Origin of the sequence: Bacillus sp. FSL K6-1005, from assembly GCF_038000225.1 — a bacterium.
Lineage (GTDB): Bacteria > Bacillota > Bacilli > Bacillales > Bacillaceae > Bacillus > Bacillus mojavensis.
The window spans coordinates 2537501-2594529 of record NZ_JBBOBP010000001.1; the positions used below are offsets into that span (position 1 = coordinate 2537501).

At 45.0% G+C, this 57029-nt stretch carries 60 protein-coding genes, 1 rRNA gene and 1 pseudogene (2 of these 62 running past the window's edge); 21 read left to right on the plus strand and 41 right to left on the minus strand.

From position 1 onward, the window contains the following. Both NST16_RS13435 and NST16_RS13440 read right to left on the minus strand, forming a co-directional pair. Positions 1 to 1335, minus strand: a 16S ribosomal RNA gene (locus NST16_RS13435); it reaches 215 nt to the left of the window's first position. A gap of 229 nt (positions 1336 to 1564) precedes the next feature. Further along, positions 1565 to 2449: a nucleotidyltransferase-like protein gene (locus NST16_RS13440; RefSeq protein ID WP_333513738.1), complete on the minus strand. Its 885-nt coding sequence runs from the start codon at positions 2447 to 2449 to the stop codon at positions 1565 to 1567. A 206-nt stretch (positions 2450 to 2655) separates the two neighbouring features. Here NST16_RS13440 and NST16_RS13445 point away from each other — a divergent pair, with 206 nt between their 5' ends. Then, positions 2656 to 3009 (plus strand): YgzB family protein, encoded by a 354-nt coding sequence (locus NST16_RS13445; RefSeq protein WP_010333473.1) that lies wholly within the window; start codon positions 2656 to 2658, stop codon positions 3007 to 3009. A gap of 30 nt (positions 3010 to 3039) precedes the next feature. On the opposite strand, the gene perR is transcribed toward NST16_RS13445, so the two are convergent. Both perR and bcp read right to left on the minus strand, forming a co-directional pair. Further along, positions 3040 to 3477 carry a peroxide-responsive transcriptional repressor PerR gene (perR, locus tag NST16_RS13450; RefSeq protein ID WP_010333472.1) on the minus strand — a complete coding sequence of 146 codons (438 nt, stop codon included), beginning with the start codon at positions 3475 to 3477 and terminating at the stop codon, positions 3040 to 3042. A 134-nt stretch (positions 3478 to 3611) separates the two neighbouring features. Then, complete coding sequence (gene bcp / locus NST16_RS13455; RefSeq protein ID WP_010333471.1) at positions 3612 to 4085, minus strand: thioredoxin-dependent thiol peroxidase; 474 nt, start codon at positions 4083 to 4085, stop codon at positions 3612 to 3614. A 151-nt stretch (positions 4086 to 4236) separates the two neighbouring features. Here bcp and NST16_RS13460 point away from each other — a divergent pair, with 151 nt between their 5' ends. Next, on the plus strand, positions 4237 to 5526 hold the full coding sequence (locus NST16_RS13460; protein ID WP_029441293.1) for a glutamate-1-semialdehyde 2,1-aminomutase: 1290 nt from the start codon (positions 4237 to 4239) through the stop codon (positions 5524 to 5526). Between the two features lie 220 nt (positions 5527 to 5746). After that, positions 5747 to 6808: an aromatic acid exporter family protein gene (locus NST16_RS13465; RefSeq protein WP_101863566.1), complete on the plus strand. Its 1062-nt coding sequence runs from the start codon at positions 5747 to 5749 to the stop codon at positions 6806 to 6808. Between the two features lie 72 nt (positions 6809 to 6880). Here NST16_RS13465 and NST16_RS13470 read toward each other — a convergent pair whose 3' ends face one another. From NST16_RS13470 to fabL, 5 genes are all read right to left on the minus strand, one after another. Continuing rightward, positions 6881 to 8623: an ABC transporter ATP-binding protein gene (locus tag NST16_RS13470; protein ID WP_168747248.1), complete on the minus strand. Its 1743-nt coding sequence runs from the start codon at positions 8621 to 8623 to the stop codon at positions 6881 to 6883. 84 nt (positions 8624 to 8707) lie between these two features. Beyond that, positions 8708 to 9238, minus strand: coding sequence for a nucleoside tri-diphosphate phosphatase (gene ntdP / locus NST16_RS13475; RefSeq protein ID WP_003223272.1), 531 nt, complete (start codon positions 9236 to 9238; stop codon positions 8708 to 8710). A 143-nt stretch (positions 9239 to 9381) separates the two neighbouring features. Beyond that, positions 9382 to 9642 (minus strand): YgaB family protein, encoded by a 261-nt coding sequence (locus NST16_RS13480; protein ID WP_010333466.1) that lies wholly within the window; start codon positions 9640 to 9642, stop codon positions 9382 to 9384. A gap of 173 nt (positions 9643 to 9815) precedes the next feature. Continuing rightward, positions 9816 to 10073, minus strand: coding sequence for a gamma type acid-soluble spore protein SspE (gene sspE / locus NST16_RS13485; RefSeq protein ID WP_010333465.1), 258 nt, complete (start codon positions 10071 to 10073; stop codon positions 9816 to 9818). A gap of 70 nt (positions 10074 to 10143) precedes the next feature. Further along, the gene (gene fabL / locus NST16_RS13490; RefSeq protein WP_010333464.1) at positions 10144 to 10896 is read right to left on the minus strand and encodes an enoyl-[acyl-carrier-protein] reductase FabL; all 753 of its coding nucleotides are present in this window, start codon (positions 10894 to 10896) and stop codon (positions 10144 to 10146) included. Between the two features lie 82 nt (positions 10897 to 10978). On the opposite strand from fabL, the gene NST16_RS13495 reads away from it, so the two are divergent. Beyond that, positions 10979 to 11203, plus strand: a complete 225-nt coding sequence (locus tag NST16_RS13495) for a hypothetical protein (RefSeq protein WP_010333463.1) — start codon at positions 10979 to 10981, stop codon at positions 11201 to 11203. 6 nt (positions 11204 to 11209) lie between these two features. Here NST16_RS13495 and mutY read toward each other — a convergent pair whose 3' ends face one another. Then, on the minus strand, positions 11210 to 12325 hold the full coding sequence (gene mutY / locus NST16_RS13500) for an A/G-specific adenine glycosylase (protein WP_340887166.1): 1116 nt from the start codon (positions 12323 to 12325) through the stop codon (positions 11210 to 11212). Positions 12326 to 12540: 215 nt separating this feature from the next. Here mutY and NST16_RS13505 point away from each other — a divergent pair, with 215 nt between their 5' ends. Then, positions 12541 to 13524: a metal-dependent hydrolase gene (locus NST16_RS13505; RefSeq protein ID WP_340887167.1), complete on the plus strand. Its 984-nt coding sequence runs from the start codon at positions 12541 to 12543 to the stop codon at positions 13522 to 13524. On the opposite strand, the gene NST16_RS13510 is transcribed toward NST16_RS13505, so the two are convergent. The 5 genes from NST16_RS13510 to NST16_RS13530 form a co-directional block, all read right to left on the minus strand. Continuing rightward, on the minus strand, positions 13521 to 16106 hold the full coding sequence (locus tag NST16_RS13510; RefSeq protein ID WP_340887168.1) for a YfhO family protein: 2586 nt from the start codon (positions 16104 to 16106) through the stop codon (positions 13521 to 13523). The two genes, NST16_RS13505 and NST16_RS13510, sit on opposite strands and share 4 nt — an antisense overlap. A gap of 70 nt (positions 16107 to 16176) precedes the next feature. After that, complete coding sequence (locus NST16_RS13515; RefSeq protein WP_010333459.1) at positions 16177 to 17166, minus strand: glycosyltransferase family 2 protein; 990 nt, start codon at positions 17164 to 17166, stop codon at positions 16177 to 16179. A gap of 232 nt (positions 17167 to 17398) precedes the next feature. After that, positions 17399 to 18262 carry an alpha/beta fold hydrolase gene (locus NST16_RS13520; RefSeq protein ID WP_326223832.1) on the minus strand — a complete coding sequence of 288 codons (864 nt, stop codon included), beginning with the start codon at positions 18260 to 18262 and terminating at the stop codon, positions 17399 to 17401. Next, positions 18249 to 18581: an SdpI family protein gene (locus tag NST16_RS13525; protein WP_340887169.1), complete on the minus strand. Its 333-nt coding sequence runs from the start codon at positions 18579 to 18581 to the stop codon at positions 18249 to 18251. Before NST16_RS13525 ends, NST16_RS13520 begins: the two co-directional genes overlap by 14 nt. 85 nt (positions 18582 to 18666) lie before the next feature. After that, complete coding sequence (locus NST16_RS13530) at positions 18667 to 19185, minus strand: SH3 domain-containing protein (RefSeq protein WP_326329417.1); 519 nt, start codon at positions 19183 to 19185, stop codon at positions 18667 to 18669. A 190-nt stretch (positions 19186 to 19375) separates the two neighbouring features. Between NST16_RS13530 and NST16_RS13535 the strand changes: the two genes are divergently transcribed. Further along, positions 19376 to 19588 (plus strand): helix-turn-helix transcriptional regulator, encoded by a 213-nt coding sequence (locus tag NST16_RS13535; RefSeq protein WP_286058840.1) that lies wholly within the window; start codon positions 19376 to 19378, stop codon positions 19586 to 19588. 1 nt (position 19589) lies between these two features. Then, positions 19590 to 19973 carry a hypothetical protein gene (locus NST16_RS13540; protein WP_340887170.1) on the plus strand — a complete coding sequence of 128 codons (384 nt, stop codon included), beginning with the start codon at positions 19590 to 19592 and terminating at the stop codon, positions 19971 to 19973. A gap of 36 nt (positions 19974 to 20009) precedes the next feature. Here the strand turns inward: NST16_RS13540 and NST16_RS13545 are convergent, their stop codons facing one another. Then, positions 20010 to 20279 (minus strand): YfhJ family protein, encoded by a 270-nt coding sequence (locus NST16_RS13545; protein ID WP_024120650.1) that lies wholly within the window; start codon positions 20277 to 20279, stop codon positions 20010 to 20012. Positions 20280 to 20403: 124 nt separating this feature from the next. Between NST16_RS13545 and NST16_RS13550 the strand changes: the two genes are divergently transcribed. After that, a complete protein-coding gene (locus NST16_RS13550) occupies positions 20404 to 20556 on the plus strand; it encodes a small, acid-soluble spore protein K (RefSeq protein ID WP_010333452.1) in 153 nt (50 codons plus the stop codon). 32 nt (positions 20557 to 20588) lie between these two features. Here NST16_RS13550 and NST16_RS13555 read toward each other — a convergent pair whose 3' ends face one another. The 3 genes from NST16_RS13555 to recX form a co-directional block, all read right to left on the minus strand. After that, the gene (locus NST16_RS13555) at positions 20589 to 21782 is read right to left on the minus strand and encodes an MFS transporter (RefSeq protein WP_326329415.1); all 1194 of its coding nucleotides are present in this window, start codon (positions 21780 to 21782) and stop codon (positions 20589 to 20591) included. 137 nt (positions 21783 to 21919) lie between these two features. Next, the gene (locus tag NST16_RS13560; RefSeq protein WP_010333450.1) at positions 21920 to 22240 is read right to left on the minus strand and encodes a YfhH family protein; all 321 of its coding nucleotides are present in this window, start codon (positions 22238 to 22240) and stop codon (positions 21920 to 21922) included. Between the two features lie 7 nt (positions 22241 to 22247). Further along, on the minus strand, positions 22248 to 23039 hold the full coding sequence (recX, locus tag NST16_RS13565) for a recombination regulator RecX (protein ID WP_268449634.1): 792 nt from the start codon (positions 23037 to 23039) through the stop codon (positions 22248 to 22250). Between the two features lie 88 nt (positions 23040 to 23127). Here recX and NST16_RS13570 point away from each other — a divergent pair, with 88 nt between their 5' ends. The 3 genes from NST16_RS13570 to NST16_RS13580 all read left to right on the plus strand — a co-directional run bounded on the left by NST16_RS13570 (position 23128) and on the right by NST16_RS13580 (position 24460). Next, complete coding sequence (locus NST16_RS13570; RefSeq protein WP_340887171.1) at positions 23128 to 24039, plus strand: TIGR01777 family oxidoreductase; 912 nt, start codon at positions 23128 to 23130, stop codon at positions 24037 to 24039. Between the two features lie 53 nt (positions 24040 to 24092). Continuing rightward, positions 24093 to 24203: a YfhE family protein gene (locus NST16_RS13575; protein WP_010333447.1), complete on the plus strand. Its 111-nt coding sequence runs from the start codon at positions 24093 to 24095 to the stop codon at positions 24201 to 24203. Between the two features lie 65 nt (positions 24204 to 24268). Then, the gene (locus NST16_RS13580) at positions 24269 to 24460 is read left to right on the plus strand and encodes a YfhD family protein (RefSeq protein WP_229148989.1); all 192 of its coding nucleotides are present in this window, start codon (positions 24269 to 24271) and stop codon (positions 24458 to 24460) included. Between the two features lie 38 nt (positions 24461 to 24498). On the opposite strand, the gene NST16_RS13585 is transcribed toward NST16_RS13580, so the two are convergent. From NST16_RS13585 to NST16_RS13600, 4 genes are all read right to left on the minus strand, one after another. Next, the gene (locus NST16_RS13585; protein WP_024120644.1) at positions 24499 to 25083 is read right to left on the minus strand and encodes a nitroreductase family protein; all 585 of its coding nucleotides are present in this window, start codon (positions 25081 to 25083) and stop codon (positions 24499 to 24501) included. 86 nt (positions 25084 to 25169) lie between these two features. Beyond that, positions 25170 to 26048, minus strand: coding sequence for a PhzF family phenazine biosynthesis isomerase (locus tag NST16_RS13590; RefSeq protein ID WP_010333444.1), 879 nt, complete (start codon positions 26046 to 26048; stop codon positions 25170 to 25172). Positions 26049 to 26161: 113 nt separating this feature from the next. After that, positions 26162 to 27193 (minus strand): FecCD family ABC transporter permease, encoded by a 1032-nt coding sequence (locus NST16_RS13595; RefSeq protein WP_010333443.1) that lies wholly within the window; start codon positions 27191 to 27193, stop codon positions 26162 to 26164. Beyond that, entirely contained in the window at positions 27190 to 28191 is a 1002-nt protein-coding gene (locus tag NST16_RS13600; protein WP_010333442.1) for a FecCD family ABC transporter permease, read from the minus strand. The genes NST16_RS13595 and NST16_RS13600 overlap by 4 nt, the downstream gene beginning before the upstream one ends. A 156-nt stretch (positions 28192 to 28347) precedes the next feature. On the opposite strand from NST16_RS13600, the gene NST16_RS13605 reads away from it, so the two are divergent. After that, complete coding sequence (locus NST16_RS13605; RefSeq protein ID WP_029441294.1) at positions 28348 to 29325, plus strand: ABC transporter substrate-binding protein; 978 nt, start codon at positions 28348 to 28350, stop codon at positions 29323 to 29325. 15 nt (positions 29326 to 29340) lie between these two features. On the opposite strand, the gene mprF is transcribed toward NST16_RS13605, so the two are convergent. Continuing rightward, positions 29341 to 31911 carry a bifunctional lysylphosphatidylglycerol flippase/synthetase MprF gene (gene mprF / locus NST16_RS13610; protein WP_029441295.1) on the minus strand — a complete coding sequence of 857 codons (2571 nt, stop codon included), beginning with the start codon at positions 31909 to 31911 and terminating at the stop codon, positions 29341 to 29343. A 172-nt stretch (positions 31912 to 32083) separates the two neighbouring features. Between mprF and NST16_RS13615 the strand changes: the two genes are divergently transcribed. Further along, positions 32084 to 32566 carry a MarR family transcriptional regulator gene (locus NST16_RS13615; protein WP_059291612.1) on the plus strand — a complete coding sequence of 161 codons (483 nt, stop codon included), beginning with the start codon at positions 32084 to 32086 and terminating at the stop codon, positions 32564 to 32566. Positions 32567 to 32679: 113 nt separating this feature from the next. Then, complete coding sequence (locus NST16_RS13620; RefSeq protein ID WP_340887172.1) at positions 32680 to 34236, plus strand: MFS transporter; 1557 nt, start codon at positions 32680 to 32682, stop codon at positions 34234 to 34236. On the opposite strand, the gene bstA is transcribed toward NST16_RS13620, so the two are convergent. Both bstA and NST16_RS13630 read right to left on the minus strand, forming a co-directional pair. Beyond that, positions 34233 to 34769: a bacillithiol transferase BstA gene (gene bstA / locus NST16_RS13625; protein ID WP_029441296.1), complete on the minus strand. Its 537-nt coding sequence runs from the start codon at positions 34767 to 34769 to the stop codon at positions 34233 to 34235. The genes NST16_RS13620 and bstA overlap by 4 nt on opposite strands. A 157-nt stretch (positions 34770 to 34926) precedes the next feature. Next, positions 34927 to 36015, minus strand: a complete 1089-nt coding sequence (locus NST16_RS13630; protein WP_168747235.1) for an acyltransferase family protein — start codon at positions 36013 to 36015, stop codon at positions 34927 to 34929. A gap of 251 nt (positions 36016 to 36266) precedes the next feature. On the opposite strand from NST16_RS13630, the pseudogene NST16_RS20845 reads away from it, so the two are divergent. Further along, positions 36267 to 36377, plus strand: a pseudogene (locus NST16_RS20845) (TetR/AcrR family transcriptional regulator); the annotation flags it as partial. Positions 36378 to 36485: 108 nt separating this feature from the next. On the opposite strand, the gene NST16_RS13635 reads toward NST16_RS20845, so the two are convergent. Continuing rightward, positions 36486 to 37118 carry an esterase/lipase family protein gene (locus tag NST16_RS13635; protein WP_029441297.1) on the minus strand — a complete coding sequence of 211 codons (633 nt, stop codon included), beginning with the start codon at positions 37116 to 37118 and terminating at the stop codon, positions 36486 to 36488. A gap of 408 nt (positions 37119 to 37526) precedes the next feature. On the opposite strand from NST16_RS13635, the gene NST16_RS13640 reads away from it, so the two are divergent. Next, a complete protein-coding gene (locus tag NST16_RS13640; protein ID WP_168747234.1) occupies positions 37527 to 38090 on the plus strand; it encodes a PadR family transcriptional regulator in 564 nt (187 codons plus the stop codon). 108 nt (positions 38091 to 38198) lie between these two features. Here the strand turns inward: NST16_RS13640 and NST16_RS13645 are convergent, their stop codons facing one another. The 12 genes from NST16_RS13645 to glvA all read right to left on the minus strand — a co-directional run bounded on the left by NST16_RS13645 (position 38199) and on the right by glvA (position 52701). Beyond that, entirely contained in the window at positions 38199 to 39356 is a 1158-nt protein-coding gene (locus NST16_RS13645) for an ABC transporter permease (RefSeq protein WP_326218857.1), read from the minus strand. Between the two features lie 14 nt (positions 39357 to 39370). After that, positions 39371 to 40561 carry an ABC transporter permease gene (locus NST16_RS13650; protein WP_340887173.1) on the minus strand — a complete coding sequence of 397 codons (1191 nt, stop codon included), beginning with the start codon at positions 40559 to 40561 and terminating at the stop codon, positions 39371 to 39373. An 11-nt stretch (positions 40562 to 40572) separates the two neighbouring features. Then, complete coding sequence (locus NST16_RS13655; protein WP_326196973.1) at positions 40573 to 41508, minus strand: ABC transporter ATP-binding protein; 936 nt, start codon at positions 41506 to 41508, stop codon at positions 40573 to 40575. 143 nt (positions 41509 to 41651) lie between these two features. Continuing rightward, complete coding sequence (locus NST16_RS13660; protein ID WP_268447365.1) at positions 41652 to 42314, minus strand: response regulator; 663 nt, start codon at positions 42312 to 42314, stop codon at positions 41652 to 41654. Further along, a complete protein-coding gene (locus NST16_RS13665) occupies positions 42311 to 43513 on the minus strand; it encodes a sensor histidine kinase (RefSeq protein ID WP_340887174.1) in 1203 nt (400 codons plus the stop codon). The genes NST16_RS13660 and NST16_RS13665 overlap by 4 nt, the downstream gene beginning before the upstream one ends. 330 nt (positions 43514 to 43843) lie before the next feature. After that, positions 43844 to 44701: a VOC family protein gene (locus NST16_RS13670; RefSeq protein WP_340887175.1), complete on the minus strand. Its 858-nt coding sequence runs from the start codon at positions 44699 to 44701 to the stop codon at positions 43844 to 43846. Between the two features lie 17 nt (positions 44702 to 44718). After that, complete coding sequence (catD, locus tag NST16_RS13675; RefSeq protein ID WP_326192447.1) at positions 44719 to 45123, minus strand: DoxX family oxidoreductase CatD; 405 nt, start codon at positions 45121 to 45123, stop codon at positions 44719 to 44721. Positions 45124 to 45285: 162 nt separating this feature from the next. After that, positions 45286 to 47100: an ABC transporter ATP-binding protein gene (locus NST16_RS13680; protein ID WP_340887176.1), complete on the minus strand. Its 1815-nt coding sequence runs from the start codon at positions 47098 to 47100 to the stop codon at positions 45286 to 45288. Next, a complete protein-coding gene (locus NST16_RS13685; protein WP_340887177.1) occupies positions 47094 to 48815 on the minus strand; it encodes an ABC transporter ATP-binding protein in 1722 nt (573 codons plus the stop codon). Before NST16_RS13685 ends, NST16_RS13680 begins: the two co-directional genes overlap by 7 nt. A 105-nt stretch (positions 48816 to 48920) precedes the next feature. After that, on the minus strand, positions 48921 to 50507 hold the full coding sequence (malP, locus tag NST16_RS13690) for a PTS maltose transporter subunit IIBC (RefSeq protein WP_340887178.1): 1587 nt from the start codon (positions 50505 to 50507) through the stop codon (positions 48921 to 48923). A gap of 14 nt (positions 50508 to 50521) precedes the next feature. Beyond that, positions 50522 to 51286: a MurR/RpiR family transcriptional regulator gene (locus tag NST16_RS13695; protein WP_340887179.1), complete on the minus strand. Its 765-nt coding sequence runs from the start codon at positions 51284 to 51286 to the stop codon at positions 50522 to 50524. A gap of 65 nt (positions 51287 to 51351) precedes the next feature. Next, complete coding sequence (gene glvA / locus NST16_RS13700; protein ID WP_168747224.1) at positions 51352 to 52701, minus strand: maltose-6'-phosphate glucosidase; 1350 nt, start codon at positions 52699 to 52701, stop codon at positions 51352 to 51354. Between the two features lie 333 nt (positions 52702 to 53034). On the opposite strand from glvA, the gene NST16_RS13705 reads away from it, so the two are divergent. Genes NST16_RS13705 through NST16_RS13725 form a run of 5 tightly spaced genes read left to right on the plus strand, consistent with a single transcriptional unit; the run spans position 53035 to position 56296 of the window. Next, on the plus strand, positions 53035 to 53349 hold the full coding sequence (locus NST16_RS13705; protein ID WP_340887180.1) for a WXG100 family type VII secretion target: 315 nt from the start codon (positions 53035 to 53037) through the stop codon (positions 53347 to 53349). Positions 53350 to 53354: 5 nt separating this feature from the next. Continuing rightward, complete coding sequence (locus NST16_RS13710; protein WP_286058860.1) at positions 53355 to 54557, plus strand: hypothetical protein; 1203 nt, start codon at positions 53355 to 53357, stop codon at positions 54555 to 54557. A gap of 11 nt (positions 54558 to 54568) precedes the next feature. After that, on the plus strand, positions 54569 to 55345 hold the full coding sequence (locus tag NST16_RS13715; RefSeq protein WP_340887181.1) for a hypothetical protein: 777 nt from the start codon (positions 54569 to 54571) through the stop codon (positions 55343 to 55345). Between the two features lie 13 nt (positions 55346 to 55358). Further along, positions 55359 to 55916, plus strand: coding sequence for a YfjD family protein (locus NST16_RS13720; protein WP_010333421.1), 558 nt, complete (start codon positions 55359 to 55361; stop codon positions 55914 to 55916). A 50-nt stretch (positions 55917 to 55966) separates the two neighbouring features. Next, positions 55967 to 56296 (plus strand): YnfA family protein, encoded by a 330-nt coding sequence (locus NST16_RS13725; RefSeq protein ID WP_081720824.1) that lies wholly within the window; start codon positions 55967 to 55969, stop codon positions 56294 to 56296. 36 nt (positions 56297 to 56332) lie between these two features. Here NST16_RS13725 and NST16_RS13730 read toward each other — a convergent pair whose 3' ends face one another. Together NST16_RS13730 and NST16_RS13735 are read right to left on the minus strand one after the other, a co-directional pair. Further along, positions 56333 to 56512, minus strand: a complete 180-nt coding sequence (locus tag NST16_RS13730; RefSeq protein WP_010333419.1) for a small acid-soluble spore protein H — start codon at positions 56510 to 56512, stop codon at positions 56333 to 56335. A 52-nt stretch (positions 56513 to 56564) separates the two neighbouring features. Further along, positions 56565 to 57029, minus strand: partial view of a sigma-54-dependent Fis family transcriptional regulator gene (locus NST16_RS13735; RefSeq protein ID WP_268449463.1) — the end only. Its footprint extends 1353 nt past the window's final position; only the last 465 of its 1818 coding nucleotides appear in the window; the start codon falls outside the window, past its right edge; it ends in the stop codon at positions 56565 to 56567.

Below are 57029 nucleotides of genomic sequence, written 5' to 3' on the forward strand. Positions count from 1 at the left end.
GCAGTCGAGTTGCAGACTGCGATCCGAACTGAGAACAGATTTGTGGGATTGGCTTAACCTCGCGGTTTCGCTGCCCTTTGTTCTGTCCATTGTAGCACGTGTGTAGCCCAGGTCATAAGGGGCATGATGATTTGACGTCATCCCCACCTTCCTCCGGTTTGTCACCGGCAGTCACCTTAGAGTGCCCAACTGAATGCTGGCAACTAAGATCAAGGGTTGCGCTCGTTGCGGGACTTAACCCAACATCTCACGACACGAGCTGACGACAACCATGCACCACCTGTCACTCTGCCCCCGAAGGGGACGTCCTATCTCTAGGATTGTCAGAGGATGTCAAGACCTGGTAAGGTTCTTCGCGTTGCTTCGAATTAAACCACATGCTCCACCGCTTGTGCGGGCCCCCGTCAATTCCTTTGAGTTTCAGTCTTGCGACCGTACTCCCCAGGCGGAGTGCTTAATGCGTTAGCTGCAGCACTAAGGGGCGGAAACCCCCTAACACTTAGCACTCATCGTTTACGGCGTGGACTACCAGGGTATCTAATCCTGTTCGCTCCCCACGCTTTCGCTCCTCAGCGTCAGTTACAGACCAGAGAGTCGCCTTCGCCACTGGTGTTCCTCCACATCTCTACGCATTTCACCGCTACACGTGGAATTCCACTCTCCTCTTCTGCACTCAAGTTCCCCAGTTTCCAATGACCCTCCCCGGTTGAGCCGGGGGCTTTCACATCAGACTTAAGGAACCGCCTGCGAGCCCTTTACGCCCAATAATTCCGGACAACGCTTGCCACCTACGTATTACCGCGGCTGCTGGCACGTAGTTAGCCGTGGCTTTCTGGTTAGGTACCGTCAAGGTACCGCCCTATTCGAACGGTACTTGTTCTTCCCTAACAACAGAGCTTTACGATCCGAAAACCTTCATCACTCACGCGGCGTTGCTCCGTCAGACTTTCGTCCATTGCGGAAGATTCCCTACTGCTGCCTCCCGTAGGAGTCTGGGCCGTGTCTCAGTCCCAGTGTGGCCGATCACCCTCTCAGGTCGGCTACGCATCGTTGCCTTGGTGAGCCGTTACCTCACCAACTAGCTAATGCGCCGCGGGTCCATCTGTAAGTGGTAGCCGAAGCCACCTTTTATGTTTGAACCATGCGGTTCAAACAAGCATCCGGTATTAGCCCCGGTTTCCCGGAGTTATCCCAGTCTTACAGGCAGGTTACCCACGTGTTACTCACCCGTCCGCCGCTAACATCAGGGAGCAAGCTCCCATCTGTCCGCTCGACTTGCATGTATTAGGCACGCCGCCAGCGTTCGTCCTGAGCCAGGATCAAACTCTCCGATAAAGTAGTTTGACTGACTACGCACATCGCTGTGCGATTTATTTAAAACTTGAATTAACAGGTACGTTTTGTCTTGTTTAGTTTTCAAAGATCATCAGCACTTCTTGGAGAAGCGACTTTATTAGTATAACATTTCGACTTTGTTTTGTCAAATGTTTTTTATTTTATTTCTCCGCCGCTGTGAGCTTGTTTTTTCAGAAGCGCATCAGCGACGTTTAATAATATACCATGCTCAAGAATCAGAGTCAACATCTTTTTTAAAAGAATATCCTCGATGAAAGACAGACTGTCCTTTGGTTTCCATTCGGCACACGCTGATAAGACCTTTTTCCGTCAGGTAATCAAGCATGACGCCAAGGTCTTGAGTAAAATGGATTAAGTCAGGATGCTGAAGAAGCTCGCTAAATTGCCATATGTCCTTTTCTTTCATGACTTCGAAAAGATGTGCTGAACCAATCTCAGCTTTAGAATGAATCAGAAAATCATTTGCTAAGAATAATAATTCAAGCCTTTTTTCCAGGCTTTCGTGACTTTCAATCAGTTCGGAATATAATTTGTACACTTGAGGCTCGATTTGACGCACTTGACTCCACACAGTGGTTTCAGGGTGGAATCCTCTGTCGATTACTTCAATACGTGCGAGATGATGCAGGGCATGAACTACCGCATTGTAGGCATCTAAAAATTGATTGGCTTCAAAGAAAGCTTTTCCTTCAACGTATCTTCTAATTAACTTGCCGTATTCAAGGCCGATCTTCAGTTTGCGTTCTGCAAACGGAAAAGTATTAAGCCTGTCGATAAGCTCAGCAATATACTCATTGCGGTCAAACATGACTCTTCCGTTTACAATCCAATCTATCATTCTTCTATTTGTGCCGAGCAAAATCCATTCTTGAACCTGAGCATCAGTTATCACATGTAAAGAGGCTGTTTTGTGATCAAATTCATAATGCTTTATAAAAACAGGTTTATCAGACTGCTTTACAATGACAAGCAAAGCGGCATCAAAGTTATCTGTCAGGGAAGATGTTTTGTTTCTTCTCTCAATCATAATAACAGCCAATGTATTAGGATGGCTTGCTCTTTCTTGATAAATTGGACGGAGAAGATTTTCCATCACTATTCCTCCAATGCAATTGTTCAATTTTTTCATTCTCTATTTGATTCAATTCTATGGTTAAATCGAAATTCCTTTTTTCTAAACACATTGAACTATTATAAACAATTTCAAAGCAAGTCTCCATATTTAAATTCCATTTCAAACGAAAACATGAAGAAAATCCCATCGGGTTTGTGCTATATTTAATTCAGAGGGGGATGGACATGGCGAAATACTCCAGCAAAATTAATAAGATTAGAACGTTTGCGTTAAGTTTGGTTTTCGTTGGGTTTATCATTATGTACATCGGGATTTTTTTTAAGGAGTCCGTTTTGCTTTCGAGTTTGTTTATGATACTTGGGCTTTTATCCATCGGACTCAGTACGGTTGTTTATTTTTGGATCGGCATGCTCTCGACCAAAGCGGTTCGTGTCATTTGCCCTGGCTGTGAAAAAGAGACCAAAGTTTTAGGCAGAGTAGATATGTGTATGCATTGCAGAGAGCCGCTGACGTTAGATCAAAGCTTAGAAGGAAAAGAATTTGATGAGTCTTATAATAAGAAGAAAATGTCGAAATAAATAAGCTGACCGTTTTGCGGTCAGCTTATTTTAATGGTTTTCTTTTTTTGAACACTCTTGGCAGACGCCGTAAATTTCTAAACGGTGGTGGCTTACTTTAAAGCCGGTCACATGTGCAGCGAGCTGCTCCACTTCGTCAAGGCCGGGATAGTGGAAGTCCACAATTTTACCGCAGCTTTCACAAATGGCGTGATAGTGATCGGATGTAACAAAATCAAATCTGCTAGAAGCATCGCCATATGTGAGCTCTTTTACCAGGCCGGATTCCCGGAACACACGCAAGTTGTTATATACCGTCGCTACGCTCATGTTAGGAAATTTCCCTTCCAGAGCTTTATATATATCGTCCGCTGTTGGATGAGCCATAGAGTTAACGAGATATTCCAGAATCGCATGACGTTGAGGAGTAATGCGAACTCCGGTTTCCTTCAACGTTTCTAAGGCTTCTTTTAGTTCATGTGCAGCCATCCGTCATGCACCTCTCTTCTAAAAAAGATTCTTACATTATAATGTTTATAATTAGTGTACCTCTTTTTACGATAATTTGTCAATTGATATTAGGGTAAAAGTTGCAGCATCTATTATGAAGCTGACTGACAATTTTACTTTTCCGACATATCTTTGAGCGTCTGGAGCGCTTCGGCTACATGGTCTTTCACTTTTACCTTTCTCCATTCTTTAACGAGCCGGCCATCTTTGTCAATTAAAAAAGTGGAGCGTTCAATTCCCATATATTCTTTTCCGAAGTTTTTCTTCAGTTTCCACACATCAAATGCCTCCGCCAGCTTGTGTTCGTCATCGACAAGCAGCAAAAACGGCAGATTGTGCTTTTCTTTAAATTTCCCGTGTTTTTCCTCGCTGTCCGGGCTAACGCCGATAATCACAGCATCCAGCTCAGCGAAGTTTTCATGGCTGTCACGAAAATCGCAGGCTTCAGTTGTGCATCCCGGTGTCATGTCTTTTGGATAAAAGTAAAGGACGATATACTGCCCTTCATAATCCGATAATTTTACTATTTCCCCATGATCACCTTTCAACTCTATATCAGGCGCTTTTTGTCCGATTTCAATAGTCATTTCATTACCTCCGGATGTTTTTGTATTAAGCGTATCCAATTCTTGTCCAGATTACAACCATGGCCCCTGATCTTGAGCCTGAATCCGTTGTTCTTGTCTCAAAGCATGCTACAATAGAGGGGACGCATGGAGATATAGGAGGTTATTATTTTTGTATACAAAATCAGTTGAACTTCACCGTGAAGCATTAGAGCATATTGTCGGCGGTGTAAACAGCCCTTCAAGATCATATAAAGCAGTTGGCGGGGGTTCTCCTGTTGCAATGGAGAAAGCAAATGGCGCTTATTTTTGGGACGTCGACGGAAATAAATATATTGATTATTTGGCGGCTTACGGCCCGATCATCACCGGACATGCCCACCCGCATATTACAGAGGCGATTAAAAAAGCCGCAGAAAACGGTGTATTATATGGAACACCGACAAAACATGAGGTTACTTTTGCAAAGATGCTGAAGGAAGCCATTCCTGCTATGGATAAAGTAAGATTCGTCAATTCAGGGACAGAAGCTGTGATGACGACCATCCGAGTGGCTCGTGCTTACACAGGCCGCACCAAAATCATTAAATTTGCAGGCTGTTATCACGGCCATTCAGATCTTGTGCTCGTAGCGGCCGGCTCCGGTCCGTCTACTCTGGGCACACCTGACTCTGCCGGTGTACCGAAAAGCATTGCAAACGAGGTCATTACAGTTCCATTTAATGATATTGACAGCTACAAAGCGGCCTTAGATAAATGGGGCAGTGAAATCGCAGCGGTTCTGGTTGAACCGATTGTCGGCAACTTCGGTATCGTTGAGCCAAAAGAAGGTTTCTTAGAACAAGTAAACGAACTGACTCACAATGCGGGCGCCCTCGTTATTTATGATGAAGTCATTACTGCTTTCCGCTTTATGTATGGCGGTGCTCAGGATCTTTTACAGGTTAAACCGGATTTAACTGCACTCGGAAAAATTATTGGCGGCGGACTTCCAATTGGAGCCTATGGCGGGAAACAAGAAATTATGGAGCAAGTCGCACCGCTCGGCCCTGCATATCAGGCAGGAACAATGGCCGGAAACCCCGCTTCTATTTTATCTGGCATTGCTTGCCTGGAAGTGCTGAAAGAAGAAGGCGTGTATGAAAAGCTTGACCGTCTTGGCGCTATGCTTGAGGAAGGCATTTTGGCACACGCAGAAACCCATGGTATCACAATAACAGTCAATCGCTTAAAGGGTGCACTGACGGTTTACTTCTCTGATGAGAAAGTAGAAAATTACGATCAGGCAGAACGCAGTGACGGTGAAACATTCGCTACGTTTTTCAAGCTGATGCTGGAGCGCGGCATTAATCTCGCGCCTTCTAAATATGAAGCGTGGTTTATTACAACAGCACATACAGAGCAGGACATTAAAGATACGCTTGCTGCTGTTGAGGATGCTTTTAAACATCTTAAAAAGTAATATTGCACATCAGGCGGACAGGAGCTTAAAGCTCCTGTTTTTGTGTACTTTTAAAAAGCGTGTAAGATTTTGGTCTTTTTCTTGAGAAATAGCTTGAATAATTGTATTGATCCCTGTATATTACTTAATTGTTTAGCAAATAAACTCACAGGGAATTTTAATGATTAGCCATTTGCTAGGTCAAACAATTTATTATAGAAAGGAATGCACGCACAAACCAATGAAACTTGGTGCCCGCATTTTCAAAACAGGGATCGCGATTACGCTGGCTCTTTATTTAGCCTCGTGGATCGGACTTCCCGCACCGATTTTTGCTGGAATTGCAGCGATATTTGCGATCCAGCCATCAATTTACCGCTCTTTTCTTATTATTATTGATCAGGTTCAGGCAAATATTATCGGAGCTGTTATTGCCACAGTATTCGGTCTTATTTTCGGACCCAGTCCGATTATGATCGGATTGACAGCAGTGATTGTTATTACCATAATGCTGAAGCTTAAAATTGAACATACGATTTCCATTGCTCTTGTTACAGTTATTGCGATTTTAGAATCTGCCGGTGACGACTTTTTAATGTTTGCGCTGATCAGAACAAGCACAGTCATTTTAGGGGTGCTTTCTTCCTTTATCGTCAACCTGGTGTTCCTGCCGCCTAAGTACGAGACAAAGCTGATTCATAACACAGTCGAAAACACTGAAGAAATCATGAAATGGATCAGGCTGATTATGCGCCAGTCAACAGAGCATTCGATTTTGAAAGAGGATATTGAAAAATTGAAAGAAAAAATGCTCAAGCTAGATCAGACATATCTTCTATATAAAGAAGAAAGAAGCTACTTTAAGAAAACGACTTACGTGAAATCAAGAAAACTTGTCCTGTTCAGACAGGCGATAATAACCGCAAACCGGGCGCTCGACACGCTGAAGAAGCTGCATCGCCTGGAAAACGAGATTTATCATATGCCTGAAGAGTTTCAGGAAACACTGACTGAAGAACTTGATTACCTGCTTTATTGGCACGAGCGGATTTTGATGAGGTTTGTCGGCAAAATTAAACCGCATGATGATACAGATGAAGAAGGCATCCAATACAAACAGCTGCTGACAAAGTCATTTCTTAAAAACCAGCGCAACTCAGATGATGAGCTTCTTGATTATAATATGCTTAATATTATGGCAAGCGCTGTAGAATACCGCGAGCAGCTTGAACATTTAGAAACACTTATTACAAGCTTTCAAACGTACCATCCGAAAGACTGCGAAATGGAAATAGAAGAGTAGCCCGGTTCATATGCCGGGTTTTTTTATACAAAAAAATCTTATATCCTTGATAAAAGGATATAAGATTGAAGTTTAATTCAAGTTTTGGATTGTGAATAAGTGCTTGTATTGACTGTCATAATCCATCAGTTCATCATGAGTTCCGGTTTCAATGATTGTTCCGTTTTCCATGACGACAATTTTATCCGCATGCGTAATCGTTGATAAGCGGTGAGCCACGACAAAAGTTGTTCTGTCCTTCGCCAGTTTATCCATCGCTTCTTGAATGTAGTGTTCACTTTCAAGATCCAAAGCTGAAGTGGCTTCATCCAAGATCAGCAGCGGCGGATTTTTCAGAAATACACGCGCAATGGAAATCCGCTGTTTTTGTCCCCCAGAGAGCTTAACGCCTCTTTCTCCTACACGGGTCTCATACCCTTCCGGAAAACTCATAATAAAATCATGTGCATTAGCTGCTTTTGCGGCTTCCATAATGTCTTCAAGCGTGGCGTTAGGTTTTCCGATCGCGATATTTTCTCTAATCGTTTCACTGAATAAAAAGGTATCCTGAAGCACCATGCCAACCTGATTGCGCAGACTTCTTGCTTCATAATCCCGAATATCTGTCCCGTCAATCAATAGACTGCCGCTTGATACATCATAAAACCTTGGAATCAGGCTGACGAGCGTGGATTTCCCTCCGCCGCTCATTCCAACGAGAGCTACAGTTTCTCCTCTGATTACTTTTAATGACACGTCATGAAGGATGTTTTCTTTTTCCTTTTCATATTGAAACGATACATTTTGAAATTCGACTTCTCCGCGGATATGGTCAGCTTTGATGGCATTTGGTTTGTCAGTCAGCTCATACGGCTCGTCAATAAATTCAAACACCCTGTCCATTGAAGCGATTGACTGCGTCAAGGTTGTAGATGAATTAATCAGCCTTCTGACAGGGTTATACATTCTGTCGATATATCCGACAAACGCAACCATCGTTCCGACAGTCAGCGGTCCGTTGATGACAAAATATCCGGCAAATGCAATCACGATGAGCGGTGCCAGATCTGTAATGGTGTTGACAACTGCAAAGGTCTTGGCATTCCAATTCGTATGACTAATTGCTTTATCTAAGAAATGGCTGTTTTTTTCGTTAAAGTTGGCCTGCTCATGGTCTTCTATCGCAAAGCTTCTGATCACCGGCATGCCTTGAATCCGTTCATGCAAATGCCCCTGCACCTGAGCAAGCGCCTGTGACCGTTCTCTTGTCAGCTTTCTTAAACGGCCGTAAAAATACTTCACTGATATTCCGTATAATGGAAATAAAACCACGGAAATAAGCGTTAATTTCACGTCCAGTGTCAGCATGATAGAGATCACGATCAAAATCGTCAGCATATCGAGCCATATATTCATCAGACCTGTGATCACAAAGTCCTTTGTCTGTTCCACATCGTTGATCACTCGGGAAATGACTTCCCCTGTTCTAGTATTCGCATAAAAACGAAGACTCAGCTTCTGTATATGATCAAACAGCTTGGCTCTTATATCATAGAGTACCTTACTGGCTGTCCACTGGGCAAAATATTGGCGATAATATTCAACTGGCGGGCGCAAAATTAAAAATAAGGCGAACATGATCGCCATAATGGTGAACAATGACGTTGTTTTGTCACTGGCCGTGCCGCCTCCTTGAATAATATCGTCAACTACGTACTTCAAAAGCAATGGGAGAGCAAGCGGAATGGAGAATTTTACGATCCCGATTAATACTGTAATGAAAATTTGCTTCTTATAAGGTTTGACGAATTGCATATAGCGTTTCATAACCCCCACGTTGATTCCCCCTCTCTTTATCATGATGTGTGTGAGCCCATGTGAAAAACCTGTTGTACCCCGCAACAGGTTTTTACGTAACCATTATTTTGTATAGCGCAAATACCGTTCATACCACATATCGACAAACTCGGGCGCAAACGGTCCCTGCCGCTGATGAATCCAGTGAAGCAGCGTATTTAAGTAGTCTCTTAAAATACTGTCAATTTCTTTTGGATAATTCATGGCTTTCCGATGATCATCATACTCATCTTCGTCGAGAATATTATAGGTCATGTCAGGAAATACCTTGACATCCAAGTCGTAATCAATATATTTAATTGCTTCGCCATCATAGGCAAACGGAGAACTGATGTTGCAGTAATAGTGAACCCCGTCTTCCCTCAGCATCCCGATGACATTAAACCATTGTCTTGCGTGAAAATAACAGATTGCGGGCTCTCTGGTTATCCATGTCCGGCCGTCTGATTCGGTTACCATCGTCCGGTCATTGGCTCCGATGACACACATTTCTGTACTTTTTAAGATTGTCGTTTCATTCCAAATTCTGTGGATCAGCCCGTTATGCTTATAGCTGTGAATTTGAATGGTTTCTCCTTCCTTGGGATAACCCATATTTCTCCCCTACTTTCTATAAAGCCCTACAGTTAGTATGTCCAAACTTGCTTACCGACAACGTCTTTTACCTATTATAACGTTACAAATTGAAAAATGAAAATAAAAGAGCCATTCCGGCTTGGGAATGGCACATTCCTGCTCTACACAAAGGAAGACGGCTTTTCTGAGCTGCGATATGAACGAATCACCTGCTCTGTCTGCTTTTGAAACATATCCTGTATATCAGCAAGATGTTTTCGTTTTACCGCAATTTCATCCTGAATACCGCGCAGCCTTGCATCCCTTTCCAAGTGCCGGAGTTCTGCTTCGATTTGTTTGCAGCGGTCGAGCTCTGATTGGAGATCGAGAAGCTTGTCCATCGTTTTCATCTGTTCTATTACCAGCTTTTCAAATTCCGTCATCGGTTCCTCCTTCAGCCCTGGTCAAAGTCTAAACGTTTCCACCATTAATCATTTCGATCCTGATCTGGCAAACCCTTTGACTCATTCTGTTGAGCTTTCACAAGTTTTGTCGTTTTTCAAACAGAAAAAAGCACTTCCACCCGAAGATGAAGTGCTTTTTTCTGTTTCAGTGATTAGCTGTTTTGTTGTTTGTTTTGTTCAGCAGATTGGTTTTGCTGTCTTACCTGCTGAGTGTTTGTTTCGCTTGCGAATTCAGTGCCGAATTGACCTTGTTGGCCAGCAGCTGATTGTTGGTTTTGTTTTCTGACTTGCTGAACGTTTGTTTCGCTAGCAAATTCAGTACCGAATTGACCTTGACCAGCAGCTGATTGTTGGTTTTGTTTTCTAACTTGTTGAGCGTTAGTTTTGCTGAAATTATTTGAGTTAGCCATTGTTATCACCTCCACGGTCATTAGAATGTGCAGGTAATCGATTGGCTATTCCTTTTTTCAAAAAAATTTTTTAAACGAGCAGTGAGCGCCCGCCGTCAACGATAATGGTCTGTCCGCGGATCATATCAGCTTTTGAAGACACTAAAAATTCAACCGTATCGACCATGTCTTTAATCTCTACCATACGTCCCGCCGGGGTATTTTGACGCGCATCCTCCAAAAGATCTTCTCTGTTCGGGAAGTGTTTGAGCGCATCTGTGTCAATCGCTCCGCCTGATACTGCATTTACGATAATCTGTTTTGGTGAAAGCTCTACTGCGAGATAACGGGTTAAAGCCTCTAATGCAGCTTTTGACACACCGACTGTCGTATAGTTTTCAAGGTAGCGGATTGAACCTAATGAGCTGATGCTGACAATATGACCGCCGCCGTTCTTCTCCATCAGCTTTGCCGCTTCCTGAGCGCAGAAAAGCAAGGCTTTTGCATTGATGTTCATCGTCCAGTCCCAATGTGTCTCCTCTAATTCCATAACTGGTCTCAATACACCTGATGCAGCGTTATTAACAAAGACATCCAGCCTTCCAAAGGTTTCATCAATTTGCTGAAACATCTCTTTAATTTTTGCGGGCTGTCCCACGTTTGCTTTTACAATAAGCACTTTAACACCAAGTTTTTCGATTTCTTCCGCTGTTTCCAGAGCGGCTTTTTTGCTGCGTGCATAGTTAATGACAATATTATAGCCATTTTCCGCAAGTCTGATCGCCGCTGCTTTTCCGACGCCGCGGCTGCTTCCTGTTACGAGTGCGCATTTATTTTGTTCCATTTTTTCCTCAGCTCCTTGTAGCGTATAGTTCTCTTCATTCCACAAACAATAATGGCAAGAACTTTAAAGGGGGTCTTCCGTTATGTATGTCGGACGAGATATGAGCGAATTGACCATGATTTCCAAAAAGGACTGGAAAAACAGTGAACTCGCCTATTTTCATCATGCCTTTCAGCAAATTATGCCTTATTTGAACGAAGAAGGCCAATCAAAATACCGTGAATTAACCCAAGAGATTGAAGCGCGCGGCGGAATGAAGCGCAATGAAGCAGACTACAGCCACGGCACGCGCGTCAGTTATGATTAAGGACTCTTACCGAGCAGCCGAATTATATACTCCGGCTGCTTCCACTGCCATCTTCCAAATTTTTTGATGTGACACTGGAAACGCGAATTCTTCGAGCTCTTCCTTCGTTACTTTTTTCAGTTCTGCAGCATCCGACACTTGTTTTACTTTACCGAAAAACACAGAAATATTCCATACCAGGTGGGTGAAAACATGCTCCACTACACCTTGGAGATCACTGATTTCAGCTTGTATGCCAAAATCACTTTCTAAAAATGCAGTGAGCTGCTCGCGCTCTGTTTTCATTCCTTTTTGTGTTTCAAGATTCGGGAATTCCCACAGATTGGCTAGCAGTCCCTTAGACGGGCGTTTATGAATATAAACTTGTCCGTCATCATCTGTCAGTACAATTGCAGCCATTGTTTTGATCCCGGGTTTTTTCTTTTTGCTTTTCACCGGGAGTTCTCGTTCAGTCCCTTCTGCAAACGCTGAGCAATGCCGCTGGACAGGACAAAGCAGGCAAGAAGGTGATTTTGGCGTGCAGATGATGGCTCCCAGTTCCATTAAACCTTGATTGAAATCCGAGGGTTTTTCTTTTGAAATAAACACACGGACCGCTTCTTCAAAAACGGTTCTTGTTTTTGGTTTAGCAATATCATCCCAGATGGACAGAATTCTCGACATAACACGCATCACATTTCCGTCAACCGCAGGAATCGGTTTATTGTAGGCAATGCTTAGCACTGCTCCTTTTGTGTAAGGGCCTACGCCTTTTAAGCCGCCAAACTCTTTTTCTTCTGATGGAACAACTCCTCCGTACTGCTGCTTCACTTCTTTTACAGCGCTTTGCAGGTTTCTGACCCGCGAGTAATAACCGAGACCTTCCCATGCTTTGAGCACTTTTTCTTCATCGGCATCAGCGAGCGCTTCTACTGTCGGGAATTGCTCCACAAACCGTAAAAAGTAAGGAATGACTGTCTCTACTCTCGTTTGCTGGAGCATCACTTCAGACACCCACACTTTATACGGATCTTGGTCCTCTCTCCACGGCAGAATGCGCTGTTCTCTTTCGAACCATGTAATTAAATCATTTTGAAATTGCTGTATATCTTTTTGTCTTACCTTATCTTCAAGTACGTTCATATGTGTTTCTCCCCAGTCTCTCGCGCCCCGCTTTTCTTTAGACTGTTTTTTGTTGTACACTAAGGGCACAGTACGATAATATGTTACATTAAATAGAAGTAAAGAAAAAGCGGAAACATATGAGAACGATTGAACAGGTTAAAAGATTGGGTATATAAAATTAGGGAATGTCTTACAAAGTGAATGTGCAGGATAAACCTGCAAGGAGGTCACCTATGGATACGGGCACACATGTTGTCATGGGCATCGCACTCGGCGGAATTGCGACACTGGATCCGGTTGTCGGAACAGATCCGGCAATGGCTCACGCAGTCATGATCGCTACGCTTGCGGGCTCACAGGCTCCTGATATCGATACTGTGTTAAAACTTAAAAATAATGCTGTTTATATAAGAAATCACAGAGGTTTTACCCATTCTATTCCCGCCGTTTTGTTTTGGTCTGTCATCATTCCGGCGATTTTGCATTTATTTTATCCTCAGGCTGATTTTCTGCATCTGTGGCTGTGGACATTGCTGGCAGTCGTTCTGCATGTATTTGTGGACATTTTCAATGCATACGGAACACAAGCCATCCGGCCGTTTTCGAAAAAATGGGTGGCACTCGGGCTGATTAACACATTTGATCCGTTTATTTTCATCAGCCACCTGGCTGCCATCGCGGTCTGGTATGTCGGCGGCAGCCCCGGTATCACATTTCTCACCTTATACGTCATACTGGCAGGCTATTATATCTTGCGCCTGATGATGCAGCTGCGAATTAAACGGCAGCTCCGTGAGCTAATTGATGAAGAGATCGAAAGCATTATCATTTCACCGACGATGAAATTCCGGCAATGGCGAATTGCCGTTACGACCGCACATGCTTTTTATGTAGGAAGGAGCATGGACGGGCATGTGGTGATACTTGATACATTTAATCGGGTGCCGGTTCCTGAAACCGATGTTATGCAAGCTGCGAAACAGGATGACAACATTGCAGCGTTTCTTTCGTTCTCTCCGGTTTACAGGTGGGAAGTGGATACGTATAAAGACCATTATGAGGTCCGGTTTATTGACCTGCGTTATCGGAGTAAAGGGCACTATCCGTTTGTGGCAATCGTTCATATCAGCCATGATCTTGAAATACGCTCATCTTATACTGGCTGGATATTCAGCGAAGAAAAGCTTCAGAAAAAATTAAAGCTCGGCTCTATTTAGAGCCGGGCTTTTTTGCGTCTTGTATAAAAAACAGCTAGGAGCAGACTGATGAAAGAAATCACAGCCGATATTTTAAAATATGGCGGATAGTAGGTCAGTTCAATTTGATTGTCTCCCTTTTGCGCCTTAAAACCAATAAAAGTGTAATCGGCTTTTTCAATTTTCTGCTGCTTTCCGTTAATTTTCAGCTCCCAGCCTTTCTCATACGGAATCGGGAGCATGATGTACTGAGGTTTGGAATTGTGATATGTGAATGTCAGCTTGTTTTTATTCCATTCCAGGCTGTCTGTTTTCTCCGTTTTGTTTTGCGACGCAGCGTTTTTTAATGTTTGATAATTTTCTTCAAAAAGCGCGATATCTGAAAGCTCGTACGTTCCTTTCGGAAGCCTGATTGAGATATGATCTGCTTTAGGCACTCTGATGGTCAAATCGTTTACTCCCGTTTTATAGATTGATTGATTTGATTTTCTTGTTGTGACATAATCATTTACCTTTAGCGTAAATCCTTTGTCTCTTGCTTTGCTTTTCAAATAAAAACTGACATAGTAATCGCCCGGACCGACTGATGGCTTTTTCGGGGTGATGATCAATTCTCCTCCGTTTTCTCCATTTACAGTCAGGAGTCCGTTTTGATATTGAGCTTGTTTTGCAGCGATGTCCGATTTGGAAATCAGATTCGTCAGATCAGGGGGCTGCTCTGTTTTTTCAGTTGGATCTGCTAATACAATTCCTTTGAGCATCGCTTGCTCTTTTGCAAGTGCAGGCAACTTTTTCAGGTCACTTTCTGCGTAAACCCTTTCGGCTGATTTGACGAAAGGAAGCATATATTGATTTTCATAAACGGTGTAGTGCTCTGATTCCATATGTTTTGTAAAGCCGTATGGAACATTCGCTTCGTTTATTTTTTCCGTCATATAGTATCTGCCGTAAAGCAGGCTGTACAAGTTCGCTCTGTCCCCCAATGAAGCGTAGCGGCTGACACTTTCTCTTCCCATATCGATGCGAAGATCATTCCAATAAAAGGAGAGCAGATGGCTGTTTAAAATGCTCGAGTAGGCGCTGAATCCATTAAACCCGTAAATAATCGGAGTGTTATTGCGCACGCCATTCATCCAGTCGATTCTCACGAGCGGGTCATTGTCTTCCTTTTGCACACGTCTGATGAGCTTAGATTGTTCGTCTCCTTTGTATTCCTCGCTTGTAATATAGGATTTTGAAACACTATCCAGCCCGCCTCCTTCTGAGAGCGCATATTTCTGATAGGTGTTAGCGACAAGCAGCGAAGACAAAATCACCACACCGTATACAGCAAGCTTTGCCCGTTTTTTCACAAAAACTGCGGCAAACAAAGCAGCGATTGTCAGGAACAAAAGCAGTAAGATGCTTTCATTCGCTGGCTTCCATATATCAAGCTCATATCTTTGGACATGATACCAGTAAAGAAGCAGAACAATTGCTGCTGCTGGAAGCAGTTCTTTCCGCCTCAGCTCCTGCAGCTGTGATAAACCTGCCGCTGCTGCCCCGGCGATTGTAAAGGCCAAAATATATTCAAACCGGTTTTGCGGTGCGGAAAAGCCGTTAAAGGCGCTTGCCGCATACGGACTGAAATGAAAGAGAATAAACAGAAGGCTCATTCCGGCAAAAAGGCGAAACACGCGGTGTTTATAAAAAGAAATGACAAACAAAAACAGTAAAAAGATGGCTGGCACCACGATAATCCTGCTCGAAAATAAAATATTATCATCGAAATTCAGCCACTCTATTTTTTCATTATACGGTGGGCGCAGGTTATTTAAATATCCGTAAACCACCGGCACAAATACCGCCGCACTGATACCAAAAGAAATGAGTCCCGAGACAATAAACATTCTGCATTGAACCCATTTTTTCACTTCATGTTCTTCCAGCTTGATAAACCATCTGAACAAGATATAAATTCCAATGAAAATCAGATTTATGTATGCAAAGTAAAAATTGTTGATTAAGCTCAAGGAGCAAGCAATGATAAACCATGCCGGACGCCGCTCTCGGATGATTTTTTCTGCTCCGAGCACGAGAAGCGGGAGCCAAATCATTGTATCGGTGAAAAATTCCCAATACGCTTCGTGGCGAAAGTAAATAATTGATACTCCGTATAGGACAGCACCCGTAAATGCCGCTGCTCTGCGTTTGAGCAAATAGCTGAAAACAGAAGCTGATGTAAAAATAATCAGACTCAGCTTAATAATGCTGATAAAAACGGCTGACTGCGCCCAAAAAAGCGTATCCGCCTCACCGATGAGATGAACGGATTGCAGCAGCCATACTGCGGCGGAAGTCGCAAGAAAAAGAAAAGAAGCAGAAAAATAATAGCCAAGCTGACTGAATGTGCCTCCGCCGAGTCCGAATGAATAATGATAGAAAAAGTTTCCTTGCGTGTATTGTTCATATAATAATTTCTTAAATACGATCATTTGCGCCAGTCCGTCACCGGGACCGGTCATATATCTGCCATCCGCCCATTCTTTCACAAAAAAAGCGTGTGCTAGAACCGCTATAAACAGACTGGCCGCATAAATGAAGACATGTTTTCTTTTTTTCATAAGGATTCTCCAGTCTTGCCGTTAACTTGTAAGCATGCAAAAAAGCACTGCCAATGGCAATTCATTCATTTCAGTGCAGTTTAGTCAGGCGCCGCATGTTTTTCAATTCGTTCGTTTCAGGCAGATCTTTGCTTGGGATATTTGCTTCTTTGATCAAATAATGCGGCCGTTTTTTTGTTTCGTAATAGATTCTGCCGATGTATTCTCCTATGATGCCAAGGCTTAACAGCTGAACCCCGCCAAGAAATAAGACCGCAGATATAATTGTGAAATATCCGGGTACAGAAATACCGTTTGTAAGAATTTTGACGAACGTGGCGATGATATAAATAAGAGAGAGCAGCAATACAAAAATGCCGGTGTAAAAGCATATTCTCAGCGGTTTATGGTTAAAGGAGACAACGCCGTCCATTCCGTAATTAAAAAGGCTGCTGAATGACCATTTGGATGTGCCGTTTTTTCTTTCGACATTTTCGTAAAAAACAATTTTCTGTTCGAAACCGATCCAGCAAAACAGGCCTTTTGAAAAGCGGTTGCCTTCGCTCAATTTCAAAAGTGCATCTACAGCTTGGCGGCTTAACAGCCGAAAGTCTCCGACACCGTCACGCAAATCAACTTCCACCGCTTTGTTAATGAACTTGTAATAAAGGGACGAAAGAAGCGAACGCACGGGGTTATCCCCTTTCCTGTTCCTCTGGGCAATGACTTGATCATAGCCTTCCTCGTAGCCTTTGATAAAGTCCTTCAGCAAATAGGTCGGATGCTGCAAATCGGCGTCCATCACGACAACTGCCTCGCCTTGAACATGTTCAAATCCGGCCAAGATCGCGGCTTCTTTTCCAAAGTTTCGCGAAAATGATATGTATTTCACTCGGCTGCATTTGGATGCCAGGTCTTTGATCTGCTGAAGCGTGTCATCAATACTTCCGTCGTTAATGAAGAATATTTCATAATCATAATGAATGTTTTTGAATTCCTTTTTTAAAGATTCATGAATGAGTTTGACATTATAACCTTCATTGTAAGACGGGATAATAATCGAGATTAATCCTTGCTTCATTAAGGCACCTTCTTTTTATTATTCTTTTTAAGTATTGCCTTAGGGGAATTTGTACACAAATCTTCAGTAAGGCTATTCCTTTTTTTAAAGTCGTTTAAACCTGTTTTTTGTTACATTTTTGGTATGACATTTGAGTATATGTAATGTTATTTTGTCAGGTTTAAAATAGAGTATGAAAAAAAAGCATAGAAAAAGTCTGCCATTTCGACAGACGGTACAAAGAAAATCTGACTTATTGTTTTTCAAGATATTCTAAAATAAGCTGATTCACGATGGCCGGCTTTTCGTGGCTGATCCAATGGGACGCTTCATCCACAAATATTAAATGCCCGTTTGGACAGCGGCTTGCTGTTTCTTTTGCAAGCTTTCTGCTTAAAAAGCGGTCTTCCATTCCCCAGATCATCCGGTAAGGGGCTGTATGGTATTCGCGGGGGTTTTCCGCAAGGCTGCCTTTTCTGAGGGCCCTGTACCAGTTCAGCATTGACGTCAGAGCGCCAGGCTGCTTCCACGCTTCTTTGTACTTTTTGATATCCTCAGAAGAAAAAAGCTCCGGCCGATCAGATAGCCCGATGGCTTTATCTAATTTCTCATAATTATTTTCTTTTAACGCGGCCTCCGGTTTGTCCGGCAGCTGGAAGAAGGCAATGTACGAGCTTTTCAGCCATTGCGGAGGGTAGACTGGCGTTACGGTTTTCATGATGTGCGGATGCGGTATGTTAATGGCGATAAGCTTTTCAACATATTCTTGACGTGTTGATGCCAAGTGCCAGGCTACTGCTCCGCCCCAGTCATGCCCGATCACGATTGCTTTTTGATCAGTGAATTGTGAAATAAGCCCAATGATATCATCTCTTAATGTATCAATTCGATATGCCTCAATTCCTTCGGGTTTATCACTGAGATTGTAACCGCGCTGATCAGGAGCAATCACCCGATACCCCGCATCGGCAAGCGGTTTGATTTGATTTTTCCAGCCATACCAAAATTCAGGGAACCCATGGAGCAGGACAATAAGCGGGCCGTCCTCCGGCCCTGCGGAAGCAACGTGGAGCGTGATCCCATTTGTTTTGATAAACTGACTGTTAACTCCTTCCACTCAACTCTCCTCCTTGACTTTTCGTCATATGTTTCAGCCTTTTCTCCGTCAGCATAAAAGTGATGATACAAGCAGCAATAAGCATGATCAGCTGAAGAATGATAAAGCTTGATCTCAGCAGCACCCCGGCCCCCAAGACAATCAAACCTGACAGGATCATGAGCGTCGCACTGTAACGGTTGGCTTCATTCCATAATCTTTGATCTGACATTGAGCGTCTCGTTCTGAATCCATATACACTGTTAATGGATTTTGGAGGGAACAATTTGATGAAAAGACCTGCAATGATCATGAGCCCTCCGCCGACTAAACAAGCCATATGATCATCTCCTTTCTCATTGTTACGTTCAGAAAGAAGAAATGTTTCAATATCAAGGCAAAAAGACAAGCAAGAGCCTGTCTATTTAGCGTATTTGTAAATCCTTTGTCTGAATATAGCCTTTTACCCCGCCATAATCAACGAATGCCCAGCTGAAATCAAATCCTCCGTCTTCACTGAATCCCCAGCCGAGCAAAGTGACTTCTGTCCCGGAGGAAAGCTGTTTGGCTTTTCCATTTTCCGGTGTTGGTGAATAGAAGGCAGTCTGTTTTGCTGTTTTTGCTTGACTTGCGGTTTTCATTAAGAAATGTGTTGAAATATATGCTTTTTTCCCTTTGAATTCAATTTGAGCCCAATTAGCATTTGCAAATCCCTTTACAGTGACTTTCTGTTCAGATGATACCGTGCCGAGGATCGCGCTTTTTTGATTTGGTTCAGTTCGCACATTCAGTTTTCCTGCTTTAATAACATAAGAATCTGATGATGGCATGGTGACATTCATGGTCTGAGGGGTTGCGGCTTTTGCTGCGGGAGCGGTGCTACATGCTGTGAAACTCAGTCCTGCGGCGGCTGTTAAAGCGAGCAATACTTGTTTCTTTTTCATTTATAGCTCCTCCTCGTATGTTGACAAGATATAAGAGGTATTCCCTGAATGCCCGGTGAATGAAACACTATTTGTTTATTTTTTCTAACAATTAAGGAAATGTTAAGGTTTGTAAGGTGTACATTACATACTAATACTTGTATGATACATTATGTAAGGTATACGTTACATAAAGAGAGGATCAAATTAGATGAAGCACGGGGTTCGTAATTGTGTAAAAGAATACAGAAAAGATAAAGGATGGACACAGGATCAGCTGGCAGAAAACATTCAAGTGACAAGACAGACGGTCATTGCAATTGAAAAACAAAGATATGAACCCTCGATAGGCACTGCAATTAAATTATCTTCAGTATTAGAGTGCTCATTAGATCAATTATTCTGGATAGAAGGAGACAAATAATATGAACATGACGTATCGTACTGGATTGTTTTTGCAAACTTTGCTTCCCATTTTATTGTATGTCCTTTATTGGCATTCACCTTCAACTTTAACACTTCTGTTAGCAGTCATCGGAACAGCCCGAGTTCTTTATTCTGCCGCGCATATTCATAGAAATAAACTCTGGAGAAACGTACACTTTCAGAATGACCAACGCACCCGCTCAAATGCTCATTTCGCGGGCTATATATCACATTGGGTAATGATTGTTCTATTGCTAATAGGTGCTGTTCTTATTCATCAATCTATGCTTCCTTTATCCTATCTGCAGCTGATTGCATATACTGCTTTTCTTGGTTTTATGATTAGAATGGTGATGAGTGATGTACTCAATACAAATGTGTAAAAAACAGCCTGCCGTACTTTATGCCGGCAGGCTGTTTTAATGTAAAAGACCTCTGCTTTGGTTTAAGTAATCATTTACGTCTTCACGGCCGCTTTGGAAAAGGTGGAGCTGGCCGCCGTAGTTCTCAATCCACTGTGTGACAATTTTTTCAGTCATTTTTTCGCCCTGGTAGGCGTGTCCGGCTTTTGCATAGGTTGCCTCAAAGTCACTCCATAACAATTCCACCCATGTTTTAGCCTGAATGTAGCTGATCATATCGTTTTTTTCCAGAAGCAGATTTGTCAGTTTTTCAATATACGTATTCATTTGGTGGTCTCCTTTCCTTCAGGAAAAAAATTACGCTTTAAAACTTCATGTTCTCCATATACTAACCTTACGTCTTCATCTGGCAAGACGCAACTTTTTGATCTCGAACCTAGGGGGATATGACATGGTCCGCAATAAAGAAAAAGGATTTCCTTACGAAAACGAAAACAAGTTTCAAGGTGAACCGAGAGCGAAGGACGACTATGCTTCAAAGCGTCCTGACGGGTCAATCAATCAGCATCCTCAGGAGAAAATGAGAGCCTCCGGCAAACGATAAAAGAAGAACAGCTGCACATGTGCAGCTGTTTTTTACCCTTTATTGACTTGATATTCATAGACGCTTTTCTTTTCAGACAGATGCGCAAAGGTTGACAGCACCAGTCCGCACGCGGTCATCAGCGCCCCTCCCGCAAACAGCCAGGAATAGGAGCCGGTCCCGCTTAAAATGATACCGCCGATCCACGCGCCGAGCGCATTGGCCAGATTAAATGCAGACACGCTCACAGCTGCGGCGATCGTTGTGCCATTCTCAGATGAAGAAAGAACCTTTGTTTGCAAAAGAGGCGGCGTGCCGAATGCGCAAGCGCCAAATAAGAAAGTCCCGACAATGGCTGCGGCCGGATAAACAGCGATGTACGGAAATACCGCAAGTACGCCGATCAAACCGATCATGACGCCAATCATGGTCCGGGTCAGCAGAGGAAGCGGCACTTTTCCCGCAAAGAAATTCCCTGCAACCCCGCCCAAACCATAAGCGAAGAGGGCGCCTGTAATGCCGACTGTGCTGAAACCGGCTGAATTTCTTAAAATCGGTTCGATAAACGTGTAAGCGATAAATACGCCTGAATAGCCTAAAATGGTAATCGCAAAGGAATACAGCACCTGTTTGTGTTTAAATACCCCCCACTCATTCATGAGCATCGGGATGACTTTTGGTTTTCTGTTCGGCACGGTAGCCATCAGGCCTAAAAATCCGATCACTCCAAGCACCGTAATGATGGAAAACACGACTCTCCAGTTTAGGACATCGCCCAAGTAGGAACCGAATGGAACACCCAGCATTAAAGCCACTGTTAAACCACCGTTCATAGACGCAGCGGCTGCGGCACGTTTTTCTGGCGGCACCATTTCACTAGCAAATACCATCGCAATTGCAAAGAATGCGCCGTGAATGGAAGCAGATAAAATTCTTGAAACGGCCAATACCGCAAAATTCGGTGCCAGTGCGCTCATCAGGTTGGAAAGGATGAAAATCCCCATCAATCCAAGAAGCACCGGCTTTCTCGGGAGCTTGACAGAAACAATCGTGACAAGCGGGCCTGTCACACAGACGCTTGCCGCATAAGCGGTAACAAGGAGTCCCGCAGAGGAAACATGTATATGAAAGTCATTGGCAATCGACGTCAAAATACCCATCACCGCATATTCTGTGTATCCAATTGAAAACGTGCAGATCATAAGAACAAAAATAATGAATTTTACAGATGGATTTTTTATACTCAACGTCATCGCCTCCTTTAATTTTTAAAAAACAACGAGTTCCATCTTAAAAGAAATCCAGGATGAATTCAATCATTTTTACTCTAAAAATCGCCTTGAATGTGCTCAAATAAAAAAGAGGCTGATATTCAGCCTCTCGGTCATCCCTGCTTCTTTTGCTGCAATACTGAGATTGGAAGCGCTTCTTCTTGATCGGGAGCCGATGTTCTGTATCCCCAAGCGAAAACGCCATTTAAATAGTTAATGTAAAACTCGTCCTCAGAGCCGTCCACAATATACGTTTCTCCCGGTGAGAAGTCCTCCGGGTTCAGCAAGTAAGCTTTTGCCATTGCAATTTTCCGTTCGAGCACTGCCAGTTCATTGATGATTCCAAGCTGTTCCGCTTTTCTTGCTTTTTCTGAAAGTCCTGCGATTTCTGTATTGAGTTCGTGCGTTGTCATTTGACTGTATCGTTTCTCCATTTTTCAGCTACTCCTCTTCCCGCAGAAATTCCTCGATTAAATCGAGTGAGAATCCTTTTCTAAATAAAAATTGTTTGACCTTCATGGCACTTTCATAGGAGCCGTCATAACGGTATTTTCTAAACGCTTTTTCCGCATGAAGACGCAGCGCTTCTTTTTCAGTGTCTTCATCATTTTCGTATTCAATCTGCTCCAGCGCCGCAGAGATGACATCAAATGAAAAGCCTTTGCGCTGCAGCTGCATCTGGGCTCGCTGTTTGATTTCTTTTGAAGAGAGTTTCTTGTCTTTCTTCAGAAGCTTTTCGATATGCTTAACTGCTTTTTCCGTCTGTTCCTCAAACGAGAAAGAACCTAGCGTATCTTTAATCGTATCGTCATCGATTCCTTTCGCCTTCAGCTCTCTGAACAAAACGTCAGGCCCTTTTCCGTTTGTTTTTTTGTGAGTGCTTACATAGGCCGCCGCAAACTCTTGGTCATTTAAATAGCTGTAATCGTTCAGCCTATGAATCACTTCCGCAATGACGGGCGCCGAGGTTTCTTTTTTCTTTAAGTAGTCTTCTACCTCTTTCGTTGACCTCATTCGATAGGATAAAAACTCAATCGCACGGTTGAAGCCTTTTTTCACTTCATCGCCGTATTGAATCTCCATGATCTCGAGGTCATCAAGCTCTTTCCCCTTTTTAAGCTCAAATTTCACGAGCACATCTGCGTCAACGCTGAAAGCATATTTTTCATCCAGAAAAATATTAAAACGTTCAGTATTCTTCTTTTGCGCTGATATCTTTGTAATAAATGGCATCTTAATCTCCCTTCTCCGGTCTCAAACGCGTTTTCTATGATCAAAATGAGGTAAAGTATAGTTATCAGAACGATGAGGAGAGATGTGTATGAATATTGCAATGACGGGCGGAACGGGTTTTCTCGGTACGCATCTGACTGGCGTCCTCACCCGCCAGGGACATCATGTTTATATCTTATCAAGAAACGCGGGAAAAACTGAACAAAAAAATATCACTTATGTCCAATGGCTGACTGAAGATGCTGCGCCTGAACAAGAACTTCCTCATATTGATATCTGGGTGAACCTTGCGGGAAAATCGATTTTTGGCCGCTGGAATGAAAAAACGAAACAGCAAATTCTCTCCAGCCGGATCGATGCAACCCGGGAAGTACGGCGGCTTATTCATAGACAGGCGGAAAAACCGAAGGCGCTTATTCAAGCCAGTGCAGTGGGCATTTACGGTACTGACCTTGAAAAGACCTTTACAGAAGACTCTCCCACGTCAGACGAGGATTTTCTCAGCCATACTGCACATCTGTGGGAACGGGAAGGGCAAACTATTGAGGCGATGGGCATCCGAACGGTTTACGCGAGATTTGGCGTGATGCTTGGAGAAAAAGGCGCTCTCCCGCTGATGGTTCTGCCATACAAACTGCTGGCCGGCGGAACGATCGGGACTGGCAATCAGTGGCTGTCCTGGATTCACGTGGAGGACGCCGCCCAGCTGATTCTATATGCAATTGAAAACGACAGTATCTCAGGTCCTGTTAATGTGACCTCCCCTAATCCGGTTGAAATGAAGCAGTTCGGAAAAACGATTGCACGGGTAGTACATCGTCCCCACTGGCTCCCCGTTCCAGAATTCTTTTTATCAAAAGCATTGGGTGAGATGAGCCTGCTTATTGTGAAAGGACAGCGCGCTTTGCCTAAAAAAGCAATTACGTCCGGATTCCGTTTTACATTTTCAGATCTTGAATTCGCCCTTTCGCAGCTGCTGACGGACCGAAAGGCTGTATAAAAACGGAAGGAAGCGTCAACCTTAAGAATAACATGGTTGAAGGAGGTCCTTTTATGGAAAAGAAAAGGGAGAAGCACCAGCAAGGAGCCAACCTGAAGAAAATGCAGGAAGTTCTTTATTCGAGTGAATTTAAAAAGGCGGAAAAAGCTGCTAAGCGGAAGTAGGGATACATAGCGCCGGAAAGCAGATACTATGTTTGTTTGATATCACTTTTTAGGGGGAATTTGATATGGGCAGAAATCATATCCACAAAAACCGTGATAAAAACAAACAAAAACTTCCTCAGGTTCCCGATGCGTTAAAACGAGAAACTGACGGCGTTTACGAGGAATATTCAAGCGAACTCGCTGATGCGGATGACCGCGAAGCGCAGGAGCGCGCGAAAGCGGCCGATAAGAGAGCGAAAAGCAAGAAACGTTAATGAAAAACCCCTTGTCTCTGCTTGAGACAGGGGGTTTTTTACAGCTCGGTGAACCGTTCCTTTATCGGTGTGCGTTTTTTCACTTCCGGCATTTCATCAGGATAGCCTGTTTGTATGATCGCGGCGAAGCGCTCGTTATCCTGTAAACCGAAGGCTTGATGCACGTCTTTATCATAGAGGATCTTTCCGCTTTTCCAAACCATGCCGATTCCTTTTTCCCAGGCAAGAAGCTGGAGATTTTGAATCAATGAGCTGGTTGCCGCAAAATCATCATCTCTTGCTCTTTCGTTCTCATCTTCCTGAAATACAACAAGCAGAAATCCAGGCACACGGCTGAGTGTCTTTTTGAAATTTTGGAGTTTTTCTTCCGTCATGTCCGGCTTTGATTTTTTAGAAAATGAAGCAAAGGTTTTAATCAAGCTTGCTTTTCCTGTTTCACTGGAAACGTAAATAAATCTCCAAGGCTCCGTTACTCTGTGATTCGGCGCATATTTTGCCGTTTCTAGCATGTCAAGGATGACAGCCGGAGGGACGGGATCTTGTTTAAATTTACGGATTGATCTTCTGCTGCGTATGATATCCCGCAGTGCTGAATCTTGATTTATCTGTTCGGCTTGAGGCATCAGCTTCACCCTTCCTATCCAATTGAAAATGATTATCAATCATAATCATAACGGAAAGTGCGGCTTTTTGTAAACCTCCAGCCTTATTAGATTTCAAGAATCCGAGTTTCTGAGTAAACGGCAGTCCCTGTCATGTTCACTTTGATGTGATCGTTTTCTCCGTTTATTTCAATTTCCACTCTTCCGTCTTTCCCTATCTCCTGTCCTTGCTCAATGATAAATGTGCGCTGCCCGGACCTGACGTATTGCTGCATGTAAGCTCCCATCACGCCGGATGCTGTGCCAGTCACGGGATCCTCTATTGTTCCTGAATACGGCGACGAAAAGTGGCGTCCGTGCAGGTCGCTGTCAGAGTGAATCGTTTCAAAGGTAAACGGGTGCACTGAGGCTTTTGGCAGATCAACTAGAACTTCCGGAAATTGTTTGTTATTCGGCACCATTTTTTTAGAGGCTTCTAATGATTTGAGCGGAACAATTGCAGTCCATATGCCTGTACTGCCAAAAACAATTGGAAGGTCATCATGAAAGTCCTCCGCCGTAATTCCTAATGCGTCCGCGAGCTTTCCCCGGTCGCCCGTAAATGGTCTGAATTTCGGAGCAGCCTGTTCAAGTGTGATATGAATGCGCCCCTCTTTTTCAGAAATATTTGCTGGCAGGATACCGGCTTTTGTCTGGATGGTGTACGTTTTACCGCTCTCCAGCTTTCTGTTTTCACATAACGCGTATAGGGAAGCGACCGTCGCATGTCCGCATAAATCCATTTCGTGTCCAGGAGTGAAGTAACGGAGTTCAAGATCAGCCGCTTCGCTGTTCCGAATAAAGGAGGTTTCTGAATATCCTGCGAGTTCAGCTATTCTCTGCATTTCTTCTTCTGTGTAAGCATCCCCGTGCAATACCACTCCCGCGGGGTTGCCTTTGCCGGGATTTTCCGTAAATGCTTCATATTTTAATACCTCTGCTTTCATTCGCCTGCCATCCTTTCTGCATCAATGTCTCTGTCAGTATAACAAAATATTAGTGGCAATTTTCAGTCATTATTAAAAAAACCATTTTCTTTCAGAGAAAATGGGTTTTACGATCAGGAATTTCTTGTTTTATAGAGCAAATAAATAAAATAGGGCGCGCCGATCGCCGCTGTAAAAACGCCTGCCGGAACTTCGACCGGGGCAAATAAGGTTCTGCCGATGATGTCTGCTCCTAATACGAGCAGAGCCCCGATCAGTGCAGATGCCGGGAGCAGCGCACCGTAAGACGAGCCGACGAGGCGCCTTGCGATGTGCGGCGCCATCAGACCGACAAAACCAATCGTTCCGGCAACCGAAACCGCACAGCCCGTAAGAGCCGTACTCAGCAGCAGCAGGAAGAACCGGTTTCTTTGCACGGAGCTTCCCGCACCTGCCGCAATATCTTCACCGAGCATCTGTATATTCATATTTTTTAGACAGATAAAACAAATGAATAAGAGAATGGCTGACAGCAACACGGCTATTTTTACATGCTGCCAGTTCGATCCGTAGACTGAACCTGTTATGTATACATTGGCTTGAGACGCCCTGTAGATCGGGCCTTTGATCATGAGCAATGTGGTCATCGCTTGTGCAGACATTGAAAATCCGATTCCGATCAGCACCAGCCGAAACGTGGAGGCGCCATTTTTGTATGCGAGTAAATAAACGATAAGTCCAACAACTGATGCCCCGATAAATGCGGCTGCCGGAAGCCATGACAGACTGATCGTCAGTGAATCGCTTCGGTCTGAGAAGAACATCATGACAAGCACCACAGCCACAGCCGCTCCGCCCGTGATTCCGATAATATCCGGGGATGCGAGAGGGTTTCTGACCAGCCCCTGCAAAATTGCGCCTGCCGCAGCCAAGCAAACGCCGGCGCATACAGCTGTCAAAATTCTTGGCATGCGGAACGACATCACCATCATTTCATCGAGCTTTGAACCTGCACCGAAAAATGTTTTGGCCACATCCCAAGGAGGAATGAACCGCTGCCCGAGCCCGGCGCTTATGATGAACACAGCCGCTGTTAAACCGAGTAAAACAAAAAAGACAATCCATGCTTTCTTTTCAGCCGCTGTAAAGCCAAAACGTAGCTTCATAGATTCGCCCCCCTTCTTGCGATGTAAACAAACACAGGCATGCCAATCATCGCCGTCATGACCCCAACCGGAACCTCCTGAGGCATAATGATATATCGTGCCCCGATGTCCGCGGCAACAAGTAAAATTGCACCTAAAACAGCGGAAAACGGCAGAACCCAGCGATAGTCATTGCCGATGATAAAGCGGGCAAAGTGCGGGATGATGATGCCGATAAAGGAAATCGGCCCGGCAATGGCGACAGCCGAACCGGCAAGCAGGACAATGCATAGTGCCATAACGAATTTCAGCAGCCCCGTTTTTTGACCGAGTCCTTTGGCAACATCTTCTCCCATGACAAGAAGATTAATTTTTTGGCCGAGGAAACAGCTGATCAGAAGCGCTGCCGCGGCATACGGAAGCATTGTCAGCAGCAAATCAAGACTCCTGCCCTGCACAGAGCCCGTCAGCCAAAATAACACCTGAGCCAGCTCGAGTTCATTGACGGAAAGCATGCCTTGTGTCAGCGAAGAAAACATTGCCGCCATGGCTGCTCCAGCCAGCGTCAATTTGATCGGCGTGAGCCCTTCTCTTCCAAGCGAACCTGCGGCATAGACAATCGCGGCGGTAAAGGAAGCACCGAGAAACGAGCTCCATACAAGCGCTTGGGGTGATTGAATATGCAGAAAAAATGATCCGGCAACAATAAAAAAGCCGGCCCCTGCGTTGATTCCGAAAATCCCTGGTGATGCTAGCGGGTTTTTTGTCAGCGCCTGCATCAGAGCGCCGGCAGCCGCAAGGGAAGCGCCGACAACTGTGGCAACCAGTGCTCGCGGGAGCCTGACGTCTTTAATGATGACTTGCTCATTTGATCCGTTAAAAGATGTAAATGCTTGATAGACCTGTCCCCATGACGTACCGGTATAGCCGTAAATGACACTTGCGCAGACAGCCACCAGCAAAACGAAAAGCAGACATAATAACAAAATCCATTTCGAATAAGCCTCTTTGAAGATCATCATCCAATTCTCCTAGTGATTTACTATGTACCATTCTTCACCTTGACTGCAGTAAATTAATTGTTTTTGAGAATCATCCTCAATTAATGATTGACACTCTCACCACTGCTTATTATGATCTAAATGATAATGAATTTCAATATTGGGAGGAAAAAGATGAAAAAGCATATCAGCATGTTATTTGTATTCCTTATGGCCGTTATGGTGCTTTCTGCCTGTAATAGTTCAGAAAGTTCCGGTAACAGCCAGGGGGCAAACAGCAAAACAAGAACGGTTAAACATGCAATGGGGACATCAGACAATATTCCAGCCAATCCAAAACGGATTGTCGTCTTAACAAATGAAGGGACAGAGGCGCTTTTAGCGCTTGGCATTAAACCAGTCGGGGCCGTGAAGTCTTGGAAGGGTGATCCGTGGTATGACTACCTGAAAGACGACATGAAAGGTGTGAAAAACGTCGGGCTCGAAACCGAACCGAATGTGGAAGCCATCGCGGAATTAAAGCCTGATTTGATTATTGGAAATAAAGTGCGCCAAGAAAAGATTTATGATCAGCTAAATGCGATTGCGCCGACGGTTTTTGCTGAATCTTTAGCCGGGAACTGGAAGGATAACCTGACTCTTTATGCCGACGCGGTGAATAAGGCCGACAAAGGCAAAGAAGTCATTGCCGATTTTGATAAGCGCGTTGCCGATATGAAAGATAAGCTTGGCGATCAGACAAACAAAACCGTGTCTGTTGTTCGCTTTCTGTCCGGCGAGTCGAGAATCTATTATAAAGATTCATTCTCCGGCATTATTTTAGACCAGCTAGGTTTTAAACGTCCTGAAAAGCAAGTGGAGCTATTCAAGAAACAAAAGGACCAGTTTACGTTCTCAACAGACAGCAAAGAATCCATTCCTGATATGGATGGCGATGTGCTTTTTTATTTCACTTATAAAGCCGATAATGCAAAAGATAATGAAAAATGGGCCAACCAGTGGACGAGCAGTTCACTATGGAAAAACCTTAAGGCTGTGAAGTCAGGGAACGCCCATGAGGTCGATGACGTCGTGTGGACAACCGCAGGCGGAATCAAAGCCGCAAACTATCTGCTTGACGATATTGAAACGTATTTCTTAACGTCTAAATAAAAAAACTCCGTCTGTTTAGACGGAGTCTTTTTTGCTTTTGCCGATCAGACGCGTGACGAGGAACATGGTGACAGAAAGAGATCTGTTTTTCCGATACGCCAAGTATTTTCCGCGCCATTCGGGTTTGTATTTTTCTTTAAATGCCCTGAGCCCGCTGAAGCTGTACATATACCGAACATTATTAAAAATGACAGCCGCGAAGCGTTCTGACCAGAAGGATGTAAAGGCTGTGCCGACATTGGCCAAAGGCGCCATACCCATGTTAAATGACGTGCATCCCTCCTCCTTCGCCCATAAAAACATGCGGATGAACAATGCATCCATAATACCGTTCGGGGCGTCACTGCGATAGCGCATCAGATCGACCGAGATTTCGCCTTCCTGATACATCGGCATGATATTTGCGAAAGCCACAATGTCCCCTTCAGCATTTTTCATATAAGCGATCGGTGCTCTCTGTAAATATGACGGATCAAAGAACCCGAGTGAAAAGCCCTTCTCCTTTTTCGAGCCGAGCCATTCATCTGAGATTTGTTTGAGCTCTTCTAAAAAGGCTTCCGAAAATGGAGGATGGTCAACATGGAAGGTATATTCCTCCCGTTCAAACCGGTTATTGATCGCCCGCAGACCGGCTTTTTTCTTCCCTGATATGGTAAACGTGTTTAAGTCCACATAGGCTTCCTCGCCAAGTTTAAAAAAGTTATACCCAAAATCATGGTACAGCGCCATGTCCTCTCGTTCGATTTGATAGAACAGAACACTGAAGCCCTTTTGATGTGCTTCGTTCAGAAATTCTTCGAGCACAAGGGGGAACGATTCCTTTTGGCCGGACGGATCGCCAAGCACGACCAGACGTCTTGCGATTTTTCCAAACAGAAGCAATGCATTGCCGTCGCTTGAGAAATAAAACCGCTTATCCCCCAGAAAGCCGAGATGGCTGAGCGCGTTGCCGCCTTTATCATTCAAAAACTCAGCAAGACGTTTTGGATCAGCTTTTTCCCCAATTGGTTTGGTTTTCTTATGATACACCACTGTAAAGATAAAGAAGAACAGCGGAACGGCGATGACTGCCATAATGGTCGCATGTGTAATATGAGAAGTGCTGTGGACGAAATATTCGTGGCGCAGCACCTTCTTCATCCGATCCCAGATGAAGCTTGCGATAAGGTTATAGTTAAACAGCGCCACAGTAAACAGAGCCGCAGCGAAAATCATTTGTCCGAGCGTATAGGAAGCCTGTTCTCTGACAAATTGTTTTTTCAACAGCACAAGCAAAACGATGATAATCGGCAATATGAATATAGCACTGATATTAAGCCCTTTTAAAAAGCTGAAAACAAACCCGCCGACAAGCGCTGTAATCGCCATTGTATAGGACCGTTTTGTCCGTTTATAAAGCTCGATCGGCAATATCAGCAAAATGAGCGCTGAGCTTAAGGACAGCCCATTGAACAGCAAAAGGACCGGATGCGGAATGTGCGGAATGACTGTCAGCCGATCAATCGGCAGTGACACCGACGCAAGGACAATGAGACCGCCTACGAACACAATGAGTGAAAGCGATCCCTGCAAAATTCTCACTAACATGGCCCGCTGTACGACAAGCAGAACGTTTGTCGTTTCGATTGCCGGTGCAATTCGCGGGTTCGTTTCAAGCCGTTTCATCGTGCTTTCGGTCAGGTCGCCGGCAGCAAAGAACAGCCCCAAAACGAACGGGATAAATGAATAGACGAGCCGGTACAGCACAATCGACGTCACAATGGCTTCCTGATGGTAGCCTAGCTGCTCCATTCCGAGCAAAAACAAAAGGTCAAACGAGCCGAAGCCGCCTGGAACAAGACTGATCATGCCTCCGATTGCCGCAATCACAAATACCCCGAACACATACCTGATGTCAGCATGAATTCCCATGGCGAGCAGAGACAGATAGATTACTATTCCAGCCATAAGCCATTCTGCTACGGAAGCGCCCATATAAGCGAAAATCGGATTTTTCACTATGTCTCCGCCCTCTTCATCCTCTGCTTTGCGGCCTTTTCGTATAGCCGCCGCCAAAGAGATCGGCACAATCAGCGCGAAGCCGATAACAACCGCCCACAGCCATGGTTTTTCATTGATGACTTCATCCACGGGCAGCAATCTTGCGATAACGAAAATGCTGAAAACTGAAAGGCCGAGCAGCATCGAGGATGTAAGCCAGGCAATTCCTTTCACCAGCGCTTTATGGTCTTTTGTATGCTCCTTATAAAACATCATTCTTAACCCGACTCCGGCTAACCCTCCGAAGCCAAGGACATTATTAAATGAATTAGCAATCCAGGATACCCTGAACACCTTTCCGTTTGTGATCGAAAGGCGCAGCGAATATTTAAGAACGTAATCGTATAGTGACATGGCCGCAACAGCAAGCAGGCCGATGAGCACAAGAATGAATAAGTCGGTCCGCTCCAGCCCGTTGATCACCATAAGCGTTCGTTTGAATGACAGGTTTGTCAATTCTTTTTTCGACTGATAAAACACAAATAGTAAAACAGCAACAGGAAAAACGATTTTTAAAATTGATAAAGCATTCTTTTTAATCAGCAATGGTCTCTCCAATCATATACAGTTCGATATTTCTTTCCCCAATAATCTCCAACTCATTATACACTACCGCTATTTTTCGGACAAAGTCCCATCTGCGGTTTATGCTGACTTTCTTTCAGCAGTTAAAATCGAGTAATATGGTAAGAGGAGCGAATGATGAGGAAGTGATCAAATGGAATATAACTTACATGATACAACAGTATTAAACGAAAATATTCTTTCATCTGAGGAACGTGAAATTTGGGTGCTTTATATGAAAGTCTTAACATCTGCCGGGCTCGGTGATGTGTCTGAGTGGATGAAGCTGGATATGAGCATGCCGCAAATGAAAGTGCTGATGCTTTTAAACAATCACGGAACGCTGAAGGTCAGTGATATTGCAGAGAAAATGGGAGCTTCCCTGTCAAATACAACCGGGCTGCTAGACCGCCTTGAGAAATCCGGCTTTGTTAAACGATCACATTCTGAAGAGGATCGCCGTTCAGTGGTTGTCCATTTAACGGAGGATGCGAAAAATATTTTTCGCGGGCTTTATCAAAAGGGTCATATGAAATTGAAGCGTTCCTTGGAAATGCTGTCTCCTGATGAAAAGCAAGCTGTTTCCAAAGGGCTTTCTATTCTTTCCAGAGCGCTGGAGCAGGCAAAAAAAGAATAATGTCAGGCGAAGTCTGTCCTCCCGCAACTGCGGAGGCAGACTTTTTTTATTTGACATTTAGTTCATTTTAAATGAATAATATATTTCAAGTGAAGCAAAAGGAGTTGATGAGTATGCCAAAGGCATTGGCAGATCAAAAAAGCCAAAAGTGGGCGATCAGCCTGTTTACCATCGGGGTATTTATGGCTGCGTTGGATAATGGGATCATCTCCGCTACGCTGACCACGATAAACGAATCGTTTGCTGTTTCCCCGTCTTGGGGTTCGTGGGGCATTACGCTTTATACGCTCGGACTCAGCGTCAGTGTGCCGATCGTCGGAAAGCTTTCCGATCGCTACGGCAGAAAAAAGCTGTTTCTTATTGAAGTCGGCCTTTTCGGGCTTGGTTCTTTGCTTGTCGCCTTGAGCCAAAGCTTTCCGCTTTTTCTTATCTCACGGCTGATTCAGGCGCTTGGAGGGGGCGGAATTTTCATCATCGGAAGTTCTCACGTCCTTGCTACGCTTCCAAAGGAAAAGCAAGGGAAGGCCCTTGGCTTGCTAGGGGCGATGAACGGGATGGCTGCTGTGCTAGGACCCAATGTCGGAAGCTTTCTGCTTGATTGGACCGGATCGTGGCATTGGCTGTTTTTGATTAACCTGCCGATTGCGGTGCTGCTGGTTGTTTTCGGTGCATTTTTTATTGTGGAAACCAAAGCGCCGGAGGCCAAACGTCTCGACACGGCCGGAATTTTTCTACTGTCCTTGTCAATTTTGGCTGTAATGTACGGCATGACAAACCTTGACGGAACAAATCTCTTAAAAAGCCTGGGAGATCCTGAGGTTTATGGATTTATTCTAATCGGTATTTTCTGTTTTGCGGCGCTCGTATGGTTTGAGAAGCGGATGGAAATGCGCGGGGGCGATCCCATTCTAGCGTATTCTTTACTTCGGAATCACCTGTTTCAGCGAACGCTTATCATCGGTTTATTATCCGGGGGCCTGTTGGCAGCGGTTATTTTTATTCCGTCCTATGTTGAGCAATATTTAGGCGTTCCTGCCGCAAAAGCCGGCTATTGGATGACACCTCTCGCCTTAGCTTCCGGAATCGGCGCTTGGCTTGGCGGAGCGCTCACCGACAAAAAAGGACCGGTGAAAACTGTTGTGCTTTCAGGAATCATTTCATGTGCGGGATTTGCTTTATTTCCGCTTTGGGTGACGGAGAAATGGGAGTTTGTGATCGCAAGTGTGGTAGCTGGGATTGGTTTTGGCTTTCTGTTAGGCGCGCCGCTGAACGTCCTTGTATCAGAGGCAGCGAAAACGAATAAGGGCACGGCGCTTGGCACGCTATCATTGGTAAGGCAAATCGGGCTGACATTGGCGCCTACTCTTTATGCAGGTTTTATTACAGCAGGGTTTGACCAAATCGGTGATGAAATCAGCAGCCGCTTATCGGACAGCGGACAGTCAGGGAAGGATATGCAGATGATTCCCGAGATCGACAGTTCAGATGTTTCTTCTTTACAAGAACAGATCGAACGCATACCTGTGCCTGAAGTCAAAACTGCGATAAGCGATGCCATTCATGCAAGTGTTGCCAGCGGCTATGATCATTTATATGCGGCGGCGGCCGTGATTTCACTGCTGGTGGTTGCAGCAATCAGTCTCCCGGCTTTCCGCCGGCAAAAGCGTTAAGACCACCCCATCCGTTTGGAAAGCTCCGTAATATGAGCGATATGGTGATGGGAGTGCCAGACATACAGCCCGAGCGCGTTCTCTAGGGTAATGACCTCTTTTGTATCGGGATGGTAAAATCCACGCTGAAATTGCTGATCTGTCAGAGTGCGAAGAAGAGCTGTCCATCTTCCGTGAAGCTCCTGCAAAAGCGCGAGTGAACCGCTCGGCTCCGCTGTTTTGGAGTCTTCAAGCTCCGACCATGCTTTTTCATCATACGGACGGATAGCCGGTGTCTCTTCTGTCAAGGTTAATTTAAAACGGATATAGCCATTCATATGACTGTCAGCCAGATGATGTACAACTTGCCGGACGGTCCATCCGCCGTCTCGGTACGGTGTATCAAGCTGGCTGTCTGTCATCCCCTCAACGGCTTGCTTCAGCTTAGCCGGCACTTCCTCCAGCACTTGAATCCATTCTTCTTTCTGCTCGTTTGATATGAATTTCCTAAGTTTGTACTCTCCTATCGGATAGCTTAGATTGGCTGTTGACATGGTTTGGTCTCCTTTCAATAAACAGGCATCTAATAATCCTGAATCATTGGCATATATTAAATTCACTTTTATTTTAAAGGAAATGGTTTAATAGTTGTTCTATCATGTATATATTTGCGTAAAAAAAAGGCAGGAACGTTTCTCCTGCCGCGATGTTTCAGCCTGCGTGGTCTCGCACTTCCATTTTTACTTTTCGCTTCTTCGGCTGATAGATTTTCCCTACAAACAAATATCCATATTTAAACTTGTTCAGTGTCCAGGATGTCAGGATCGGGCCCGCTGTGCAGACGGCAAACATTAAGAAAACGGCCGGCACAGCGGGAATGTCCGGCATATTCAACAGCAACACATAGCCAATGATCATAAAATAGGCGTGCAGCAGATAAATCGAAAAGGAGTAGTTACTGATAAACATAATGATTTTCGGCACGTGCTTTATGTTAGAAAACAGGTGAAAGCACAGGAAAATCATACTTGTTGAATAAAGCATGATGTCAGGCCGCTTTGAGCTGATCATGCCGACCTCTCCGAAATAAGAAACAGCCACAACCAACGCGGCGGATCCGATCGCAGCACTGTATATCACCCAGCGGTATTGATTCAGCAGCGCTAAAAACTGCTTGTACTCTTTTCCGCAGTAATAAGCGAGACAAAAGTAGAAAAGCCAGCCTGCAAACGGAACCCAGAAAAACGGAAAGGAACCGCCTTGTTCAGAAGCGGGAGCCGGACTGACTGCTGAGAAATAGCCCAAATAAGCGGCTGTCACCACAAACGAGACAGACAGCACCCATTTGGGCGATGCTTTTTTCAAATACTCATGAAAGAGCATGTGCAGGATGTAAAATTGGAAGATGACAAGAATGAAATATCCGATAAAGTTTCCTAAAAATACGTTTTCCAGATATTTCTGAACAAACGCCAGAAATGTCAGCTTTCCCCCCATTGCACTGGTCATCAGCAAGGCATCTATGGCTGCGATAAACAAAAACGGAATAAAAATCACTTTTCCTCTCTTCTTCAAAAACCCCTCCGGCACCCCATCAGGATAAGAACGCGCCAGCAAAAACTCAGAGATGAAAATGAAAGCAGGCGTGCTGAACATCAGGAGTGTGCGCAAAGAATCAACCGTGTGAGAAATATCGGCAAGTGCTTCCGCCTGAAGCATCAGAACCATTGAAATGATATGGAGCAGAACGACACTTAAGCACGAAATGCAGCGGATCACAAAAATTTCTTTAATTTGCATAACAGCGCTCCTTTATTTCAAATTTTTAGAAATCGATGGTTGTACCATAACACACCTGCTTCAATTGAAAAAAGTGCCTGATTTCTTATCTTTCAGCAATGCATGAAAGATAAGACCCATAAAAACCTATAACTTTTTGGTATACCGCCCTCAGCCATTTGTCCCGTACAGCCGGGCTGCTATGCTTGACGCGCTGGAACAGTGTCCTATTCACCTTTTGATAATAATCCAATTCGATTTCAGCATTCCCGAGTGAAATCGCCAAAAAAGCTGGCGTTACGGAAGGGACAATTTGTCCTGAAGGCGGTGGGGCTCCCGCAATAGCGAAAAGCTTCAGTAAAGAAGTGGTTGAGCTGGAATATAGAAGCTGAATAACCGCTTACTCTAGGATCTGAATTCCTCAATCTATCAGAAAACAAAAAACCTGCTGTCATGAACAGCAGGTTTAATCTAGCGCATACCCTGAGGCATCAGTTCGTATTTAGTCCCCCGCCATTTAATCCTTCTTTGATATAGGCGTTGACTTGGCTATTAGAAAGCAAGCCAATATGGCCGATGCCATAAAGCTGGATGTTTCTGGCTCCTTGTAATCGAGACAAGCTATTGATGACAATTTCATCATTTAGACTGTAGATTGATGTATAGAGAATCTTTTGATTAGGATCTGTACCAGGCAGCGCAACAGATGACACTAAACCATTAGCTCCTCCAAGCGTGACAACATTTTGAATCTTATTGCCCCCGCCTAAGTATTTTATATAGTATAGAGTATTGGCTCCTCCCATGCTATGAGCCACAATATCTACTTTTTTTGCTCCTGTTTCTTTTAAAACACGATCAATATATGCTGCAAGCTGCGGCCCGTTATTTAGGTTATTCCCTGTCTTATCATAAAAATCAATCGCATATAGTTTATTGCTTTGCCAGCCTTGAGAGATTAAGTAATTTTTAATAGCAAAAAAATTGTATGACGCGCCGCTAATCCCATGAACAAGAACAACAGGGTTATGTGCTGTTTCCGCCTTTGCACTTGAAGGCGGAGCGGCTAGAATAGACAAAATCAATGATAGACAAATAGATGATGCAATAAGTAATCGTTTCATTTTCCGTTTCTCCTCAATTATGTATTTACCAGAATGATTATACAATTAAATTTAAACTTGGTAAATATAAACTTATCAGAATCTTCAATTTACCTATTATTTTGAAATAAGCATAAACCTGTCGAAGGGCAGTTGTCTGCAGTACACTTGATTCATACACTCGATAGCAACTTGAAAGGACAATAAGCGTAGGAGACATGCGGTTGTGTTCCCAGCCTCCCTTTCCTATAATATAGGGAACAGATGAAAGCTAGACATGAGATGGCAATGACTATTTGATATAGGACAAGTTTCAAGAAGGAATTCAATTTTGTTTTCCTGGTATAAGAGAAAAGAATGATACGATTTGCGGCAGGGCATTGAGAAAACTTCTGGTTTGCAAAAACAGCCATAGACACGGAGGACAGCATGAGAGTATTAAAATACGCCATATTAGGGCTTTTACGAAAAGGCGAATTGAGCGGGTATGATATTACAAGTTATTTCAAAGCGGAGCTCGGCCAGTTTTGGAGCGCCAAGCACAGCCAGATTTATCCTGAGCTCAAAAAGCTGACAGATGAAGGCTTTATCACATTCCGGACAACGATTCAGGGCACAAAACTTGAGAAAAAAATGTATACCCTGACTGACAGCGGAAAACAGGAACTGCACGCGTGGCTGACCCGCCACCATCCTATTCCGGAAACAGTGAAGGACGAATTTATGCTAAAGGCTTATTTCATTTCTTCTCTGTCACGCCAAGAGGCAGCCGACTTGTTTACAGACCAGCTGCTGAAGCGCAAGGAGAAGCTCGCTGACCTGCAAAGGAGCTATGAAAAGCTAATGGCATCAGCAGAGCCGATTTCGTTTTCTTCACCGGATTTCGGCCACTACCTTGTGCTGACGAAAGCGCTGGAGCGGGAGAAAACCTACGTTTCTTGGCTGGAGCATATTTCAGCCATGATACAAGAGGATACCCAGGAGCGGCCTTAAATGATCGAAAGTGACTGGCCGTCCGTCAAACAACATCTGGAACAAAGACTGAACCTGACAGAAAACAAGATATAATGATAAAAAGCATCTGCCCGGAGGCGGATGCTTTTACGTTCGGAGCGCTTTCAGCCCCGCTGTGAAGGTGACAGCTGCAAAAGCAAACAAGATGCCGCAAATGCCGAGTATATCCGTGATGTTTGCCCCGTTAGCGATGATTTCAGTCAGTCCGCTCATCGCCCACTTTTGCGGGAGAAAGTCAGCAATGGACTGCATCAGCTTCGGCTCAATTTCTATCGGCCAATACATTCCGCTTACCATACACGTCGCAATAACGAACAAGTTGCCAAAAGCGAGCTGCTGTTCTGGCGTTCTGACATGGGCAGCAATCATCAGCCCGCTGCCCACGACTGCAAACAGAAAAAAGGATACTAACACGATCAGCGCAGCCGGATTGCCCCAGCTGATTCCGAACAGCCAATGGGATGCGAGAAGCAGCATTCCAAATTGAATCCAGCCAATCACAAAGAACGACAGCACATACCCCGCTCCAATTTCCGCGCGGCTGACAGACGCGGTGAGCAGTCTCTGCCAGACACCGCTTTTTCGCGCTTCTAATATCGTGCCCGCTGCCCCCATCATTGTCAGCATTACAAACAGAATGGAAAAGCCTGCAGCTCGTGAAGCTTTGTCACTTACGCCCTTGCCTTCTTTTTTATCATTGAGAGATTCCCGTTTTACAGCTGGAGCGCTATCTCTATGACCTTTGGCGATTACCGTTTTATAAGCCGACTTCCAGCTCTCCCCCGCCGCCTCGGCCGCCGTTTTTGCCGCGGTTACCTGAATGTTGAGCTTTGCCAGCTTGCTTTCGGCATACTGTTTAGCAACGGGCGCTCCTGTTAGTTCTGGACCGTGGCTGAAGACCAGCTCCGGCTTCTCGCCTTTTTCAAGCTTCTCTTGGAAAGTGCGGGAAAGGGTGATGACTCCGGCAATTTTCTTTTGTTTCAGTTTTTCTGAAGCTTTGCTTTTAGACATCGTTTGAAAGGTATACATATCATCAAGTTGCTTGAGCTCCCGGATATAATGCTGCGAAAGAAGTGTATCATCCTGATCGACGATCGCAAGCAGCACCTTATCATCATTTCCGCCGAGCAGACCGCCGAATACCAAGGTCAGCAGCAGCGGGGCAGCGAACATCATCAAATAGTTCTGCGGCTTCTTGAAAATGAGAGAAAGCTCAACGCCGCAAATGGCTATGATTTTTTTCACCGTGTTTTACCTCCTTATCTTGTGTGAAGCCTTCTGATGCCAACAGCCAGTGAACAAAGGCCGATTGCCGCAAAAAGAAGGACCGGCGTTTGAAGTTCAGCCCAGCCTCCCCCCTCCATTAAGGAAAGAAAGCCTTCGAGCGCCCATCGATTTGGCACCGCCTTTGAAACAGACTGCAGGAAATCCGGAAATTGATAAAGCGGAAGCATAGAACCGCCGAGAACGGCAAGCACCTGTATCCCAAAACCGCCTAAAACATTCGCTGACTTCATATCGCTGAGGCATGAAGCAAGAAGCACTGAAATGCCGGATACAGCTGCTGCGTAAGACAGCCCCAGCACACTCACGAACAAGAGATTATCTCCCCAGTCCACATCAAACACATTGATGGTTACAATAAGAAAAATGAAAAATTGTATAATGGCAAACAAATAGGTTCCGAGCCACTTTCCGAAGAGAATGGCGTATTTTTGTGCAGGCGTCATCAGCAGTCTGGCAAGGGTTTCCGTTTCCTTTTCCAGCAAAAATGATTTCGCGCCGACCGTCATATGAAACAGCATAAACATGCATAGCATTGCCGCCGAATAGTATTGAAAACTGGTAACTTCTTTTGTGCCGATTGATTTCTCTGTAACAGCAAGACTGGCACCCGCTTCTTTTTCAAGCGTCTTTGCAAGGTTTTCTGCAATGAGGGAAGGATTGAGCTTTCCTCGTTTTGCAGCTTCCGTCTTGGTGACGTATTCCATTGAGGCGGATGACGCTTCTCGGACCGCCTTGTATTGATCTATAAAAGACACTGCAGCCGTTTCTATGATAGAGCCTTTTAATTCCTGATCAGTGCCAGCATAGACAGCGGCCGGTTTCTTGCCGGATCCCCAATGTGCCGGGACGACAATTCCGACATCAATTTTCTTTTCCGCCAGCAGCTTTTTCATCTCCTTTTCACTGCCGGCTTCTGTGACCTTAATCATCTTCATTTTTTCAAGTACATCTGTTTTAAGCATCCTCGACGGGCCTGACTGATCAGACTGGACATAGCCGACTTTGATTTCATCAATCTCGCTGCCTCCGCCAAGGATTGATCCAAGAGCGGCCCCTAAGATGGCTGTTAAGATCAGCGGCATTAGGATAAGCATCATAAACCCTTTTTTGTCCGTGATTCTGATTTTGACATCTTTCCATGCGATCCATATTGCTTTTTTCATCGCCATCCCTCCTAATCCCGCAATGTGCGGCCGGTCAGATTCAGAAACAGGCGCTCCAAATTTGGCTCCTGAACCTGGAGAGACAGGAGATTTGTTTGATGGGCAGCGGCTTCCGTGAGCAGGCTGGTGACTACTTTCTCATGGTGCGCCGCAGCAACCTCAATTTTGAGCTCAGATTCACTCACTGTCACATCATTCACATGGGCAAGAGAGCGGACAGCAGAAAGGAACCCTTCATCTGTCCTGCTGACAGTCATTTGGATGATCGTGTCTCCTCCAAGGCGGCTGCACAAGTCGGTTTTTGTGCCGATCGCAATCATTTCTCCCTGATCAATAATGCCGATCCGGTCGCATAAATACTCGACCTCTTCCATGTAGTGACTCGTATAGATCACAGTCATGCCTGTTTCGTTGAGCTGTTTGACTGTTTCTAAGATATGATTTCTCGATTGGGGGTCGATGCCGACGGTCGGTTCATCCATGATTAGCAGCTCAGGCTTATGCATAAGGGCGGCGCCGATATTGATTCTCCGTTTCATTCCGCCTGAGAAGGTTTCGATTTTCTCTTTAGCACGCTCAGTCAGTCCGACATACTCAAGGACTTCTGCTGATCTTTTTTTGGCCTCTCCATGCGTGAGTCCATACATTTTCCCCCAGAATACGAGATTTTCTTGAGCCGTCAGTGTCGGGTACAGGGCGATTTCCTGCGGGACGATGCCGATTTTTTGTTTGGCTTTGTTCGTGTCTTTGCCGATGACATACCCGCCGACTGTAATCTCCCCTCCGTCAAGCGGCACAAGTCCGGAAATCATAGAAATGGTTGTGGACTTCCCCGCTCCGTTCGGTCCGAGCAGTCCGAACGACTCACCCTTTTTCAAGGAAAAAGAGATTCCTTTGACAATTGTTTTTTTTCCGTATGCCTTTTTGATATTTTCTGCTTGAAGCACGCCGTTTCACTCCTTTTTTTATCCCATTGCCATTGTAGAAGAGATGAGAGTGTAAAACATGTGGCGCCGGATAGAACATCAGGCATAAAAAAAAGGCCTGCGGCAGGCCTTTTCAAGGTAATGCATATGCCAAACGTCATCTATCAAAAGACAGATACGCCATGTCTGACGGAATAAATGGCAGCTTGGGTTCTGTCTCTGACCGACAGTTTGCTGATAATGTTTGACACGTGATTTTTCACTGTGCCTTCTGTAATGTACAGCTTTTCAGCAATTTCTTTATTGTTCAGCCCGTACCCGAGCTGAGCCAGCACTTCCATTTCGCGCTCGGTTAAGTCGTGCAGCTCCTTCGGCTTTTCTTTCACTTCCGTTCCCTTCAGCTGTTTTTCACGTTTCCATTCATTCAGCATTTGGGCTGTGAGTTCCGGCGGGAGCACCATTCCGCCTGATTGAACAGTCATAACCGCTTTCACAATTGTATCGGCTGACATGTCCTTTAACAGGTAACCGCTTGCCCCTTCTTCAAGCGCTTCGGCAATCAGCTCTGAATCTTTAAAGGTTGTCAGCATCAGCACCTTTACGCCCGTTAGCGAGCTGGTGATCAATTTTGTTCCCTCCACCCCGTTGGAAACCGGCATGCGAATGTCCATTAATACGATATCCGGCTCAAGCTCTTTCGCCTTTTCAAAGGCTTCCTGTCCGTTTCGCGCTGTGGCGATGACATCGAGTTCTTCTCGGAGCTGAAGCAGGGATGCCAGCCCTTCCCTGACGATATCCTGATCGTCGGTAATGATGATCTTAATCATGATAAACTCTCCTTTTGCTGCGCGGGCCCAAAGCTCCATTTTTTATTGGCCAAAGAAAATTCGGCGATTACAGTAAATCCTTGATCCGTTTCACTTTCAAAGCGGATCGATCCGCCGTGCTCCGCTGCCCGCTTTTTCATATTCAAAAGACCAAAGCCGAGTGCCGCCTCGGGATTTCCTTTTCCGTCATCCTTCATAACAAGGCTGATGCTGTCCGTTGTGCAGGCAAGCTGGATTGAACAGGCTGTGGCGCCGCCGTGCCGTTTGGCATTTGTCAGCGCCTCCTGCACTGTTCTGATCACAGTCGGGTGCAGAGACAGCGGGACCAGCGCAGGGTCGCCGCTGACCGATAGTTCGGATGTGACGCCCGCATTTTTGTAAAAGTCTTCTGTCAGCTGTTTCAGCGATTCAATGAATGAGGGATCGCTCTCCGTTTGCAGGGTGCGTACTGATAAGCGGATATCATCAAGCGCTTCACGGGCAAGCGTTTCACATACCCCGACTGTTTCTTCCGCTTTTCGGCTGTCTCTTTTTTGCCATTCACGCAGAAGCTGCAACTGGACAAGAAGCGCCGTCATTTTGTGCCCCACTGTATCATGGATGTCCCGTGCCATTCTGTTCCGCTCGTGAATGGCGGTGAGTTCTTCGACCTGCTTCGCATATAAATGCAGCTCCTGGTGTGCAGCTGACAGCGCCCGATGCGAATCCGTGAGTTCCTGAAACTGCTGTTTTGCCGTTTCTTGTGCTTCAAGAAGTTTGCCGATTAATTTACCGACGACTCCGCAGAACACCACAAATGTCATGCTGGTGATATGATCCATGACGTATTCATTGCCGACTAATAGATATGTACGAATGAGGACAATTGAAAATAAAATGGAGCAAAGACATAACACAGACCATGCCATTTTTCTATTGAACCCGCGCAGAAAAAATGCGACAGCTACCGGACATAGCATAATAATGAACAAACCAGTGCCGGGAAACATGAATCCAAACGAAAAGCCCACCGTAATATCAATCAGACAAAACCAGACGTCATACTTCTCTATTTTCAGCAGAAAATGATTGGCTGCATACACGGCAGCTCCTAACGCTATAAATAGATATTCAAACCAATTATCATTCTTTACGAGGGGCAGATACATCGAACAGCTCACCATTAAGGTGAAAATTCTTGTAAATAAAAGAGCCTTCACGCTCATCACTCCTATAAGCAATTCCTTTCTTATCATACCTGCCTCTTGTTATTTTTTACAGGTGTTTCTGGAAGATAAATCCCGGAATTTAAAAACCGCATATGAACTCTATGTCAAATGCGGCGCTGTCACTTATTTATTCGAATTCATCGCTCCCGAATAATAGGTGTTAAATAAAGCATCATTTTGCTCTATTTAAAGCGATTGAGCCCGTTACAAGATGGTTCAGTTCCATGTCTAACGCCCCCTTACAGGTTAGTTCTCTTACCATAACAAGGCGGACAAAAATAAAAAATCCCTCTGCCGTTATTTACGGCAAAGGGATGACAGTCAAATCACAAATTTGATAAGCGCTCCGGAGACAGGGTCTTTCACATGAAAATGATCTTCCGTTTCTTCAATCGAATATCCAGCGTTTTTGACTCGGTCCGCCACACGTTTGAGTTCCTCTTGATGAGGCAGGACAACAGTGTAATAGTCTAGTCCGCTGGCATTTGCCGGTTTAGGCGGCGCGTTTCTTCCCGCCCAAATGTTTAAGCCGATATGGTGGTGGTATCCACCGGCTGAAACGAAGAGAGCAGACATGCCCGCATAGTCTCCGACAATGTCAAAGCCCAGCACATCTGTGTAAAACGCTTTTGCTTCTTTCAGATCGCTGACATGCAGATGAATGTGCCCGATGACCGTACCGTTTGGAAGTGTTGTTTTCCGCACTTCTCCGGCCTCTTCCAAAAGGCTCTCGATGTCGACAGCGGTTGTTGTCATGACGTAGTTTCCTTCACGATCCCGCTGCCAAGTGCTGCGAGGACGGTCAGCGTACATTTCAATTCCGTTTCCGTCAGGATCAGAGAGATAGAGCGCCTCGCTGACAGCGTGGTCTCCCTGACCGAGGGCAATCCCGTTTTCAATCAAGCGGGCGAGTGCGATACCAAGTTCCTTTCTGTTGGGCAGCAGAATCGCAAAGTGATACAGGCCCGTTACCGTGCGTTCAGGCAAGACGACAGCGCTTGGATTTTCTTCAAGAATAAGGAGGGTGCGTATTCCGTCAGCCGTTAATTCAGCTCGGCGGTCCGTCTTTTTCAAGACTTGAAAGCCGATCACATTGCAATAGAACTGAAGGGAACGCTCCAGACTGCGGATTGTGAGTTTGACATAGCCAATGGTTGTACCCTCATGAATGCTGGTCATGCTGTATGCCTCTTTTCTTATGCTGATACATTTTCGTTCTTTTTTGCTTTAAACACAAATGAGTCCAGCGCCAAGAAACGGCTTCCAGAAAGTGCCAGGTGAATGGATGTCAAAAGCAGAAGGTAATCAAATTCTGCATTGCCCATAAATGGCGCTTTCAGCTTCACTGTAATAATGGCTCCGATCAATGTGAGAGCAAACAGAACACCGACAATACGTGTAGCCAATCCGAAAAAGACGAGCACTCCGCCAACGAGTTCAATCGCTGCGATGACATACGCCATAAAGCTTGGAAGACCTATGCTGCCGAAAAATTGGATCGTGCCCTCCATTGCCTGAAACTTTGATAAACCGTGAACAAAAAAGATAATACCTGTGATAACTCTTAAAAGTAATGTGCCAATTTCAAATGATTTATTCATTTTTATCCTCCTTGATAAATGTTATCACTTACTTAATGTAAGCTAGTATATATACATAACTTGTTTACGTCAAGTAATTTTGTTACATTTTACGAAATTGAAATGAAAGTACTATAAATCTGTAACAAAAAAGACCTTTGTGCAGGACAAAGGTCTTTTTCATTATTGCTTAAATTGGCTTTCGTATAAGTCACTGTAAAATCCTTTTTGGCGTATCAGCTCATCATGGCTGCCTTTTTCAATCATTTCGCCGTCTTTTAACACAACAATCTGATCCGCTCGTTGAATGGTATTCAGCCTGTGGGCAATGATGACGCTCGTTCTCCCCTCCATTAAGCGGGCAAGCGCTTCTTGAATTTTCACTTCTGTTACGGTGTCAATGTTGCTTGTCGCTTCATCCAAAATGAGCAGAACCGGATCGGCCAGCACGGCTCTTGCTATAGAGATCAATTGCTTCTGCCCTTGACTGATGCCCGAGCCGTTTTGTGTCAGCACTGTATCATATCCTTTTGGCATCCGCGCAATAAAGCTGTGCGCATTCGCTGTTTTTGCTGCGGCCTCGACTTCCTGATCGGAGGCATCGAGCCTGCCGTAGCGGATATTTTCTCTGATCGTGCCTTGGAATAAGAACGAATCCTGAAGCACAAACCCCATGTTTTTTCTCAGGCTGGCTCTTGTCAGCTTTTTAATATCAATCCCGTCGATTAAAATGCTCCCCTCATTGGGCTCATAAAAACGGGCAAGCAGATTGGTAACAGTGGTTTTTCCCGCTCCCGTCGGGCCGACAAAGGCGATTGACTGCCCGGCCGGCACTGTGAATTGGAGGTGTTTCAGCGTCTGATTGTTTTCCTCGTAGCCGAAGGAAACATTTCGGAATTCAATGCTGCCTGTTTGTATCGGCTGATGCAGGGCATTCTTTTCATCCTCCCGCTCCTCTTTTTCATCCAGCACGTCAAACACCCGTTCAGCGCCGGCAATAGCGGACAGCATCGTATTAAACTGATTGGCCAGATCATTTAAAGGGCGTGTGAACTGTCTTGAGTACTCGGCAAAGACAACGATGGTGCCGATGGATATCCAGCCTTTCAGCGCAAACAGTCCGCCGATTGCGGCAATGATTGTAAAGCTTAAATTGTTTAAAGAGTTCATCACTTTCGGGATAAAGCCGGAAATCGTCTGTGCCCAGAAGCCTGAAGTCTTGAGTGCGGCGTTTTTTTCCAGAAATTCAGCTGTGATCTGGTCTTCCCGTGAATACGCTTTGATGACCTTGGCGCCTGAAATGCTTTCTTCAATATATCCGTTCAGCTCGCCAAGGTTTTTTTGCTGTTCTTTAAAGAGTTTCCCCGTACGGTTAGTGATCCATTTCAAACTTACCGCCATTACTGGAATGATCGTCAGCGTAATCACCGTCAGCAGCGGGCTCATATACAGCATGACGGCAATCGTTCCGACGAAGGTAATGACGCTCGACAGAATTTGAATCACCGACGTATTTAAAGTGGAGCTGACATTTTCGATGTCATTGGTCACCCGGCTCATCAGCTCTCCATGCCGCTGTTTATCAAAAAACGGGATCGGCAGCTCATGCAGATGGGTGAACAGCTCGCTTCGCATTCTAAAGACTGTGCCTTGCGAAATCGTGATCATCCAATAGTTTTGAAACCAGAGCGACAAAGATTGAATGAGATATATGCCAAGCAGAATGAGCAGAACGGGAATAAGCCCGCTGACCGTCTGGCCGACGATGAAATGATCGATGGCCTTTCCAATAACAAAGGGGCCGAGGAGGCCGAATATCGCGCTGATTACGACCATCAGCATAACGAGTATGAGCAGCCCTTTTCGTTCTGCCAGGTACAACCAGATTCGTCTCAGGGTGCCTTTTGTATCCTTTGCCTTCGCTCTTTTTTTGGCGCGTTCTTTTTTATCGATTGGGATTTTGGGATATTGGAAAGGCTTGCGGATGTCTTTCAGCATGACTCGCTCCCCTCCCTTCCGAATTGCGACTCGTAAATGCGCTTGTATAAATGTGATTCAGAAAGCAGCTCGCTGTGTGTGCCTTTTTCTATCAGCTCGCCATCCTCCATCAGCAAGATTTCATCAGCTTTCATGGCCGTTGTTATTTTTTGTGTAATGATTAAGGTTGTGCACTCATATGTGCTGATGGCCTCAAGCAGATTCGCTTCCGTTTGCAGGTCAAGCGCGCTTGTGCTGTCATCCAAAAGAAGGATGGATGGTTTTCTGATGAGCGCCCGTGCAATAGAAATCCGCTGCTTTTGGCCGCCGGACAAATTGACGCCTCTTTGTCCCAGAACGGTATCATATCCCTTTGGAAGCTTCATGATCGTTTCATGGATTTGCGCATGTTTTGCCGCTTCCATTATTTCATCAAGTGAAGCATGTTCTTTGCCCCAAGCAATATTTTCTTTGATTGTGCCTGAAAACAAGAGCACTTCCTGGGGCACAAATCCGATTTGCTTGCGAAGACCCTCGGCCGGAAAGTCATCAATTGGCTTTTCATCTATGTAAATGCTGCCCGAATCCGGCTGATAAAGCCGCGGGATGAGCTGAAAAAGCGTTGATTTTCCTGATCCTGTCGCCCCGAGAATCGCGATCGTTTCTTTCGGCTTTGCGGAAAATGTGACATGCCGCAGCGCTTCTCTGTCCATATCCGGATATCGGAAGGACACATCCTGAAAGTCAATTCGGCCTGACAAGCGATCTGAGAGTAATCCTCCCTCCTGCTCGTCACCTTCTGTTTCAAGCACTTCGCCGATTCTGTCGCCTGAGGCTTTTGCCCGGGTGAAAATCATAATCAAAAACGGGAACATAGAAAGCGCACCCGTAATTCGTGTCGCATAGTTAATAACCGCGACGACATCGCCGACCTGAGTGCCTCCGCTTGTAATGCTGTGAGCTCCCGCCCATAAAATAAACAGAATGCAGAGGTTCATCAGCAGCATCAGCACAGGCATTGTAAATTCTACAAGCTGAAATGCCGAGACCGTTTTTTGCATCAGCATCGTGTTTGCTTTGATAAATCTCTTGACCTCATGGCTTCCGCGCAGCAGCGCTTTAATCAGCTTGATCGCAGTTAAATTTTCCTGCATGATCGTATTCACTTGATCCAGCCGTTTCTGCACAGACCTAAACAGCGCTCCGCCTTTTTTCAGTACCCAAAGCAAAAACAAAATCAGGATCGGAATCGTCACAAGAAGAAAAAAGCCGAGCTTCACGTTAACAGCGAGTGACAGCACAATGCCGCCCACAATCATTAACGGCGCACGCAGCATAAACCTCAGGCTCATAAAAATCAGGTTTTGCACCTGTGTTACATCGTTTGTGAGCCTTGTCATATAGGATGAGGACGAAAACTGTCCAAATGTTGAATAAGAGAAGGACTGGATTTTTTGAAAAAGCCCTTTTCTCGTATCATAGGAAAAGCTTTGGCTGACATGGGCAGCGTAAAAGGAATTCAGCATACCCGCCGCAAATGATAAAATGGTCAGTCCGATCATGACCGCACCCCATATCCAAACGTGCCGCATGTCTTGCTTCAAAATCCCATCGTCGATGATTTTTGCAATCAATAGAGGCTGTACCAGTTCAACCGCGAGTTCCGTCAGCATGAGAATCAGCGCAATTCCCACCAGAAGTGAGTATGGTTTTAAATATGATAAAGCCTTTGACATGTAAAAGCCTCCAAATCCCTTTATAATCGGTTGTCTCTATCTTTACTTTACTATGATGGTCTTTTTGACGGCAAACGAAAACCCTCCTATAAAGGAGGGTCTGCTTTATTGATCTAATAGTTTTTCCACACGCTCCCGCATCTGCGGTACACTCAATCCGATAATCACCTGAAACGCTTTCCCGTTTCTTACGACGCCGTGTGCGCCAAGCGCGCGGAAGACGCTGTCGGGTTCGACCTTTTTTTCATCCTTGACGCTGACTCTGAGGCGCGTGGCGCAGTTTGTGACCTCGGTGATGTTGTCTTTTCCGCCTAACGCTTCGATGTACAATGCAGCGGTTTCATCTGCCGTTTCCGCAGCGGAGGCGGTTTCATCCTTTTTGTTTTTTCTTTCTCTGTATTCCTGTTTTGAATACAGCTTTGTTTCCTGCTGATCGTCAATTTCACGTCCCGGTGTGGCAATATTGAATTTAAGGATCAGAAATCGGAAGACGAAAAAATAAATAGCAGTAAATGAGAGTCCAATCAGAACTTGATACACATACGTCATACCGTGGCTGCCAAAGAGCGGAATCCAGTTCAAGGTAACCGCCTCGATTAACCCGCCCCCCATGTTTCCGACAACACCGGCCATATACATGACCGTCGACATTGTCGCGGCGAGTACGGCGTGAACCGCAAATAGGAAAGGAGAGATGAATAAGAAAGTAAACTCAATCGGCTCTGTAATGCCGGCGACGATCGCCGTAAGTGTGACAGGAATCAGCAGGCCGGCGACGAGTTTTTTCTTTTCCTTTTTGGCTGTGACATAAAACGCGAGCGCAATTCCCGGAATGCCGAAGATTTTCGAATTGCCGTGAAGCGCGAATCCGCCTTGCGGGAACAGGTCCTTCAGCGGTTTGGCGCTTTGTGAATATTCACCGAGGTGCTGCGCCCAATACGTGACGATACCGCCTTCCGCCACAGCCGGTCCGTAGATGAACGGCGTGTAAATAAAATGATGAAGACCGGTCGGGATCAAAATCCGTTCCAGGAACGTGTAAACCCATACACCTGCTGCCCCCGAGGCAACAAGGAAGCTTTGAAGCGAGCCGATTCCCGTTTGGACCATCGGCCAGATAAAAGACACGGCCAGAGCGACCGGAATCATAATGAAGAAGGAAATCATGACGATATACGTGGAGCCTTGAAAGATGCCGAGAAAATCAGGCAGTTTTTTATCAAAATAGCGGTTATGCAAAAATACAACAATGGAAGAAATAAAAATTGCCCCAATAATGTTGGTATCAAGCGTTTTAATGCCGGCAATCATCGTTAATCCGCTCGTTCCGCCGACCTCTTGGTTCATGTCGACGCCGAATGCTCCTCCCCATACCGTCAGGATCGAGCTGACAAAGTAGTTGAACGTCAAGTAAACCGTAAGCGCTTCCAAACAAGCGCGCGCCTGAGCTTTTTTCGCCAAAGCGACTGGGATGCCGATGGCAAATAAGAGCGGCATTTGATTAAATACGGTCCAGCCGCCCTGCTCAATGATATACCAGCACTGGTACCAAAACCCGTCAGGATCGGCGAGCGGGCCCATCAGGGTTTCGTTTTTGAAAAGCGTGCTGACACCGACAATAATGCCGGCGAACGCGAATAATAGAACAGGCACAAACATCGCGCTTCCAAAGCGCTGGACTTTTTGCATCATATCAAAACCCCCTGCTACTCAATGTCTTTTTTTTCAGCTTCTTTGTAATCAACATATGCGCGGAATAATGCTTCGCCAACGAGAAAAAACGGCGCAAAAGCGACAATTTCTTTTTTATCGCTCAATGTCACGGCCTTGCTTGTCGCATAAAGATTATGCGGTGTCAGTTGGGCGAGGACATTGTTTTTCAGATTCGTAATGGAAATAAAGGGAACACCCTTTGCGGAAAGCATTCTTGCCTGCGGGATCAGCTCAGGTGTTTCTCCGGACAGCGAAATGATGATAAACAGGTCATTCACCTTAAAATCATCCTGCATCTGGTCAAATTCATTTCTGCCCTCAATTAAAATCAGATACTTATTGAGAGGGATAAACATTCTTTGCAGATCATGGGCGCATATCTTTTGCGCCGTTCCGGACCCGTACACGAACATGCGGTCCGCTTCATCAATCAGCTGGCACATGTCCGTCATGTCCTTTGTCCTTAAAAATTTCAGGTTTGCTTCAATGTCATCCAGCAGCTTTTGAAAGCTCATACTCTCGCCTTCTTCCGACTGATCTTCCCACTTCAAAAAAACGCGAAATTCACTGTAGCCGCTGAAACCAAGCTTCTGGGCAAGACGCAAAATCGAGGAACGCGATACACTGCACGCTTTCGCAAGGGCATCGATTCCAAGACGATAGCACGTGTTCTTGTGATTCAATATATATTTCAAAATATGAAAATCGTTGTCATTTAATTTACTGTAATGCTGATTAATCAGTTCTTCGAGCTGCATATCAGATCCCCCCATTTTCTTTCTATTATATACAATATAGATTTCAAAAATGGGGGATTTTTCAATTAGGAGATGCGGCTAGGGCTTTGATCAAGCTCAGGCCAGAAATCTTTATTGGCTTCCATTAAATCTTCGAGAATGAGCCTTGCCACACGGGCGTTCGGCACTGTTTTTGAGAGAATGAGCGCCTGCCATAGTTTTTGGAAGGATTTTTCCGTCCACGCCTCAACTGTCAATTTCTCAACTGATACCTGCTGCTCCATCAGTCCTTTTTGGAACTGCGGAATGTTTCCGACTGTGATCGGTTCAGGCCCATTCGAGCCGACGATACACGGCACCTCTACCATTGCTGTCGGGTCAAAGTTTGCGATTGCGCCGTTATTTTCAACGATTAAAAGCATTCTTTCACCTGTATTGTAGGCAATGGCACGGGCCAGATCGACGATATATGACGCGTGATCGTCTATTTTGATGTCGCTGTTTTTAGAGGACTGCTCGCGTGCAATCATATCGCATTGGCTGAAAATAAAGGCTTCGCGTCCTTCCATGACTTCGTTTGCCCGCGTATGGTTCGGATTTGATTTTTTCACCATGTCATCCGGGAACAGATAATATTGTAAATACGTATTCGGCAATGTGTCTGGATCGGCGGCCTGCACGTCACGCGCTTTTGCGAACGTGTCATTCCAGCTCGCCTCCACCGCTTCGGACTCTGCGTTCGGAATATATCCGTACTGAGACACATGTTCCTTCAGCTTCGGCATTAAATCATTGCCCTCTTGATCCTGAATGGATGTCCACCAGCCGAAATGATTTAACCCATAATACCGGACCTTCATTTCTTTTCTTGAGGACAGGCCGAGAATTTGCGCCATGCGGTCTTCGATACCGACCGGCATATCACAGATGTTGAGGATTTTTGAGTTCGGTCTGAGGCGTCTCGTTGCTTCCGCCACAATCGCCGCCGGGTTGGAGTAATTCAGCATCCACGCATCTGGCGAGTATGTTTCCATGTAATCTAATATTTCAAGCACGCCGCCAATCGAACGCATACCGTATGCGATACCGCCCGGTCCGCACGTCTCCTGGCCCACAACTCCGTACTTCAGCGGAATTTGCTCATCAAGCGCGCGCATCGCGTATTTCCCTACCCTGATGTGTGCCATGACAAAATCAACGTCTGTAAAAGCTTCTTCCGGATCAGTCGTCGCTGTAAATTCAATTTCCGGTGCTTTTTCTCTGATAAAAACGTCACAGGCTCCCGCAATCCGCTCCTGTCTTTCCTTATCATTGTCATACAGCTTCAGCTTTCTGATCGGAAACTCCTCCAAATGGTCCAAGAGCATCAGAACAATCCCGGGAGTAAATGTGCTCCCTCCGCCCGCTATTACGATTGAGAATGATTTTTTCTTCATATGACGACCTCCTTGATAACGTTTACATTTTATTTATATCATGTGACAGCTTGTCTCGTAATGCTTTTGGCGCACTTAGGTCATTTGATCAGTTTTAGTTTTTTTTCCCATAGAGCGGGAAATTTCTCAATTGCTATCATGTAAGAAATTTGATTTTTTTACCTTTTTTGCACTCTCAAAGTCTCATCATCTGTGAAATTTGAGTGAATATACGCCCTTCCAGTTCTTATGAAAAGGTTCTTTTGTACGATTCGGATACATGCCGAATTATTTATAATCATTTATATAAAACATCCATTTGTGCGTTAATTTAGGAAAGGCAGGGGACAAAAGTTGGACTCATATAAAGTCATCGAGCTCGCAAATCAGTACAGTGCAGCCGCAGAAGAGGTCAGAAGCTCAAAAATGCTCCTTGACTCCCGGTTATTTGCATTGGGCGATGCGTGGCAGGGAAAAGCAAGAGACACATTTGACCAGGATTTTGAGGAAACAAGAGCTGCCTACGACCAGTTCGAACAGGAGCTGCTTGAAACAAGCCAGGAACTTAAGGCAGCTGCCGTAAAAATAGAAGAACGAAAAGCTGAGATTGCCAGAATGGAAGAATTAGAAAGAAAAGCAAGAGAGGAAAGACATAAACTCGAGAGGTGAATAGCGTGTCAGGAAACATTGCAGTTGATCCGGATAAGCTTGAACAGCTGGCAAATGATGTGGTCACAGAATTAACTGATATGGAAAACAAATATAAGGATTTGCATGGCGAGCTGGGACAGCTGATTTTACAATGCGATCCCCGCTACAGCAGCTGTTTTTCGGGGGTCGGGGATGCATGGAGCTCAGGAAAAGCGCTCGTCAGCAAGCTGAGTGACAATGAGATATTCATCAGAAAAACGAGCGACAAATTTGTTGAGCAAGACAATATTTTACGAAAGCTTTATAACGCTTATGACAAATATGGAACGATGACAAGCTTAACCGCCCTTATGCTGACCCAGGGAAAATACTACGGATTAGGGCTTACAAAGTTTGTGAAACAGCCAAGCGGCTTACATACTGCACGCCATTCTAACATTCTATTGGACATTTCCAGAGCAGTAGACAGCTCCCGTTATCAAAAAGCAGCCAGAGTGCTTTTGAACCCAAAATATCTGTTTAAAAAGACAAACCGACCATTTTCTGATCTGGTACATAAAAAGTTTACAAAGTACTTTCCGCAGGACACAGTGGATTTTTCAAACAGCGTAAGGAGCTATACAAGAGGATTTGTTAATGAAGCCGGCGTACGCTCAACGCTGAAGGATGTCGGAAAAACAGGCTTGAAATTCGCAAAAGGAAATGCCATTACAGCGACACTGATAACCGGAGCGACAGAAACGTTTGGAGCAGGCTTAAAGATCGCAGAAAACTACTCGAAATACGCAGACAAACCCGAAGTGCTCAAAAGGGAAAATGCAAAAGCTGTTGGCAATGCAGTGAATAACACGATTTTTATCGCTGGCGGGGCAACGGCAGGCGCAGTCGTCGGCGGTGCCGTCGGAAGTGTGTTAGGCCCTGTTGGCACAGTCATCGGCGGTACGATTGGTTCCGCTGTAGGCGGTTTTGTTGGGGAGAAAATTGCCAAATTCACATCAGGTTTCGCTGAAAAAGCAGCCATAAAGCTAAAAGAACCGATTCATGCTGCCGTTGATACAGCCAAGCAAGGCTTGGAAGCTGCCGGCAAGGTCGTAGAATCAGTGAATGACGGCATAGATGCGGCCAATAAAACAATTCATAAAGGAATGGAGAAAGCAAAGAAAACGGCGGACTCGCTTATACACGGCGCAACCCATTTCCTTAAAGGCAAACTTTCATTCGGATAGGAGAATAAATCATGACTCAGTTTACGATCAGCTTAGAAGAGCTCATATTTTGTTTTTACAGCGAAGGCTTTTTTGAACAGGGCATGTCACTGAAGCAAGCCTATTTCCCTGAAATTGAAGATGAGCAGCTCGGTTTCTTATTTGAAGCAGCCTGCCGTTCGCTTTTGGCGAAGGATGCTGTTGAATACCGGAATCATCAATACAGGTTAAAAGATGAGTACTGCCCGTTTATCCACGTATTAAATGACGCGGACTATACAGTAAAGCTTTCCAAGTTTGACGAACAAGGCAGCGAACGGAATGTTTCCTGCCACGTTTCTAAATTTGGCACCTACTCCCATGAACTTCTTTTTGATGAGCAAGTACATAGCATAAAAAAAATGGAATCAAATGACGGATTGCTTACAAAAGCAGCTGAGTTTTTAAATATAATAGATACCGAGGATAAAAGCGAATCTATCCTGGCTTTGACATCAAATGAATTTGAATTACTTCTGGAAGGTGCTTCCGAGACTCCCTCCTATCTGAAGGAATTCCTTGGAAAGCATGACTATCAGGAGGACATTACCCGGTTTATAAATGATTTGGCTTTGCGTAAAGGAAAGCTGGATACACTGATGCGCCTGTCTTACGATAAAGATAACGCGCCGGAAGTGGATGACATGGCTTTTATCCTGCCCGGCACCCGCCATACTTGGCTAATTACGGGTATCACGAAAAATGAATTTTCTGTCATAACAGCAAGTGTAGATATAATAAAAGATATGCTTTTTGTTAAAGAGCGATAAAGGAGAAAAACAATTGAAGAACAATGAAGTCATTAAAGTGAAAAGCAGAATGTTTTTCAGAATCTGGCTGTTTCTCGCAACTGGAGGCGCCGTGATTGCAGGCGTATGGCTGGTGTCAGAAGCCATTACGTTCGAATCCAAATACGCTCTGCTTTATTTAGGTGGCGGATTGATGGCAATTGTCTATGGCTTGATCACATTTTCTATGGTTTTACCAGCGTTCACAAGTCGAGGAAATGTTATTTTTCGTATCAAACAAGGGCCTGATGGGAAGATTTTCACAAAAAAACGCAGCGTGCCTTTTACTGAAATCAAGCGCATTTATATGGGGCGCCATCAATACAGTTTGAAAGGGATTTTCTTTGAGGATATTATCATTGAGAGGAATGACGGCAAGATCGTTCGCATTCCGACTTGGAACATCATAGCTAATCCATTATTTTTCGAAGCGGTTGAACGCTATATGCTGCCCCATATGACGGAAGAGGCGAAAAACAATTGGATCAGCCAATTTACGGAGATTCAGCGCAGTGTGTATTTGAAGGAATTTGAAGAAAATCCGAAGCTTTAACGCGTCTCTCTCCTTTATAATGAAATACAACTGCAGTTTGAGGGGTGCGCGTGATGCTGATGACCATTCTTTTATTTCTAGCGGCGGGACTTGCTGAAATTGGCGGGGGCTATTTGATTTGGCTGTGGCTGAGAGAAGCGAAGCCCGTCGGGTACGGGGTAGCCGGGGCGCTGATATTGATTGTGTACGGCATTCTCCCGACGTTTCAATCCTTCCCTTCCTTCGGCCGGGTATACGCCGCTTATGGAGGGGTGTTCATCGTACTAGCTGTCTTTTGGGGGTGGCTTGTCGATCGGAAAACTCCAGATCTGTATGACTGGATCGGCGCACTGATTTGTCTGATTGGCGTTTGTGTGATTCTATTTGCGCCGCGAGCATAACAAAATGGCCTGCTTATGAAAGCGGGCCATTTTTGTTTAATCCTCTTTTAAATTGTTCAGCAGCACTTCATGCTCCTGCTGCGGTTCATCCAGCGGATAAATTCTTGCTGTTCCGGTTTCTTCATTCACATGCTGAATGTAAATCGGCACTCCGTTGTATGTTACTTTCTTCATATCCGGTGATTCCACGATTTCTTTTGCTCTCTGTATATTCATCTCAACACCCTCCTTCACACATAACGTTTCCACTTCTTGAAAGAAGTATGCTTTATGATCCAGCGGTCATATTAAATTTTTTCAATCGTTTGTAGAAGGTGCTGCGCGGAATGCCGCTGATTTTTGCGGCTTTGGAGACGTTTCCTTTTGCTGTTTCAAGCGCATTGATGAGGATATCTTTTTGAATTTGTTCTCGGAGATTCAGCGCCTTTGTTTCAGCCCGCTTTTCTTTTACGGGGCCGATCGGCAAGCCTGATGCTTCGAGCAATAAGGAAAGCGGCTCGTCACTCAGCCTTCCGTCCGGAAATCTGATGGAAAGGCGTTCAAAAACATTAAACAGCTCGCGGATATTCCCCGGCCACTTCCATTGCTTCAGCACGTCCAAAAAGCCTGGCGGAAGCTCTCCCGGCCATCCATTTTTCTGTGTGTAGTACGCAAAGAGGTCCTTAATATCTTCAAGACGGTTCCGCAGAGGAGGAAGCTGAATCGGGTAGACATGAAGGCGGTAAAACAGGTC

Bases quoted from the DNA above. Each gene is read 5' to 3' on its own strand.
- NST16_RS13440 (WP_333513738.1), bottom strand. From the start codon at position 2,449: ATGGAAAATCTTCTCCGTCCAATTTATCAAGAAAGAGCAAGCCATCCT.
- NST16_RS13445 (WP_010333473.1), top strand. From the start codon at position 2,656: ATGGCGAAATACTCCAGCAAAATTAATAAGATTAGAACGTTTGCGTTA.
- perR (WP_010333472.1), bottom strand. From the start codon at position 3,477: ATGGCTGCACATGAACTAAAAGAAGCCTTAGAAACGTTGAAGGAAACC.
- bcp (WP_010333471.1), bottom strand. From the start codon at position 4,085: ATGACTATTGAAATCGGACAAAAAGCGCCTGATATAGAGTTGAAAGGT.
- NST16_RS13465 (WP_101863566.1), top strand. From the start codon at position 5,747: ATGAAACTTGGTGCCCGCATTTTCAAAACAGGGATCGCGATTACGCTG.
- ntdP (WP_003223272.1), bottom strand. From the start codon at position 9,238: ATGGGTTATCCCAAGGAAGGAGAAACCATTCAAATTCACAGCTATAAG.
- NST16_RS13480 (WP_010333466.1), bottom strand. From the start codon at position 9,642: ATGACGGAATTTGAAAAGCTGGTAATAGAACAGATGAAAACGATGGAC.
- sspE (WP_010333465.1), bottom strand. From the start codon at position 10,073: ATGGCTAACTCAAATAATTTCAGCAAAACTAACGCTCAACAAGTTAGA.
- fabL (WP_010333464.1), bottom strand. From the start codon at position 10,896: ATGGAACAAAATAAATGCGCACTCGTAACAGGAAGCAGCCGCGGCGTC.
- NST16_RS13495 (WP_010333463.1), top strand. From the start codon at position 10,979: ATGTATGTCGGACGAGATATGAGCGAATTGACCATGATTTCCAAAAAG.
- mutY (WP_340887166.1), bottom strand. From the start codon at position 12,325: ATGAACGTACTTGAAGATAAGGTAAGACAAAAAGATATACAGCAATTT.
- NST16_RS13505 (WP_340887167.1), top strand. From the start codon at position 12,541: ATGGATACGGGCACACATGTTGTCATGGGCATCGCACTCGGCGGAATT.
- NST16_RS13510 (WP_340887168.1), bottom strand. From the start codon at position 16,106: ATGAAAAAAAGAAAACATGTCTTCATTTATGCGGCCAGTCTGTTTATA.
- NST16_RS13515 (WP_010333459.1), bottom strand. From the start codon at position 17,166: ATGAAGCAAGGATTAATCTCGATTATTATCCCGTCTTACAATGAAGGT.
- NST16_RS13525 (WP_340887169.1), bottom strand. From the start codon at position 18,581: ATGGCTTGTTTAGTCGGCGGAGGGCTCATGATCATTGCAGGTCTTTTC.
- NST16_RS13530 (WP_326329417.1), bottom strand. From the start codon at position 19,185: ATGAAAAAGAAACAAGTATTGCTCGCTTTAACAGCCGCCGCAGGACTG.
- NST16_RS13535 (WP_286058840.1), top strand. From the start codon at position 19,376: ATGAAGCACGGGGTTCGTAATTGTGTAAAAGAATACAGAAAAGATAAA.
- NST16_RS13540 (WP_340887170.1), top strand. From the start codon at position 19,590: ATGAACATGACGTATCGTACTGGATTGTTTTTGCAAACTTTGCTTCCC.
- NST16_RS13545 (WP_024120650.1), bottom strand. From the start codon at position 20,279: ATGAATACGTATATTGAAAAACTGACAAATCTGCTTCTGGAAAAAAAC.
- NST16_RS13550 (WP_010333452.1), top strand. From the start codon at position 20,404: ATGGTCCGCAATAAAGAAAAAGGATTTCCTTACGAAAACGAAAACAAG.
- NST16_RS13560 (WP_010333450.1), bottom strand. From the start codon at position 22,240: ATGGAGAAACGATACAGTCAAATGACAACGCACGAACTCAATACAGAA.
- recX (WP_268449634.1), bottom strand. From the start codon at position 23,039: ATGCCATTTATTACAAAGATATCAGCGCAAAAGAAGAATACTGAACGT.
- NST16_RS13570 (WP_340887171.1), top strand. From the start codon at position 23,128: ATGAATATTGCAATGACGGGCGGAACGGGTTTTCTCGGTACGCATCTG.
- NST16_RS13575 (WP_010333447.1), top strand. From the start codon at position 24,093: ATGGAAAAGAAAAGGGAGAAGCACCAGCAAGGAGCCAACCTGAAGAAA.
- NST16_RS13580 (WP_229148989.1), top strand. From the start codon at position 24,269: ATGGGCAGAAATCATATCCACAAAAACCGTGATAAAAACAAACAAAAA.
- NST16_RS13585 (WP_024120644.1), bottom strand. From the start codon at position 25,083: ATGCCTCAAGCCGAACAGATAAATCAAGATTCAGCACTGCGGGATATC.
- NST16_RS13590 (WP_010333444.1), bottom strand. From the start codon at position 26,048: ATGAAAGCAGAGGTATTAAAATATGAAGCATTTACGGAAAATCCCGGC.
- NST16_RS13595 (WP_010333443.1), bottom strand. From the start codon at position 27,193: ATGAAGCTACGTTTTGGCTTTACAGCGGCTGAAAAGAAAGCATGGATT.
- NST16_RS13600 (WP_010333442.1), bottom strand. From the start codon at position 28,191: ATGATCTTCAAAGAGGCTTATTCGAAATGGATTTTGTTATTATGTCTG.
- NST16_RS13605 (WP_029441294.1), top strand. From the start codon at position 28,348: ATGAAAAAGCATATCAGCATGTTATTTGTATTCCTTATGGCCGTTATG.
- NST16_RS13615 (WP_059291612.1), top strand. From the start codon at position 32,084: ATGGAATATAACTTACATGATACAACAGTATTAAACGAAAATATTCTT.
- NST16_RS13620 (WP_340887172.1), top strand. From the start codon at position 32,680: ATGCCAAAGGCATTGGCAGATCAAAAAAGCCAAAAGTGGGCGATCAGC.
- bstA (WP_029441296.1), bottom strand. From the start codon at position 34,769: ATGTCAACAGCCAATCTAAGCTATCCGATAGGAGAGTACAAACTTAGG.
- NST16_RS13630 (WP_168747235.1), bottom strand. From the start codon at position 36,015: ATGCAAATTAAAGAAATTTTTGTGATCCGCTGCATTTCGTGCTTAAGT.
- NST16_RS13635 (WP_029441297.1), bottom strand. From the start codon at position 37,118: ATGAAACGATTACTTATTGCATCATCTATTTGTCTATCATTGATTTTG.
- NST16_RS13640 (WP_168747234.1), top strand. From the start codon at position 37,527: ATGAGAGTATTAAAATACGCCATATTAGGGCTTTTACGAAAAGGCGAA.
- NST16_RS13650 (WP_340887173.1), bottom strand. From the start codon at position 40,561: ATGAAAAAAGCAATATGGATCGCATGGAAAGATGTCAAAATCAGAATC.
- NST16_RS13660 (WP_268447365.1), bottom strand. From the start codon at position 42,314: ATGATTAAGATCATCATTACCGACGATCAGGATATCGTCAGGGAAGGG.
- NST16_RS13670 (WP_340887175.1), bottom strand. From the start codon at position 44,701: ATGACCAGCATTCATGAGGGTACAACCATTGGCTATGTCAAACTCACA.
- catD (WP_326192447.1), bottom strand. From the start codon at position 45,123: ATGAATAAATCATTTGAAATTGGCACATTACTTTTAAGAGTTATCACA.
- NST16_RS13680 (WP_340887176.1), bottom strand. From the start codon at position 47,100: ATGCTGAAAGACATCCGCAAGCCTTTCCAATATCCCAAAATCCCAATC.
- NST16_RS13685 (WP_340887177.1), bottom strand. From the start codon at position 48,815: ATGTCAAAGGCTTTATCATATTTAAAACCATACTCACTTCTGGTGGGA.
- malP (WP_340887178.1), bottom strand. From the start codon at position 50,507: ATGATGCAAAAAGTCCAGCGCTTTGGAAGCGCGATGTTTGTGCCTGTT.
- NST16_RS13695 (WP_340887179.1), bottom strand. From the start codon at position 51,286: ATGCAGCTCGAAGAACTGATTAATCAGCATTACAGTAAATTAAATGAC.
- glvA (WP_168747224.1), bottom strand. From the start codon at position 52,701: ATGAAGAAAAAATCATTCTCAATCGTAATAGCGGGCGGAGGGAGCACA.
- NST16_RS13715 (WP_340887181.1), top strand. From the start codon at position 54,569: ATGACTCAGTTTACGATCAGCTTAGAAGAGCTCATATTTTGTTTTTAC.
- NST16_RS13730 (WP_010333419.1), bottom strand. From the start codon at position 56,512: ATGAATATACAGAGAGCAAAAGAAATCGTGGAATCACCGGATATGAAG.